We start from the raw sequence: 50,802 nt of genomic DNA on the forward strand, positions 1-50,802 counted from the left end.
CAGGCACGATACTTCGTCGCCGTCGCCCAGGAGCTGCGCGTCGGTCGGGCGGCGGCGCGCCTGCACATGTCGCAGCCACCGCTGTCGCAGGCGATCCTGGGGCTAAAGCGGGAGTTGGGCGTTCAACTGTTGCATCGCGACAGCCGGCAGGTGAGCTGATCCAGGCCGGCGACGTGCTGCTGCGGTACTGCCGGCGCTGCCGGCAGCTGGTCCGGGACACCGACCGGGCCCGCAGTGGAGAAGACCGCGTGCTTCCGGGCCTCGGTGTAGGCAGTGAGCCGCACTCGCCGGATCTCCTTCACCTCTTTCAGGAGCGCCAGCTCGATGCCGTCCTCGTCGACTATGTAGCCGGACGAGTCGGAGCAGGCCACGACCTTCCCACCGAGGGCGTGGACCTTCTCGATCGCGTACAGAGCGACGTTACCGGAGCCGGAGACGACGACGGTGGTGCCGTCGAAGGCGCGCCCGCGGGCGCGCAGCATTCCCCGAAGGAAGTAGACGAGGCCGTAGCCGGTGGCCTCCGTGCGGGCGTAGGAGCCGCCCCACCCGGTGCTCTTGCCTGTCAGGACGCCCGCCTCGAAGCGATTGGTGAGGCGCTTGCACTGCCCGAAGAGATAGCCGATCTCGCGGGAGCCCACGCCGATGTCACCGGCCGGCACGTCGGTGTGCTCACCGAGGTGACGATGGAGCTCGGTCATGAAGGACTGGCAGAAGCGCATGATTTCGGTGTCCGAACGGCCCTTGGGGTCGAAGTCACTGCCACCTTCCCCGCCGCCGAGGCCGAGGCCGGTGGCTCAATCCGGAAACCCCGGTTGACCCGGACTGTCCCATGGTCGTCGGTCCAGGGCACCCGGAAGATGATCTGCCGTTCCGGCTCACACATGCGCTCCACGATGCGGGCGTCCACGTACTCCGGGTGGTCGTCCAGCACCGGCGTGAGTGCCTGGAGGACCTCGCGGGCCGCCTGGTGGAACTCGGGTTCTCCGGGATTGCGGCGTACGAGGTCCGCGAGGACGGCGTCGAGGTGGTTGCTGGCGTTCACACGGTGTCCTTGGTCTTCAGGTGTGTGTCAGATCCAGCAGAACCTTGGAGGCGACCGTGCGGTCGTGGGCGATGTCGAAGGCCGCCTGTGCGTCGGGCAGCGGGAAGGTGTGGGTCACGATGGCGTCGACGGGCAGGGGGCCGGCGAGCAGTTCGATCGCCTCGTCGAACTCGGTGTCGAACCGGAAGGCGCCGCGCAGTTCCAGTTCGCGAGTGACGGTGATGTTCCCGAGCAGCGGAACCTCGCCGGGGGGCAGCAGCCCGAGGAGGACGACCGTGCCACCCCGGCCGGTCCGCTCCACACAGGCCCGCAGCCCTGCGGGAGCTCCGGACGCCTCCACCGAAACGTCGAACGGGGCTCCCCAGACTGGGGCGTCCGGCTCGTCCGCGCGGACGAGCCCGGTGGCGCCGCAGGCCCTTGCGATCCGCAGCGGCGTGTCCATCAGATCGCTCACCACGATCTCGACGGCACCCTTGTGGTGCAGGACCGCGGTGACGAGACAGCCGATCGGCCCCGCGCCGGTGACCAGTACACGCTTGCCGCGTACGTCGCCCGCCCGTCGTACCGCATGCAGTGCCACGGACAGCGGCTCGGCCAGTACCGCGCGGCGCAGGTCGAGCGTCGGCGGAAGGGCACGGATCTGTGCGCCCGGGACTGTGACGTGCTGGGCGAACCCGCCCTGGACGTGCGGCGTGCGGGCGGCGCTGCCGAGGTAGCGGGTGTCGGCACAGACGTTGCGCCGGCCGGAACTGCACTCGGTGCAGTGGCCGCATGGGGTGGCCGGGTGGACGGCCACCGGGGTGCCCACGGCCGGGCCGTCGGCACCTGGACCGAGGGCGGCCACGTGGCCCACGATCTCGTGGCCCAGCACCATTGGCTCCCGGATGGTGAAGTCACCGACGCGGCCGTGGCGGTAGTAGTGCAGGTCGGATCCGCAGATGCCGCCGAAGGCGACAGTGACGGCCACCTCTCCGGGACCGGGCGCGGACGGCGTGAACTCCTCGACGCGGAAGTCCCCTGTCTTGTGGATGACGCAGGCGTGCATGGTGGAGGTTTCCTTCTCGATCAGAGGACGGAGAGCATGCCGCCGTCCACGTAGAGGACCTGTCCGTTGACGAAGTCCGACGCGGGGGAGGAGAGGAAGATCAGGGCTCCGACGAGGTCTTCGACCTTGCCCCAGCGGCCGGCAGGCGTGCGCCCTCGGACCCAGGCGCTGAACTCCTCGTCGGCCACCAGGGCCGACGTCAGTTCTGTCTCGAAGTACCCCGGGCCGATGCCGTTGACCTGGATACCGAGGGGTCCGAGGTCCGCGCACATGCCTTTGGTGAGCATTTTCAGACCGCCCTTGGTGGCCGCGTATGGCGCGATTCCGGGCCGGACCACCTCGCTCTGCAGCGAACAGACGTTCACGATCTTGCCGTGGCCACGAGGGGCCATGCGCCGCGCGACCTCCCGGCCGACGAGGAAGGCGCTGGTGAGATTGGTGTCGAGCAGGCGGTGCCAGTCCTCGTAGGTGAACTCCAGCAGCGGGGCGCGGAACTGTGCGCCTGTGTTGTTCACCAGGATGGCGATCGGGCCCGTTTCTTCCTCGACGTCGGCGACGCCGGCGGCAACCGCTGCCGGATCCGTCGCATCGAACGCGGCGACGTGCACCCGGCCGCCGTGCACGGCGGCGAACTCGGCGCGCGTCGTCTCCAGCGCCACGGCGTCACGGCCGTTGAGGACGACCGTGCATCCGGCCTCCAGCAGCCCCGCGGCGAGGGCCTTGCCGATGCCACGACTGGAGCCGGTCACCAGGGCGGTCTTTCCAGCGATGTCGAACGCGGGGTGGCTCATGCGTGCACCCCGCCCGGAACGGCCGTGGTGCCGGGCAGCGGTGTACGTGCGGGGCGGTCCTGGAGGACGTCGAGGATGTTGTCGACGGCCAGGTCCACCATGGCGGCGCGGGTGCTGTCCGTCGCCGATCCGATGTGCGGCAGGGTGACGATGTACGGCTCGGCGACCAGTGGGGACAGCTCCTCGCCCATCGGCTCGCGCTCGAACACATCGAGGCCGACGGAGTGCAGTCCGCCCTCCTGGATCGCCTTGAGCAGTGCCTGCTCGTCGACGACGCCGCCGCGTGAGGTGCTGACCAGAGTCGCCGTGGGCTTCATCGCCGCGAGTTCCCGGTGGGAGATCAGATGCCGCGTCTCCTCCGTGAGCGGTACGTGCAGCGAGAGGATGTCGGCCTCGGCCAGCAGCGTCTCCAGGCTCACCGAGGTCGAGAGGGCGTCGTCCGCCGCGTACGGATCGTGATGGATCACACGCATGCCGAAGCCCTGGGCGCGGCGGGCCACCGCACGGCCGATCTGCCCGTAGCCGATGAGGCCGACGGTGGCTCCGTGGATGTCGAGGCCCAGGTAGTCGTTCATCCGGAACAGGTCCCACTCGCCCCGCGCCAAGCTCGCGGCGGCGGCACCGAGCCGTCGGCGGGCCGCGAGGATCAGGGCGAAGGTGAGGTCGGCGGTGGTCTCCGCAAGGACACCTGGCGTGTGGGTGACGACGATGCCGCGCTCGGCGGCGGCGGCTCGGTCCACGTTGTCGAAGCCCATGCTGGCGAGCGCGATCACGCGCAGTGACGGGCCGGCGGCGTCCATCAGCGCGGCGTCCATCGGATCGTTGCCCAGGGCGAGGATGCCGGTGCTCCCGGGGGCGATCGCGGCGAGCTCGTCGGGACCGGGCTTGGCGGGGTCTTGCCAGAAGACCACCTCCGTATCGTCGGCCAGCCGCTGCAACCCGAAACCAGGCAGTTCTTGTCGGGTGGCGAGCACGCGAATTGTCATCTGTAACTCCAGTGCCGAATCAAGCCCTGCCGGCCGGGCGGGAGGTTTTGGCACACGCTAACCACCGTCTGCGCCGGGTACAAATAGCAATTCGGTGTGACGCTATTGGTGACTCTTATCCTCGTCAGAACGGTCGTGGATGGCTCTCACCAGCTCCAGGAAAAGGTCGTGCACCGCCAGTGCCGGTTCGGAGAGCGGCTGGTTGTCGGACATGACCAGGGAGAGCTTGACCTGGATCACCGGGTCGACGATGCGGCGCACGCTCAGGGAGCGGACGTCGAGGATCGCGCGGGCTGCGGACCAGGGCAGCACGGTGGCGCCGAGGCCGGCGTCCACGGCGTTCACGAGGGTGAGGGCGGACTCGACCTCGCCGACCACGTTCGGTTCCAGCGACGCCTGCTGGAAGGCGGCGTCCACCACCTGCCGGATGGTGTGGATCCGGCTGGGCAGCAGCAGGGGGACGTGCTCCAGCCGGTGCAGGCTCACATCTCCTTCTCGCGGCGTGCCGGTGCCGTCCTCGGCCCCGATCAGGAACAGATCCTCCGTGCGCAGGTGCTCGAACTGCACACCGCGCAGAGGGCCCGCCCCGTAGATGAACGCCATGTCCATCCGGCCAGTCATGATCGCCTCGCTGATGACTCCGCCGAAGTTCTCGTTGACGTGCAACAGGATGTCGGGGTAGCGCTCGCGCACGCTCTTCAACAGGGGCAGTGCGAGCGCCGCACCCAGGCTGTACGGGGCCAGGCCCACCGAGACACTGCCGGCAGGGGCGCGGCCCGAGACCCTGACCGCCGCATGAGCGAGGTCGACCTGCCGCAGGATCAGCTGCGCGTGGCGGTACAGGGCTCGGCCCGCCTCGGTCGGTGCGACCCCGCGTTTGCTGCGGATCAGCAGCTGTTGCCCGAACTGCGCCTCCAAGGCTGAGAGCTGCTGGCTCAGCGCGGGCTGGGCAATGTGCAGGATGTCGGCTGCGCGTGTAATGCTCCCCGCATCGATGATCTTGATGAACGAGTAGAGCCGTCTGGTGTCCATGGGGGAGCCTTCCGGTCGATCGGAGTCACATCGTAGGAAGCCACCAGGGCGGAGCACAGACTCCCGGGGGCCCGGCTGTGGGCTGCGTCATACCGATCCGCGATAACGCCAAACAGAACAGGTATTGGTGGTCGGGTGAGTATCCGATTAAGTTGAGCGGAACATCGCCCGTGGAGCTGCTCGAAGGCGAGCATCCGGCAATTCGTCCAGGAATTATCTCCATCGTTTCGTTATTCGTGCTTTCCGCAACCGGAGAATTCGAGCTCTCATGCGGAGTGCGTGACGGTGCTTGGCGATTTCATCCCCTTCTCTCCCGGAGGACGCCTTGACCCACATGGTTGATCTCGTCGCCGATCTCGGCGAGGGGTTCGGCGCCTACACGATGGGCGACGACGAAGCCCTCCTGGAACTGCTCACATCAGCCAATGTCGCCTGCGGCTTCCACGCCGGCGATCCGCGCATCATGGACGCGACCGTCCGCGGGTGCGTGGACAGGAACGTGGCCGTCGGCGCCCATCCGAGCTTCCCGGACCTGGCCGGCTTCGGCCGACGCGCCATGGACCTCACGCCCGAGGAGGTACGCACGGACGTTCTGTACCAGGTCGGCGCCTTGCAAGCGTTCGCCACGGCGTACGGCACCCGGGTACGGCACGTCGCTCCGCACGGGCGGCTGGGCAACCTGGTGGCCCTCCGGGCGGACTACGCCAAGGCCGTCGTGGACGCCGTGTCCTCCCTCGACGACTCGATGATCGTGCTCGCCCAGGACGGCGAACTGGCCGAAGCCGCTCGGGACCGCGGCCTGCGTGTCGGTGTCGTCGGCATCGCCGACCGGGCCTACCGGGACGACGGCACCCTCGTGCCCCGCTCCGAGCCCGGCGCGGTGATCCACGACGCGGACGAGATCGCCCGTCGCACCCTGCGCATGGTGACCGAGGGCGTCGTCAGCAGCATCGGGGGGAAGGACCTATCGGTCGCCTGCGACACCGTCCTCCTGCACGGCGACACCCCCGGTGCCATCGCTCTGGCCGGCCGTATCCGGGCCGAACTCCTTGCCGCGGGCGTCCACATCACCAGTCTCGAAGAGGTTCTGAACGGCAAAGGCCACTGACATGCACAACAACGTCGTGATCACGGACTGTGGTGACTCCGGCCTGATCGCCCGGGCCGTGGGCCTGGGCACCGAGGAGGGCTGGCAGCTCGTCCACGCCTTGGCGGACGCGCTCGACGCCGTACAACTCTCTGGCGTGCACGGCCTCGTACCCACCTACGACACCCTGCTCGTGGAATTCGACTGCACCAGCACGGACCACGACACCCTGCGCAGCATCCTGTGGCACGAGGCCGCACGATTCGCCTCGGCGGCCCGCCGCACCAGGGAACCTCGACGTTTCGTGGTACCCGTCGTGTACGGCGGTGAGCACGGCCCCGACCTGCCCGAGGTCGCCGATCAGCTCGGTCTGACCGCGAGCGAGGTCGTCGACCTGCACACCGGCTCCGATCTCACGGTGCGCTGCCTCGGCGCCCCCGCCGGTGCGCCGATGATGGACGGCCCGCCTTTCCCCGCGCCCATACCGCGACTGGCGTCACCCCGCGTCCGGGTCGAGCCCGGCTGCGTGGCGGTTGCCGGCCGCCAGGCCGTGATCTGCCCGATGCCCTCGCCCGGAGGCTGGCCGCTCATCGGCCGTACCCCCGTGAGCGTTCTCGACCTGCGCAGCGACCCGCTCACCGCGTACTTCCCCGGAGACACGTTCCGATTCGTCGCGATCAGCCCCGACGAGTGGGATGACTACGCCGACACCCCTTTGGCGGCCTGCCATGGCTGAGACCCTCGTGATCCGTACCCCCGGCCTCACCACAGTGCAGGACCTGGGCCGGGTCGGACGCTCCCGCTACGGGTTGCCCGCCAACGGGGCCTGCGACCAGCACTCGGCGCGCGTCGCCAACGTGTTGTGCGGCAACGACGATCGGGCACCGCTGCTGGAGATCACCGCCCTGGACTTCGCGTGCACCCCGTCCAGCGACATCCTCATCGCCGTGACGGGGGCCCCGGCGGACCTCACCGTGGCCGGAGTCCTCCGCCCGCAGTGGGAACCGGTCTCCGTCCGGGCGGGCGACACCATCCGGGTGAGCAACATTCGGCAAGGGCTGCGCGTCTACCTGGCCGTACTCGGCTCCTTCGAGGCCGACTACCTCCAGGGCAGCTGCGCCCCGGACACCGTCCTCGGCTTCGGCACCGGCCTGAATACAGGAGACGAACTGGTCCTGCCGGCGTCCTGCCCGCCCGTCGCCCACCCGTTCTCCGGCATCCCGCTGTTCCGCCTCCACGCGCCCGTCCCACGACTCTCCTCCCCGTGGACGATCGACGTCACCGACGGCCCCGACCGGGCCGACTTCGGGGACACCGGAGCCCGCCTCTTCGCGGCGCCCTTCACCGTCACCCCGCAGAGCAACCACATCGGCCTGCGTCTGCGGGGCGACGTACCTCGGCGTGTCACCAAGGGCGAGATACTCTCCCGCGGCGTACCCATCGGGGCCATCGAGGTACCGGCAGGGGACGAACTCCTCGTGCTCCACCGCGGCCGCGGCGTCACGGCCGGCTATCCCGTCCTCGCCGTGGTCACCGCCACCGGTCTGTCCGCACTGGGACAAGTCCGTCCCGGACAGGCCATCAGCTTCCGCCACCGCACGCTGGACCAGGCGATCACCGCCTACCGCGCGCAGCGCAACGCCGTCGATGCGCTGAGGACCCGCGTCCACAGCGCGTTCGCGGCCCTGCGCATACCCGTTCCCGTCTGCAGCTGACCACGATTTCCCAGCTGTTCCTGGCCGCCCCGCACGCAGCCGCCCGTCCCTGCACCAACGCCTGCGCCAGACAGGAGACGCCATGAGCACCGTGGCCGCTCAACCGGTCCCCAACACCGTCGACCCGAAAACCGCTCGCAGGATCACCCTCGCCGGATGCGTCGGCATCTTCGCCGAGCTCTACGACAACGGCATCTTCGGCTTCATGGCCGGCACGCTGGCCGCCGTCTTCTTCCCCGGCTCCGAGAACGCCGTGCAACTCGTCTTCCTCGGCTACGCCGTCTCCTTCTTCTTCCGCCCGCTCGGCGGCGTCATCTGCGGCCACCTCGGCGACCGCATCGGACGCCGGCGCATGCTGGTCTTCGTCATCATGCTGATCAGCGTCGCCACGGCGGCCATCGGCCTCCTGCCGACCTACGCCAGCATCGGCATCGCGGCGCCCGTCCTGCTCATCCTGCTGCGCATAGCCCAGGGCTTCTCCGTCGGAGGCGAGGCGTCAGGTGCGATGAGTTTCCTCGCCGAGCACGCACCGGAGGGCAAGCGCGGCCTCTACACCAGCTACGCGCAGATCGCCTCGTTCCTCTCCCTGCTCACCGGCACACTCATCGCCGCCGCCATGACCAGCGGGCTCGGCGCCGAGCGCATGGAGTCCTGGGGCTGGCGCATCCCCTTCCTCCTCGCCGTCCCGCTGGGCATCACCGGCATCTACATCCGCAAGCGCATCACGGACACCCCGAACTTCACCCGCCTGCGTGAGGAGGGCAGCCTGGCCAAGAACCCGCTCAAGGAGGCGTTCTCCTCCGCGGAACACCGCCGCGCCATGCTGCTGGCCCTGTTCATACCGCTGATGAACGGCTCCGGGTACTACGTCCTGTTCAGCTACATGCCCACCTTCATGAACACCGAACTGCACTTCGGCAAGGTCCAGAGCCTCCTCGTCACCGCCTCCAGCCTGGTCGCCATCTGCATCGCCATCCCTTACATGGGACGGCTATCCGACAGGGTGGGCCGCAAGAAGGTCATCGCAACAGCCGCGATCGCCATGGCCGTCGTCGGCATCCCTTGTTACCTGCTGATCGGAACCGGCAACCTGGCTCTCGCCGTCCTCGGCGCCTGCATCATGGCCGTGGTCTTCGCGGGACACACCGGCGTCATCCACATCCTTCTCGTGGAGCTCTTCCCCACCCGCGTGCGCTACTCCGCGTACGGCCTGGGCTACAACGTCTCCTCGGCCCTCTTCGGCGGCACCGCGCCCCTGCTGATGACCTGGCTCATCGCCACCACCGGCAACGTCAACATGCCGGCCTTCTACGCGGTCCTCACCGCCCTCGGCACCCTCGCGGCGGTCTCGGTGGTCAAGGACCGGGCACACCTCCCGCTGCGCGACGCCTGACCGGCACCGGCACCCGCACCCCCACCTCCAAGGAGTACACCTTCATGCCCATCTCCGACTACAGGACCGCCCTCGTCACCGGAGCGTCCACCGGAATCGGAGCCGTGGTCGTCGAACGGCTGGCCAAGCGCGGTCTCGAAGTCCACGCCGTAGCTCGCAACGCCGAACGCCTGCGGGCCCTCGCGGACGCCACCGGCTGCATTCCGCACGCCGTCGACATCACCGACACCGAGGCGCTGACCGCAGTGCTGGACGGCCTGGAGGTCGACGTCCTCGTCAACAACGCCGGTGTCTCCCGCACCGGCAACATCCTGACCGCCGACGAGTTCGCCGTCGACGAGCAGATCGCCGTGAACATCCAGGCCGTCCTGCACCTCGTAAGGCTTCTGATGCCCGGAATGGTCGAGCGCGACCGCGGACACATCGTCAACATCAGCTCCATCGCCGGCGTCTACAACTTCGGCGGAAACACGATCTACCACGCCACCAAGGCGGCCGTGCACACGCTCTCCCGCCAGCTGCGCGTCGACGGCTACGGCCGCCGTGTCCGCGTCACCGAGATCTGCCCCGGCCGTGTGGAGACGGAGATCTTCGGCCGGCTGCTCGGCGACATGGAGGCCGCCCAGCGCCAGTTCTACGACGGCTACGAGTCCCTCAAGCCGGAGGACATCGCCGACGCCATCGAGTTCGCCGTCGACTCCCCGCGGCACGTGAACATCGGCCACGTCGAGATCCTGCCCACCTTCCAGGTCCCCGGCGGCCTGAACTTCGAACGTCGCGAGGGCTGAGAACGATGTCCCCCACCCGCACCACCGCGGCACGTGTACGCCGCATCAACCCCTCGCCCAGTACGGCGGCGGCGCAGCGTGTGCGTGAACTCAAGAGCCAGGGGCTCACCATCCTCGACCTCACGGTCGGCGAACCCGACTTCGACACTCCCGCCCACGTCAGGGCGGCGGCGGTCCGGGCGATCGAGGAGGGAGAGACCAAGTACACGCCCGTCAACGGCACACCGCGGCTGCGGGCCGCGATCGCCCAGAAGCTCCGCCTGCGCCACGGCCTGGAGTACACGGACGCACAGCTCACCGTCGGCGGCGGCGCCAAGCAGGTGATCTTCCTCGCCCTGATGGCCACCCTGGACGAGGGCGACGAGGTCGTCGTACCCGCCCCGTACTGGGTGTCGTACCCGGACATGGTGCTCGCCAACGACGGCACCCCCGTCATCGTCCCCTGCTCCGAGGCGGACGGCTTCAAGCTGACGCCACGGCGGCTGCGTTCGGCACTCACCGACCGCACCCGCTGGGTGATCCTCAACACCCCCGGCAATCCCACCGGCGCCGCCTACACCACGGACGAACTGCGCGCGCTCGCCGAGGTGCTGCTGGAGCACCCGGGGGTGCGGGTCCTCACCGACGAGATCTACGACGAGATCTGGTACGCGGACGGGGAGAACCGGTCCCTGGCCGCGGTCGAACCGCGCCTGGCCGACCGGGTGTTCCTCACCAACGGCGTGTCCAAGACCTACGCGATGACCGGCTGGCGGATCGGCTACGGAGCCGGACCCGTCGACCTCGTGACCGCGGTCAACACGCTGCAGTCGCAGATCTCCTCCTGCCCGTCCTCCGTCAGCCAGGCGGCCGCCGCCGCGGCCCTTACCGGTCCGCAGCAGTTCGTCGCGGAGACCGTCCGCGTCTACCGGAGCCGGCGCGACACCACCGTCAAACTCGTCAACGACATTCCCCACCTGAGCTGCACCTCCCCAGCCGGTGGCTTCTACCTGCTCGTGAACTGCGCCGACGCCATCGGACTGCGCACGCCCGACGGCGAGCGGATCGAGAACGACGAGCAGTTCGCCCGCTACCTCCTCGACAGCCAACAGGTCGCCGTGATCCACGGCACCGCCTACGGGGCCCCCGGCTACTTCCGCATCTCCTTCGCCACCTCCACGGACGTTCTCACCGAGGCATGCGCGCGCATCGCCGCCGCCTGCGCCGCCCTGACTCCGGCCGTGTCCGCCTGAAAGGCATTCCATGCTCCACATCAATACGAAGTTCGAGCGCCCCGACCCCCATCTCGTCAAGCAGCTGAGCACCTTCTCCTCCGCGACGATCCACGAGGCGCAGGGCCGGCTCGGTGCACTCGACTCGACCATCAAGCCGGTCGACCATCGCATGAAGCTGTGCGGTCCGGCATTCACCGTCGTCTGCGCACCGCGGGACAACCTGATGCTCCAGACGGCGATCCACTACGCCGGCCCCGGCGACGTCATCGTCGTGTCGGGCGGCGCCTATGCCGAGGCCGGCTCCTTCGGGGACGTCCTGGCCAACGCGTGCCAGGCGAAGGGGCTCGGCGGCCTGATCACCGACACCGGCGTCCGTGACACGCAGGACCTGCGGGCTCTCGGATTCCCCGTGTTCTCCCACAGCGTCTGCATCAAGGGCACCGTCAAGGAGACCGTCGGCCCGGTCTGCGAGCCGATCACCATCGGCGGCCAGGTGGTCCGCCCCGGAGACGTTGTCAGCGCGGACGCCGACGGTGTGGTGGTCGTCCGGTGCGAGAACCTCGCCGAGGTGATCGCGGCTTCGCAGCGGCGGGTTGACACCGAGGCGGAGTTCATCGCCGCGTACCGGTCCGGCAAGACGGTGGCAGAGATCTGCAACCTGATGCCGATCCTTGCCGCGAAGGGCGTAATGATCGGGGAGTAGGTCCTGTCCGGCATGTGGGTGAGCCGGGACTCGTGCATGGTTGGCGTCGGGGTGCCGGGAATCCAAGAGGTCATCGCCAGGGCCGATGGCCGCTGGCGGATCGAGGAGGACAACGAGATCAACAAGCAGCTTGTCGGCCTGGCTCGTACCAGGTCCGCAGGTGGGCCCCCTGGCACCGTCACGTCAAGCTTGCATGCCGGCCACCGCGTTCGCAGCGTCCAACGCGCCGCCATCCCCGAACCCGACCAGACCCTCGAACCCGAGCTGGATACCGGCCCGGAGCAGGCGCCTGATCAGGGAAAAGCTCCGGGCATCGACGGCCTGGCCGCCACCCACCTCAACCCTGGCTGGGGTGGTTCACGAGGCGGTGCGCTCGCAGGGCATATTCGCCGGTGCGGACCAGTGGATACGGCGAGCCGAGGGCGATCACGTCCGCCAGGAGCCGTGTGTGCAGCTCCGGCATGTCCGTCACGCGGCTGCCCGGGTGCGGGAGGCGAGTTGGGGGAAGGCGTCTTCCCATACGGCGCGCATGGTGCGGCCGACGAGGGTGCGCAGCACCGGCCACAGCTGGAGGAGCAGATCCTGCTCCATTATGGCGGCCGGAGACGTTGCGAGGGTAACGATGTGCGAGCAGCGAGCAGCGAGCGGGAGCGGATCCCCGGGTGAGCTGGTGGCCGCAGTCTGCGCAGCCCTGAGCAGGACGGACTCTCAGCCTTGACGCTCGTTTGACGATCTGGATGTCTGCACGAAGGACGATGAGCCGAGAAACCAGCTCTGACCAGTGCTTTTCTGGGATTCGTTCATGCCGACGTCTTCCGATGACGGAAGACGTCGACCTTCACCTCCCGGTTCTCGGCGACCGCCTCGACGACGCCCTGCCAGTCGGCCAGGTCACCCAGGTCATGGGTGAACGACAGCTGGGCCAGGGGCTGGTCGCGGTCGGCCTCGCAAGCTTGCCGCGCCGCGGGCCGCGGCCCAGGGACGCCGTGACGCGCTCGCGGCGGGCCGCGGCCAGCTCAGGAATCGACTCGGCGACGGTGACGTCGAGGCCGCGTAGCGCGGCCACCTCGGCGATGCCGGAGCCCATGAGTCCGCAGCCGGCGATGCCGAGGCGGGAGATGTCAGGCACCGCCGACGCGGTCGAGGTGCGATCTTTCGGTCGGTGGAAGCCGGAAGCGGATGTGGGCCGGATTGAGCCTTTCTCTGCTGAACCGAAGTAGGTGAGGGTCTCAAGCATTCTATTGAAGTCAGTTCAGTTCAGTGACAACCTCGGGAGTGTCTTACGGGACCGACACCGAGGAGGAAGCATGCTGGCCGCAAGGCTGTACGGAGCCAAGGATCTGCGGATCGAGGAGATGCCCGAGCCCGAGCCGGGGCCGGGCGAGGTGAAGATCCGCGTGGCGCACGCGGGCATCTGCGGCACGGATGTGCACGAGTACTTCGAGACGCCGCGGGCCACGCACGTGCCCAACCCGCTCACCGGCGCCACGCTCCCGCAGACCCTGGGCCACGAGTTCGCCGGGACGGTGGTGACCTGCGGGAAAGGGGTCGACCGGGTCGCCCCCGGCGCCAGGGTCTGCGTACGGCCGATCCGCACCTGCGGAGTGTGCCCACGCTGCACGTCGGGGCTCTCCCACCTGTGCAAGGAGCTGGCGGCGATCGGTGTGACCGCCCCGGGCGGCGGTCTCGCGCAGTACGTGGTCGTGCCGGCCGACTCCGTGCATCAACTCCCGGACGGTGTCCCGCTGGAGCAGGGCGCCCTGGTGGAGCCGATGGCGGTGGCCCTGAACGCGGTGGAGCGGGCCCGTGTGCCCCGCGGCGGCAGCGCGCTGGTGACGGGAGCGGGCGCGGTAGGGATGGGCGCGTTGTTCGCCTTCAAGGCGCAGGGTGTCGAGGACGTGCTGATGGCGGAGCCCTCGCCGTCACGCCGTGCGGCAGCCGAACGGCACGGGGCCCGGGTGCTCGACCCCGGCGCGGTCGACGTGGCCGCGGAGGTGATGGCCTTCACCGGGGGCCGTGGCGTGGACGCCGCCGTCGAATGCTCGGGCCGGGCCGATGCCCTGAACGCCGCGATCCGCTCGCTGGCCGCCCGGGCGCCGGTGGTGATGGTGGCCCTGTACTCCGGCCCGGTGGCCATCGATGCGTCCGTCGTACGCCTGGCCGAACTCGCCCTGCTCGGCTGCGAGGCCTACCCGGACGGGGTCTTCGAGAGGGTCATCGAGCACATGGCGAGCGGTCACTACCCGACGGACGGCTGGCTCGACCACATCCCCCTCCACGACGCCCTCGCCGGGCTGCACGACGTCCGGGACGCGCGACGGCTCAAGGTCCTCGTGGACATTCCGGGCGGTAGCGGCAGCTGAGCAGGCGGACCTGTGGATGTCCTCCGGGGCAATCTCGGCACGGGGGTTGACAGTGGATCACCCCCTCCGCAGACTCGTAGTGAATTCAGTTCAGTTTGGAGGATCTGAGATGGCAGTGGAAGACGAAATCCAGTTCGAGCGTGACGGTCATGTCGCCCGCGTCTGGCTGAACCGACCGTGGAAGAAGAACTGCGTCACGGTGCCGATCCTGGACCGCCTCGACGAGATCATCACCGAGGTCGACGAGGACCCCGAGCTGCGAGTCCTGGTGTTCCGCGGTCGCGGCGGCACCTTCTGCTCGGGGTTCGACCTCGACAGCCTGAAGGCCGACTTCGTCGGCAAGTCGAACGCCATCGACGTCGCGGTGAAGTCCGCGAAGGTCTGCGACCGGCTCTACTCGATGAAGACCCCCTCGGTCGCGGTCCTGGAGGGCTACGTCACCGCGGGCGGTTTCGAGATCATGATCTCCTGCGACTTCGCCATCTCCGCGGACGACGCCAAGATCGGCGACTTCCACATCCGCCGCTCGCTGTTCGGCGGCGCGGGCCCGATCTACCGCGTGCCGCGCATGATCGGCATCCGCAAGACCAAGGAGCTGATGCTCACCGGCAAGCTGCTGTCCGGCATCGAGGCCGCCGAGTTCGGCCTGATCAACAAGTCCGCCCCGGCCGACAAGCTGGACGAGACGGTCGAGGACTTCATCGGTGACCTCACCGACAAGAGCCCGTTCACGATGTGGCTCACCAAGATGACCATCGACCGCAGCCTGGACGCCGACACCCAGTCGCTGATGGTGATGGAGCACCTCGCCGTGGGCGTGGCGCTCAACTCCGAGGACGCCGCCGAGGGTGTCTCGGCGTTCCTGGAGAAGCGCGAGCCGAAGTGGCAGGGGCGCTGATCCGCGTGACCACGGATCCGCGCAGTCCGGCGACCGCACTCCAGGGCTCACGCTGCTCCGGCTGCTCGGTGTCGGTCTACCCCGCGGGCGACGCGTGTCCGCGCTGCGGAGGGCCGGCCGCCCCGGCGGCCCTGTCCGGCGCGGGCACCCTGTGGACCTGGACGGTGCAGCGCTACGCACCCAAGTCACCGCCGTATCAGGTCCCACCGGGCGGCTTCGTACCGTTCGCGCTCGGCTACGTCGAACTGCCCGACGGCGTACGGGTGGCCGCCGTCCTGGACGTCGACGACTTCGAGGAGGTCCGCATCGGCATGCCCCTCATGGTGACCGCGGGTGAAGGGGTTCCGCGAGCCCGCCCCACCACCGGCCACAAGGGGAGCTCATGAGCGCCGACGTCCTGATCTGCGGTGCCGGGCGCACCCCGTTCGGCCGCACGGAGGCAAGCGGTCGCCAACTGGCCGTCGGAGCGGTGAACAGCGCTCTGGCGGATGCCGGAATCGAGTGGGCGCGAGTGGGAGCGGCGTTCGGCGGCAGCGACAGCGCGGGGCTCGCCGACACCCTGGTGGCCCAACTCGGCCTCACCGGGCTGCCGTTCGTCAACGTCAAGAACGGCTGCGCGACCGGCGGCAGTGCCCTGGTCTCCGCCGTGAACGCGATCCGCTCCGGCATGGCGGACGTCGTCCTCGCCGTCGGCTTCGACAAGCACCCGCGCGGCGCCTTCGACCCACGCCCCGAGGACTGGGGACTGGGCGCCGAGTACGGCAGCGATGGACTGATGGTGACCACCCAGTTCTTCGGCATGAAGATCCAGCGCTACATGCACGACCACGGAATCACGCCGCAGACCCTCGCTCTGGTCGCCGAGAAGGCGTACCGCAACGGAGGACTGACCCCCGAGGCATGGCGGCGCAAGCCGGTCTCCGCCGAGGAGATCCTCGACTCCGGAATGGTCAGCGATCCACTGACCCGCTTCATGTTCTGCTCGCCGGGAGCGGGCGCCGCCGCGCTGGTCCTGTGCTCGCCCGGGGTCGCCCGCACCCTGGACGGCCCGTCGGTCACCCTGCGCTCGGCGGCCGTACGCACCCGCCGCTTCGGCTCGTTCGAGGTGTTCAGCCCCTGGATCCCTGGGGGCGACCTCACCAGCGTCAGCCGCGACGCCTCCGCCGCCGCCTTCGAGGAGGCGGGGCTCGGTCCCAGTGACGTGGACGTGTGCCAGCTCCAGGACACCGAGAGCGGCGCCGAGATCATGCACATGGCCGAGTGCGGGTTCTGCGAGAACGGGGAACAGGAGCGGCTGATCGCCTCGGGCGCCACCGAGATCGGCGGCACCCTGCCCGTCAACACCGACGGCGGCTGCATCGCCAACGGCGAACCCATCGGCGCCTCGGGACTGCGCCAGGTCTACGAGATCGTCCAGCAGCTGCGCGGCCGGGCCGGCGAACGCCAGGTCCACGGCGGACCCAGGGTCGGCTTCACCCATGTGTACGGCGCCCCGGGCGTGAGCGCCTGCACGGTGCTGTCCCGCTGATCCCCGTCGGAAGCCGTGACGGAAGTGTCCGCGACACAAGGATCCGCGACGGAGGAAGGAGAGGAAGGACATGACCGGTATTCCGGACCCCGACGCGTTCCGCGCGCAGGCCCGGCAGTGGCTCGCCACGGTCGCCGGCCCGCGCACCGCCGACGGGGCGTGGGGCAGCGGCTCCGACTCCGTCGCCGTGTTCGAGAACTGGACGCAGCAGCAGGAACGCGAGCACACCGCCCGCACCAAGGAATGGGAACGCACCCGGTACGACCAGGGCTGGGGCGCGCTCAACTGGCAGACCGCGTACGGAGGCCGTGAGCTGCCCGCGTACTACGAGCAGCTCTACCGCACCGAAGAAGCGGCCTTCGACGTGCCGCACCGCACCGAGATCTTCCCCGTGACCCAGCAGCTCGTCGCCCCCGCCATCGGCATCTGGGGCACCGACGAGCAGAAGGCGCGCTGGCTGCGGCCCATGCTGCGCACGGACGAGCTGGCCTGCCAGCTCTTCTCCGAGACCGAGGCGGGATCCGACCTTGCCGCGGTCCGCACGAGGGCGGTGCATGAAGGCGACCACTGGGTTTTGCGGGGCCACAAGGTGTGGACCTCCGGGGCCGGGGTCGCGACCTGGGGGGTCGCGGTGTGCCGCACCGACCCGGACGTACGCAAGCACGCCGGCATCACCGTCTTCCTGGTGCGCATGGACGCGCCGGGCGTGACCGTACGGCCCATCCAGCAGATGACCGGCGGGGCCAGCTTCAACGAGGTCTACCTCGACGACGTGACCGTGCCCGACACCGACCGGCTGGGACCGGTCGGCGAGGGCTGGCGGGTCACGCTGAGTGTGCTGGCCGCCGAACGGCTCGACTCCGGAAACCTGGGCCTCGACAACGCCGACCGAGCCCTGGACCTGGCCAGGAACCTGCCCCGCCCGCTCACCGGCGGCGAACAGCGCCAAGCCGCCGACCTCTACCTCCGCGCCCTCGTGCAGCGGCTCATCGGGCTGCGGGTGACCGGCGCCCTCGTCGCCGGACGCGAACCCGGAGCCGAGGCCTCGGTCGGCAAGCTGTACGCCACCGAGACCATGCGCCGCACCAGCGACCTGGTGTCCGAGCTGCTCGGACCGCGCCTCGTCGCCGACACGGGGGAGTGGGGCACCTACGCCTGGACCGAGCACCTGCTCGGCGCGCCCGGGTACAGCATCGCGGGCGGTACCGACGAGATCCAGCACAACATCCTCGCCGAGCGTGTGCTCGGCCTGCCCAAGGAGCCCCTCCGATGAGCACGGCCACGCAGGTGTCGGAGCTGGCCGCACGGGTCCGTGACGCTCTCGCCCGCCGCCATCCCGGGGCGCCCGTGGGCGAGTTGAGGACCCTGCCCGGCGGCCACTCCGGGCTGACGTACTCGGTGACCGCGGGCGAGGCGGCGTACGTCATCAAGGCGGTGCCTCCCGGACAGCGGCCCGTCGGGCGCAACGACGTCCTGCGCCAGGCACGGGTCCTGGGAGCGCTCGCCGGAACCGCGGTGCCGGTGCCGGGCGTCGCCGCCGTCGACGAGAGCCAACCGGCCTGGTTCGCCATGGACTTCGCCGCCGGTGAGGCCGTCGAACCCGTCCTGGACGAACCCGGGGTACCCGCCGCCACGGCCCGGGCACGCATGTTGCAGATCGCCTCCGTGCTGCGGCGGCTGCACGAGACCGACATCGCCACACCCGGCCTCGACGCGCCCGAACCACTCGACGCCGCCGGTGAACTGGAGCGGTGGAGCCGCACGCTGCACGCCGTACCGTCCGAACTGCGGCCGGGAGGCGAGGAGTTGCTCAAGCGCCTCGCCGACGACGTGCCCGACGGCCTCCCGCCGGTGCTGCTGCACGGCGACTTCCGGCTCGGGAACGTGCTGTGCGTCGGCGAGCGCGCGGTGGCCGTCGTCGACTGGGAGATCTGGAGCGTCGGCGACCCACGCATCGACCTCGGCTGGTTCCTGCTCTTCGCCGACCACCGCAACTTCCCGCAGCTGGGCCGCGCCGTAGCCGGCCTGCCCACCGAGGCCGAACTCCTCGACGCCTACGGCGGGGGCGGCCCCGCGCTGCCCGCGATGGACTGGTTCCGCGCCCTGGGTCGCATGAAGATGGCCGCGATCATGGGCCACAACCTGCGCCGCCACCGCGAGGGCAAGCACCACGACCCGGACCAGGAGCGACTGCCGCCCACCATCGCCGCGATGATCCGCACGGCGCGCGACATCCTCGGCTGAACCCGGACCCGCCAGGCACACCCCAGCATGAGGAGCAACTCGTGGATTTCGGATTCTCGCCCCGGGCGAGTGAACTCCAGGACCGTATGCGGTCGTTCATGGAACAGCACGTCTTCCCCGCGGAGGCCGTCTACGACCGGCAGCTGGCCGAGGCGGACGACCCGCACGCGCTGCCGCCGGTGATGACCGAGCTGAAGGAGAAGGCACGCGCCGAGGGCCTGTGGAACCTCTTCATGGCACACGGCGACTGGGGCGCGGGGCTCACCAACCTCGAATACGCGCCCCTCATGGAACTGGCGGGCCGCTCCATCATCGGCCCCGAGGTGTTCAACTGCTCGGCACCCGACACCGGCAACATGGAACTGCTCGCGCTGTACGGCACCCCCGCGCAGCAGGAGCGCTGGCTGCGGCCCCTGCTGGAGGCCGAGATCCGGTCCTGCTTCGCGATGACCGAGCCCGAGGTCGCCAGCTCCGACGCCCGCAACATCCGCACCCGCATCACCCGCGACGGCGACAGCTATGTCGTCAACGGCCGCAAGTGGTACACCTCCGGGATCCTCGACCCCGACTGCAAGCTGATCATCCTGATGGGCAAGACCGACCCGGACGCGCCCACCTACCGCCAGCAGAGCATGCTGCTCATTCCCCGCGACACACCTGGCGTCACCGTCCTGCGCGACCTGCCGATGTTCGGCTACACCGACCGGTGCGGCCACGGCGAGGTGCTCTTCGAGAACGTCCGGGTGCCCGTGGAGTACATCCTCGGAGGTGAGGGCGACGGATTCGCCATCGCCCAGGGGCGGCTCGGCCCCGGACGCATGCACTACGCGATGCGCGCCGTGGGTTTCGCCGAGCGCGCCCTGCAGCTGATGTGCGAACGCGCCACCGAACGCGTCGCCTTCGGCGGGCCCCTCGCCGACCGCGGCGTGGTGCGCGAGTGGATCGCCCGCAGCCGTATCGAGATCGAACAACTACGGCTGCTGGTGCTGAAGTCGGCCTGGCTGATGGACAGCGTCGGCAACGCCGCCGCCCGGATGGAGGTCGCCGCGATCAAGGTGGCGGCGCTGGAGGTCGCCCACAAGGTGGTCGACCGCGCGGTCCAGGCACACGGTGCCGCGGGGGTCAGCGACGACACCGTACTGGCCCGGCTGTTCTCCATCACCCGGGCACTGAAGATCGCCGACGGGCCCGACGAGGTGCACCTGCGCACCGTCGCTCGCCAGGAACTCGCCCGGTACCGGAAAACCGATCCGAAGGCCGAACGGCAGACGACCGACACGAAGGCAGGGGCAGCGTGAGCGCCAACACCCTCGACGGCAAGGTGGCCGTCATCACCGGCGGATCCCGCGGCATCGGCCTCGGCATCGCCACCGCCTACCGGGCGGCCGGCGCGCATGTGGTCATAGCGGCGCGGAAGGCGGCCGGACTGGCCGAGGCGCGCGAGGAACTGCTGCGCGTCAAGGGCGACGGCGACCTCCACACCGTGGTCGCCAACGCCGGCGAACCCGACCAGGCAGAGGCCTGCGTCGACGAGACCATGGCCCGATTCGGACGCGTCGACATCCTCGTCAACAACGCGGCGACCAACCCGTACCACGGCGATCTGCTCGACCTGGATCTGCCGCGGGCGGAGAAGACGGTACGGGTCAACCAGTACGGGATGATCGCCTGGACCCGCTGCGCCTGGCGCGCCTGGATGGCCGAGCACGGGGGAGCGGTCGTCAACATCGCCTCTGTCGGCGGACTGATCGTCGACCCGCACATCGGCTACTACAACGCCACCAAGGCGGCCATGCTCCACATGACCCGGCAGTTGGCCTACGAACTCGGGCCGCGAGCGCGGGTGAACGCCATCGCCCCCGGCCTGATCAAGACCGAACTGGCCCGTGCGGTGTGGGAGGTCCGCGAGACCGTCCTCACCGCCAAGCTGCCGATGCGGCGCCTGGGCACGGTGGAGGACGTGGCGAACGCGGCGCTGTTCCTGGCCTCCGACGCCTCTTCCTGGATGACCGGCCAGACCCTGGTGCTTGACGGGGGCGCGACCGCGTTGCCGATCGGGGTGGACGAGTGAGCGCGCCTCGACCCGCCGGTGATCTCTTCTCGCTGAAGGGCAGGACGGCCATCGTCACCGGCGCGTCCTCCGGCCTGGGCGCCAGGTTCGCGAGTGTCCTCGCGCAGGCCGGCGCCACCGTGTTCGCCGCCGCCCGCCGCATCGACAGGCTGAAGTCACTCGCCGACTCCGACGCGCGCATCCACCCGGTCGCCTGCGACGTGGCTGTGGAGTCCGACCGTACGAGGCTCGTCGAGACGGCGCTGACCGTCACCGGCCGCATCGACATCCTCGTCAACAACGCGGCGACGTCAGGCGAGACCCGTGCCGAGGACGAGTCCGCGGACGCCTTCACCGACGTCCTCGGCGTCAACCTCACCGCGCCGTTCCATCTGGCCCGGCTGACAGCTGAGGCCCCGGCGAGTGGCGGCAGGAGCATCATCAACGTCTCCTCCATCCTCGGCCTGGTCTCGGCCGCACCCCTCGGCGGCGCGAGCTACTCCGCGTCCAAGGCCGGCCTCATCGGCCTGACCCGTGAGCTGGCCGGACAGTGGGGCCGTAGCGGAACCCGCGTCAACGCGCTCGCCCCGGGCTGGTTCCGCACCGAGATGACCGCGGACCTCTTCGGCGACGAGCGCTCCAGCCGCTGGGTCGAACGCAACACCCTGCTGCACCGCGGCGGCGACGGCCACGAACTCGACGGCGCATTGCTGTTCCTCGCCTCGGACGCGTCCTCGTACTGCACCGGCCAGGTCCTGACCATCGACGGCGGATGGACCGCGCGGTGAGGGGCACCGGATCGGGTGCGGGGGAGCGGGCGACGGCGGGCGCCGGATCGGATGCGAGGAACCACGCGGCGGCGGGCGACGGACCGGGCGCGGGGGGCCCCGGGACGGCGGATGTCGGTTCGGGTGCCGCGGATCGGGCTACGGCGGGCGTCAGCCGACATCCGGCGGATCGTGCGGTGGTGGGCGATGGAGCGGGCGTGGGGGAGCGCGGGACGGCTGATGTCGGTTCGGGCGTCGCGGATCGGGCTACGGCGGGCGTCAGCCGACATCCGGCGGATCGCGCGGTGGCGGGCAATGGACCCGGCGCGGGAGAGCACGGGACGGCTGATGTTGGTCCGGGTGCCGCGATTCGCCCTACGACCGGCCTCAGCCCGCGCCCAGCGGATTCCGCGGCGAGCGTCGGCGTAGAGATCCAGGACGACGGCCTCGCCCGCGTCACCCTGCGCCGGGGCCACGCGGGCAACGCCATCGACCTCGCGACGGCGCGCGGGCTCCTCGCCGCGGCACGGGCCTGCGAACGTGCGGCCGTACGGGCCGTGCTGCTCACCGGTGAGGGGAAGTCCTTCTGTGTCGGCGGCGACCTCAGGGAGTTCTCCCGGCTCACCGGCGAAGCCCTGGAGAAGCACCTCGTCGCGGTGACCGACGCGCTCCACGACGCCCTGCGCACATTCGCCTCGATCGACGCGCCCATGGTGGCCGCCGTCCAGGGCGCCGTCGCCGGCGCGGGTATCGGCCTTGCCGCGGCCGCCGACGTGACTCTCGCGGCCGACGACGTCACGTTCACCGCCGCGTACACCAGCATCGGCTACTCGCCTGACGCCGGGGTGAGCTGGCAGCTGCCCCGCCTCGTCGGGCCCAAGCGGGCGGTGGAGATGTTGCTGACGAACCGTCGTGTACCGGCCGCGGAAGCCGCCACGATCGGTCTGGTGAGCCGTGTCGTCCCGTCCGGCGAACTCGCCGCCGAGGCCGAGGGGACCGCCCGGGCCCTGCGCCGCGGCCCCACCTCGGCCTTCGGCGTCACCCGCCGTCTCGTCGCCTCCGGTCAGACGGCGGATCTCGCCCGGCATCTCGACGACGAGGCCGCCGCGCTCGCCGCCGCGGCCGCCTCGGACGAGGGCCGCGAGGGCGTCGCCGCGTTCCTCGACAAGCGGGCGCCCGACTTCACGCGTATCCCGTCCAGGCCCTGATCACTCAAGCGATCACTCAACTCGTCCCCGAACCATGGGAGCCCACCGTGTCGGAAGCATTCATCGTCGGGGCTGTCCGGACCCCGGTAGGCCGCCGCAAGGGCACGCTCAGCGGCGTGCATCCGGCCGATCTCGGCGCCCATGTGCTGCGTGCCCTCCTGGAACGTACGGGAGCCGACCCGGACGCGGTCGAGGACGTGTACTTCGGCTGTGTCAGCCAGATCGGGGCCCAGACCGGAAACATCGCCCGCACCGCCTGGCTGTCGGCGGGGCTGCCCCAGCACGTACCCGGGACCACCATCGACCGTCAGTGCGGCTCCTCCCAGCAGGCCGTGCATTTCGCCGCCCAGGCGGTCGGTTCCGGCGCCGCCGACCTGGTGGTCGCGGGCGGGGTGGAGGTGATGAGCCTGGTGCCGATAGCCAGCCCCATGTTCGTCGGCGAACAGGCGGGTATGGGCAGTCCCTTCGCGGGGGACGGCTGGCGCGAACACTTCGGGGACCAGGAAGTCTCGCAGTTCCGTGGCGCCGAGCTGATCGCCGAGAAGTGGGGCGTCTCCCGCGAGGACATGGAGCGGTTCGCGCTCACCAGCCACCAGCGGGCCCTCGCCGCGCAAGCCGGCGGAACCTTCGACGAGGAGATCAGCCCGGCCTTCGGACTCTCCGCCGACGAGGGCCCGCGCGCCGACACCACGCTCGAGAAGATGGCGGGACTGAAGACCCTCACCGAGGACGGGCGGCTGACGGCCGCCGTCGCCAGCCAGATCTCCGACGGTGCCGCCGCCCTGCTCATCGCCTCCGAGGACGCGGTCCGCCGTCACGGTCTGACCCCCCTGGCCCGCGTGCACACCATGGCGGTGGTCGGCTCCGACCCCATCCACATGCTCACGGGGCCCATCCCGGCCACCGAGAAGGTCCTGGACAAGGCCGGCCTGTCCATAGGCGACATCGACCTGGTCGAGATCAACGAGGCCTTCGCCTCCGTCGTCCTCGCCTGGCAGAGGGAGATCGGCGCCGATCAGGAGCGGGTCAACGCCTTCGGCGGGGCGATCGCGCTCGGGCATCCGCTCGGCGCCACGGGCGCCCGCCTGATGACCACGCTCGTCCACCAGCTGCGCAGGACCGGTGGACGCTACGGTCTGCAGACGATGTGTGAGGGCGGCGGGATGGCCAACGCGACCGTGCTCGAACGCCTCTGACCGGCCGTGCTCGACGCCTCTGACCGGATCTGATTGGCAACTGAGTTCAACTTGGGTCTACTCTCGGGTACGGACACGGTGGGTGACGGCCATGGAGAGGGAGCATGACGAGGATCGTTGAACCGGAGGCGGGACCGCGGTCCAAGCGCGCGGCCATTCTCACGGCAGCGGTGGACTGTTTCGGTGAGACCGGCTTCGAGGCCACCAAGTGGTCGACGGTGGCGGAGCGCGTCGGCATCGGGCAGACGGCGCTCTACCACTACTTCGAGTCGAAGACCCACTGCCTGCTCACCATCATGCGGGTGGAACTGCAGCGCTCCCACGACCGCTTCGTGGAGGCGACGAAGGACGCCGCGGACCCCGTCGAGGCGCTTCGGGCAGCGGTCCGCGCGGCCTACGACGTGTCACCGCAGGAGGTCCTGCAGATGCGCATTCTGCAGAACCACATGGACCTGTTGTCCGGTTCGCGCAGGTCCAAGCGCGAGGAGGACGAACGGGTCGCGGCCCGTCAGCTGGTCCAGGTCGTCGAGCGGGACTGGACGAATCTGCTCGTCAAGGGCATGTCCCAGGGCTCCTTCCCGCTGCGTGACGCACAACTGCTCGGTGCGAGCGTGCTCGGGCTGATCGTCAGCGTGTGGCGGTGGTACCGGCCGTCAGGACCGACCCCGCTCTCGGAGGTCAGCGAGCTGATCGAGGGCGCCTGCGTCCGGATGGTCGCCTCCTGACGCGCTGAGCGGTCACCGCACCTCGCGGCCCTCCGACGGACACCCCGTCGGAGGGCCGCACTGCTTTCTCCCTACATGACGAGCCATTGCCAGGGCTGTTTCCGCGGGATTAAAATCCAAACTGAACTGAACTTAACTCAGGTTGATCTGAGGAGGGGTCTTGCGACGACGCACGACACGCTCGCTCATCGCCGCAGCCACCGCCCTGCTCGCCCTGGCGGTGAGCGCCTGCGGCACCCAAGGCCCCGCGGCCCGGGACGACGTCATCAGGATCGGCGCGTGGTACCCGCTCACGGGAGCCGTCGCCTCGTTCGGCATCCCCGAGAGAGCCGGCGCCGACGCGTACTTCAAGTCGGTCAACGCCCGGGGCGGGATCAACGGACGCAAGATCGATTGGGTCGTCAAGGACAACGCCTTCGATCCGCAGCAGACCGTGCAGATCGCCCGCCGGCTCGTCGACCAGGACGGAGTGGTGGCGATCGTCGCCACCAACGGCACCGCCCAGTCCCAGGCCACCTTCCCCTTCGTCCTCGAGCAGTCGAAGGTCCCCGTCCTCAACACCCTGGGCGGAGACGCCTCCTGGTACCAGCCGGCCCGCGACGGCCTGTTCGGCATGCAGACCCTCTACGAGGACCAGGCGTCGGCGCTCGGGCAGTGGGCGGCGCAAGACGGGGCGAAGAAGGTGCTCGTCGTGCACAGCGACCCCGCGGCGTTCGTGAACGTCGCCAAGGAGATCGGTCCCGCCGCCCGCAAGACCGATCCGTCGGTCCGGGTCAAAAGCCTGTCGGTCAAGTTCCAGACCACCGACTACAGCCCGGTGATCAGCAAGGTGAAGCGTGAGAAACCCGACGCCGTCGTGGTGATCCTCGCCGCCGCCGAGGCCGCGTCCTACCTGAAGGAAGCCAAGCTGCAGGGGCTGTCGACACCCGTGTACGGCTACGCTCCGGTCGCGGCGCAGTCCACCCTCACTCTCGCGGGCAAGGCGGCCGAAGGTGTCAAGGCGGTGCAACTGGTGAAGTCACCCAACGACGACGACCCGGCCATCAAGGAGTTCCGTTCCGCGATGGCGAAGTACGAGCGCGGGCAGCCGGCCGACTTCATCACCCTGTGGGGCTGGGCCGCGGCCAAAGCGTTCGTCGAGATCGCCCGGACCATCGACGGTCCGATCACGTCCGAGGCGCTGACCGTCGCGTACCAGAAGGCCCGAGCGGTCGACACCGGCGTCGCACCAGTCCTGAACTTCTCGGTGGCGCACCATCTCGGCACCCGCGACGTACAGAAGGTCGTCGTCAGGGACGGCCGCTGGGAGTCGCAGGGTGACTTCTTCACCCCGCCCTCCCGTGACTGAATCCCCGATCGCAACTGATCCCGCCCGCGACTGAAACAGCCGTTCCCCGCTTGGAGAGGACTCCCATGGCCGGCGTAATCCGCGACTACATGGCCCGTATGGACAGTGACGACCCTCGTCAGGCACTCGAACTCCTTGTGCCGGACTTCCGATTCCTGATCGCCCTGCCCGGCCGCGAGGCGACGGGGACCACCAGGGACGACTTCGCCGCCTACATCGCCGGCCGCAACGCCGTCGAGAGGGGACACAAAATCCTCCGGCACAGTTCCGACGGCGATCTGGAGACCGTGTACGGAGTGGTCACCGAGTCCGGGAAGACCGTCGGCTCCTTCCTCTCGGCCGCCGTCGTCACACCCGACGGGCGCATGGCCCGCTACCAGTCGTACTTCAGCACCACCTACGACCTCATCGACCGGCCGGACTAGCCGCGCCACCCCGGCAGCCACCCACCCATCCCCGGGAGCCGATATGACCGACACCTCCACCGACACCTCCACAGACGCCGCCCCCGCACCCTTCCTCACCGCCTGGTTCGACATCCTCGACAGTGAGGAACCGACCCGGATCCTCGACCTGATCAGCGACGACTTCACCCTCTCCATCCTGTTCTCCACCGGCGACGGCAACGCGACCGACTTCGCCGGGGACCGAGCCGCCCTCGTCGGCTACCTCGAACAGCGCGAGAAGGGCACCCGCACCCACCATCTCCTGTCCGCGACCACCCTCGGCCAGGACGAGCTCTTCCTCGGCGAGGTGCGGCGCGGGGGAGTGCCCGAGGCGAGTTTCGTCGCCGCGGGCCGGGTGGACGACCACGGACGTCTGCAGCGCCTGCTGATCGGCCGGTCGTCCGAGATCCGCTTCACCTGAGCCCCACCCGATTCGGATTCGCTGCACCTGCAAAATCCGCTTCGACCGGACACCCACGGAGGACCGTCATGTACAACCTCGTCCTGCTGGCCGCCAGGCCCCCGGAGTGGACGCACGAGCAGTTCATCGACTGGTGGCGCGGCGACCACGCGGAACTGACCTACCGCCTGCCCGGGCTTCGCGCCTGGCGGCACACCGAGATCGACCAGGCGCTGGAGCCGCGGTCGGAGGGCTGGGACGGGATCTCCGTGCTCAGCTTCGACTCCCCGCAGGACCTGAAGAAGGCCCTCGCGAGCCAGGAGTGGGCGGACGCGATCGCGCAGGTCGGTGACATGAAAGGCCGCCGCATCGCGGTGATGGGACACGAGGCGCAGCTCTTCGGCGGCTGAGACCGTTCTTCGGCTCCCTCAGTCCGGCATGCGCGGGGCATGCACCACAGCGTTCAACACATCGTTCTTCATGGAGTTCGGCCAGCGTAGCGAGGAAGCGGGATGCGACAGGTAGTGCGGGAGTTCCAACAAAGGGCCGAGCAGGCGGACTTCGTCGCCGTCATCGACGACGATGGCAGTCATACGGCGCGCGAGCTGCTCGCCGAGGCCGGCCGGCTCGCCGAAGCGATGTTCCCCGGCGGCCCGGGCGGCACCGTCATGCTCCAGGCCGACAACTCATGGCGTACCGTCGCAGGCTCCCTGGCCGTGGGACTGCGCGGCGGGGTCCTCGCGGTCGTCAACCGGCACACCACACATGCCGAGTTCGCCGCGGCCTACGAGGACATCCGCCCCGACGCGGTCGTCGCCGAGGCCTCGGCGAGTGACGAATGGGGGCTCCCCGAACTGCTGCCGGGCCCGGTGGACGCGGTGCTCGACGGCTGGACCTGCCGTGCCACGCCCGGTCCGCGTGAAGTGTCACGGTGGTCCGGCGGCGTCCTCATCGGGCTGACCTCCGGCTCGACCGGGCGTCCCAAGGGCGTGGTGCAGTCCGAGGAGGCCCTCCGCTACGCCTGCGCCAGCACGATCGACATCAACGGCCTGGCCCCCGGCGACGCGGTGGCCGCGATCGTGCCGCTGTCGTCGACGGCCGCCTACTGCTTCGGCGTCTACCTCTCCCTGCTGCTGGGCGGCCCGCTCGTCCTGACCTCGAAGTGGGACCGTGCCCTCGCGCTGCGGCGGATGGCAGAGACCGAGGTGCGCTGGACCATGTGCGTACCGACGATGGCGCTGCAGATGGGGGCCGAGGCGGCCGGATCCGGTGCGCTCTCGGGAGTCCGCGCCATCACCGTCGGCGGCGGCCCCATGGACCGTGGCGCCCTGGCACGTGCCGAACGGTCACTGGGCACCAAGATCCTGCGCGTCTTCGGCATGTCGGAGTGCCTCGGCCACACCTCGCCCCGCCCCGACGACCCCGAGGAGATCCGGCTCGGCAGGGACGGCCGCCCCTTCCCGGGCACGCACCTGCGCGCACTGACCCCCGACGGTGCCGAGGCCGGACCGGGCGTCACCGGCCGGGCACAGGTCCGAGGCCCCTCGCTGTTCGTCGGCTACGCCCGCGACGGCCGCGTCGAGCGGCCGGAACTGACCGAGGACGGCTTCTTCCCGACCGGCGACCTGCTCCTGACCCACGAGGACGGCACCGTCAGCATCATGGGCCGCGAGAAGGACATCATCATCCGCGGCGGCCGCAACATCGACATCACCGAGATCGAGCGGGCGGTCGCCGGGTACCCGCGCGTGGCCAGGGCCTGCGTCGCCGCGGTCCCGGACGAGGTGCTCGGCGAGCGCGTCGCGCTGCTGGTCGTCACCGAGGACGGACACGGCATCGACCTGGCCGAGGTGACCGGACATCTGGAGAGCGTCGGACTGTCCAAGGCCAAGTGGCCCGAGTTCGTGTACGACGTCGAGGAGTTGCCGCAGACCAAGGTCGGCAAACTCGACCGGAGCGGAGCCCGCGAACTCGCCCACCGGCTACGGACGGGCACACCCGACTCGGCCTGATCAAAGGCGATCCGGCTTGACCAGAGGACAGACCCGGCGGGGTCGCCCCGCCGGGTCCGATCCCCAGCGAAACAGCAGCAGCATTGGAGAATCATGACAGCGCGGTTCGACCAGGGCCCATGGGCCGCAGCCGGAGTCCAGACCGTCCAGCCCGGAGTGCACCGCGTTCCCCTGCCACTGCCCAACGACGGCCTGCACGCCGTCAACGTCTATCTGCTGGAGGATCTCGCCGAGGACGACGGCATCGTCATGATCGACGGAGGCTGGGCGATCCCCGAGGCGCGCAAAGCGCTCGAGGAGGCGCTGGCCGCCATCGGGCGCGACCTCGGCGACATCAGCCACATCCTGGTCACCCACATCCACCGTGACCACTACACCAACGCCGTGGAGCTGCGCCGCCTGCTGGGCTCGCGGGTCTACCTGGGCGCGGGCGAACGGCCGGGCCTGGAGATGCTCGACAGGCTGCGCAGCGACGAACCCGCCGGCTCACTGGAGACGCTGCGCAGGGGAGGAGCGGCCGAACTCGCCGAACAGATCCAGGCGATGGACCACGGCGGCTACGACCCCAGCGTGTGGGAGGCCCCCGACCAGTGGCTCGGAGCGGAAACGCTCCGCTTCGGCGACAACGAGCTGCGCGTCGTACCGACCCCCGGGCACACCAAGGGACACGTGGTCTTCCTGGACGAACGGCGCGGACTGCTGTTCGCCGGCGACCACGTCCTTCCGCACATCACCCCGTCCATCGGCTTCGAGCTGACCGAAGCGGGCGGGCGCCCCCTCGCCGACTACCTGGACTCGCTGCGGTTGATGACGCGGTACGCCGACACCCGACTGCTGCCCGCGCACGGGCCGGTCACCGACAGCGCCCACACCCGCGTCGCCGAACTGCTCACCCACCACGACGACCGGCTGGCCAAGAGCCTGACAGCGCTGGGCGAGGACACCCTCGACGCGCACGCGGTGGCGCGCAAGCTGGGCTGGACGCGCCGCGAAGTGCCGTTCGGCGACCTCAACGCCTTCAACCAGATGCTCGCCGTGAACGAGACGGCGGCCCACCTGGACGTCCTCGTCCTGCGCGGACGCGCCACGGTGGCGTTCGTGGGCGGGGTGAACCAGTACGCACGCGTGCGCTGAACACGGCACGTGCCCAGGGGGAGGGGCTCGGCCATCGCCCCGCCCCTCCTTCTTTGTCGGCAGACCATGCCGGCGGGCCTCGTCAGCGGGCCGTCCAGCCGCCGTCCACGTACAGCTCGGATCCCGTGATGAACGTCGCGTCCTGGGAGGCCAGGAACGCCACCGCGCCCGCGACCTCGTCGGGCCGGCCCAGCCGCCCCATCGGGGTGCCCTCGACCATGGCGGTGTGCCGGGGCGTGCCCCGCCACAGTTCCCGGGACAGGGGCGTCTCGATGAAACCGGGGTGGATCGAGTTGACGCGGACACCACGCGTGGCCCAGTGAAGTGCCGCGTTCTTCGTCATCAGGCGGACCGCGCCTTTCGCGGCGTGGTACGAGAACTGGCTGCCGAAGCCGCCGACGGTGCCGAAGATCGACGCGATGTTGACGATCGAGCCACCGCCGGAGCGTTCGATCGCGGGACCGGCGTGCTTCATGCCGAGCCACACACCGCCCTGGGTGACGGCGATGACCTTGTCCCAGGACTCCTGGGTCTCCGTCTCGACCGTCCGCATCTCGGCGATGCCCGCGTTGTTGACCAGCACCGACAGCCCGCCCAGCTCGTCGACCACCCGCTTGACCGCGCCGCGCCACGCCTCCTCGTCGCTTACGTCCAGCGCGAGGCCGAGCGCCCGCTCCCCGTCACTCGTCAGCTCCTTCGCCAGGTCGTCGCAGCGACCGGCGTCCACGTCCGTCACCACCACCGTCGCGCCCTCCGCGGCGAGCCGGTGCGAGACGGCGTGTCCGATGCCGCCGGTCGCACCGGTGACCAGGGCGATCTGTCCGGACAGTCGGTCTCCCACGGGCTCTCCTCGGTTCGGTGTGTGCGCGGTCGCGGTCATGGCAGCAGCTCCAGCCCCGAGCGCAGCAGCGCGGGGACCGCAGACCCGACCCGCTCGAAGCCGGTGCCGACGGTCTGTCCCGCGAGGTAGCGGGCGTGGATGCCCTCCGCGATGACGGCGAGCTTGAAACAGGCCAGGGCCTGGTAGTAGGGCAGGGCGTCGATGTCGCGGCCGGACCTTGCGGCGTACCGCGCGGCCAGTTCGGGGGCGGCGGGGAAGCCGGCGTTGGCCGTCGGGACGTGCCGTGCCGCGAGGACCGGCTCGCAGGTCGGATCCCAGTACATGAGGAGCATGCCGAGATCGGCGAGGGGATCACCGAGCGTGGCCATCTCCCAGTCGACGATCGCCGCGATCCGGCCGAAGCCGTCGGGCGCCAGGATGGTGTTGTCCAGGCGGTAGTCGCCGTGCACGATCGCCGGAGCGCCACTGACGGGCACGGCGCGGGCGAGCCTGCCGTGCAGTTCGTCGACGTCGGGCAGCGAACGCGTGGCGACCTTCTCCCACTGCCCGCGCCAGCGCCTCACCTGACGCTCCAGATAGCCGTCCGGCCGGCCGAAGTCACCGAGCCCCACGGCGAAGGCGTCCACGGAGTGGAGTGCCACCAGCGCATCGACGAGCGCGTCGGCGGTCCGTCGCGCCTCGGCGGGTGGCAGTACGGCTGCGTCGTCGCCGTCGCGCAGCACCGTCCCCTCCACGAAGTCGACGACGCAGAACGGCGCGCCGATCACCTCCGGGTCCCGGCACGACAGCACTGCGCGGGCGACGGGCACCCCGGTACCACCGAGGGCGGCGACGACGCGGTACTCGCGGTCCATGTCGTGCGCGGTGGGGGTCAGTACCCCCAGCGGGGGCCGGCGCAGCACCCAGCGGTGCGTCCCGTCGGTCACCTCGTACGTCAGATTGGAGCGCCCGCCCTGGAGCAGCCGGATCCTCAGCGGGCCGGCGCACTCGGGGACATGGCGGTCGAAGTACCGCTGCAGTGCGGGCACGTCGACGCCGACCACGGCAGCCTCGGACGCGGTCACCGTGCGGCCACCCGCTCCCGCGCCGCCCGCACCGCACGCTTGGCGATGGCCCACCGGTGGGTCTCGGAAGGACCGTCGTAGATCCGGAACGGACGCACCTCCCGGTACAGCCGCGACAGCGGGGCGTCCCCCGAGATGCCGAGCGCGCCGCACACCTGCACGGAGCGGTCGACGACCCGGTTGACCGCCTCGGAGACGTATGTCTTGGCGATCGAGGTGTGCTGGGCGGCCGAGCGGCCCTGGTCCAGTTCCCAGCAGGCCCGCCACAGCACCGCGCGGCTGGTCTCGATGTCGATCTCGGAGTCGGCCAACAGCTGCTGCACCATGCCGAGTTCGGCCAGCGGTTTGCCGAAGGCCGATCGCTCCGTCGCCCGCTCGAGGGCGATGTCCTGCGCCCGCCGGGCCACGCCGAGCCAGCGCATGCAGTGCGTCATACGGGCGGGCCCGAGGCGCACCTGCGCGTATGTGAATCCCTGGTCCACCTCGCCCAGGACGGCGCTGTCGGCTACTTCGCAGCTCTCGAAGAGGATCTCGCTGTGGCCGCCGAACAGGCCCTGGTCCAGGGTCTCGATATTGCGGACGATCTTCATTCCCGGGTTGTCGGCGTCGACGAGGAACATCGTCGCGCCGCCCGCGTCGCCCGGTCCGCCGCTGGTGCGGGCCATGCAGATGGCGAAGGCCGCCCCGTCGGCGCCGCTGATGAACCACTTGCGTCCGTCGATCCGCCAGCCGCCGTCGACCCGGGTCGCGGTGGTGCCGAGGGCGCGCGGATCGGAACCGGCGCCGGGCGCCGGCTCGGTCATCGCGAAGCAGGACCGGACCTCACCCGCGGCCAGCGGCCGCAGGTAGCGCTCCTTCTGTTCGTCCGTGGCGACCACTTCGAGCAGATGTGTGTTGCCCTCGTCGGGTGCCGCGCAGTTCAGCGCCAGCGGCCCGAGCAGCGAGTACCCCGCCGCCTCGAACACCACGGCCTGGCCGCACAGGTCGAGCCCGAGCCCGCCCCATTCCGTGCCGACGTGGGGTGCGAACACCCCCACGTCGCGGGCCGCCCGCTGGAGCCGGCGGCGCAGTGGCTCCGGACCGGCGTGGACGTTCCCGTCGCACGCCCGCTCCTCGGGGATCACCACATCCTGTACGAACGCGGTGGTGCGCCGAGCGACGTCGGCGACCCTCTCGTCGATCTCGAACCCGATGGGCATGTTCACTCCCGAGCTTGGCTACTGACCATTAGCCATCTCAAGGGGGAAGGGGGCGGCATGTCAAGAGCCCCGGCTATAGTGGCTGCTCAGGCAGACAGATTCGGCTAATGGTCGGTAGCTTCAGGAGTTGGCGTGAGTTCAGCCCAGAGCGAGGGGCACGGGAGGTCGCACAGCGCATCCCGTAGCGGGTCGTACGAGCGGCCGCACCGGCCGGCCCGGGCCGACGGCGCACCCGTCACCGACCGCCGGTCGGCGATCCGGCAGGCCGCGCTTCGCCTCTTCGCCGCGCAGGGCTACCGGTCCACGACCATGGCCGACATCGGAGCCGCCGTGGGCATCCGAGGCCCGAGCCTCTACAAGCACGTGACCTCCAAGCACGAACTGCTGGCCGAGATCATGATCGGCACGATGGAACAGCTCATCGCCGACAACATCGTGGCCGTCTCCGGCATCGACGACGTCCGGGAACAACTGCGCCGCTCCGTGGAGGCGCACATCCGCTACCACGCCCGCCACCGCCTGGAGGCCTTCGTCGGCAACCGCGAGATCGGCAGCCTGGACCAGCCCGACCAGGACCGGGTGCTCGGCCGCCGCAGCGACTACGAACGCCGCTTCCGCGAACTCATCGAGCAGGGGGCCGCCGAGGGCGCCTTCCACGTACAGTCGGCCCGCATCGCCTCGTACTCGATCCTCGACATGGGCATCGGCGTCGCCAGCTGGTTCCACGAGGGCGGCGAGTTCTCCGTCGATCAACTCGCCTACCAGTACGGCGACATCGCCCTGCGCATCGCGGGAGCACGCCCGCACGGTGGCACGTCGGTGGGGGAGGAGCCGGGGTCGCTGCGCTGAGCCCACCGTGTCGAGGGGCCGACAGGTGGTGGACGGCGAAGGCGATGGTCTGAGGATGTCGAGAACGTGCCAACGGCTCCGTCCCAGGGACATCAGCGGCCACCACCAGCCGCACGACGAAAAGGGAGAAACCCAGCATGGCCATTCAGCGCATGGACAACGTCGGCATCGTCGTAGAGGACATGGACGCCGCCATCGCGTTCTTCGTGGAACTCGGAATGGAGCTGGAGGGCAGGGGGGAGGTCGAGGGCCTCTTCGCCGACCAGTGCACCGGACTCGACGGCGTGCACTGCGACATCGCGATGGTCCGGACCCCGGACGGGCGCAGCCGCCTCGAGCTCGCGAAGTACCGCAGCCCCGCGGTGATCAGCGCCGGGCCACGCAACCGACCGCACAACATTCTGGGCACGCACCGCGTCATGTTCGCCGTCGACGACATCGAGGACACGGTTGCCCGCCTGCGCCCGCACGGCGCCGAACTCGTCGGCGAGATCGCCCGGTTCGAGGACAGCTATCTGCTCTGCTACCTCCGCGGCCCTGAGGGCATCATCGTCGGACTGGCCGAGCAACTGCACTGAGAAGAAGAGACTTTTGCAGCGTCAGTAGACAGGAGCCCGGTGACGTGAGGCCGGCTTGCGGGCCAGGATTTGAAGACCGGCCGATGTGTTGCCGTTCATGGTGGTCACGGTGGTTCGGCGGGTGTCGATGGTCTCGAACCCGGCGAGCAGAGAGGTGAACCAGTCGTCCGGATGGTGACGGCACACTGCGCCGTCGCCGGTCTCGAACACCCCGTAGGCGCCGTAGGCCTCGGCGAACCTCGCGTAGCGGTCACGGTTGCGCTGGTCGCTTTGCAGCGGCAGGTCGCTGAGGTAGAGCAGTGCGCCGGGCTTGAGCACACGGTGCAGCTCGCCGATCAGCAGCCGCTGTGCGTCGTCGCTCGGGATGCAGGTCAGCACTGCGAAGAGCAGGACCACGTCGATGCTCGCGTCCGGGCAGGCGAGTGCCGGCGGAGTGTCCAGCACCGCGAAGCGCATCGCGGGGTGCAGGCTGCGGGCCCGGGCGATCATCCCCGGCGATGTGTCGACGCCGCAGAGGTTGTCAAAGCCCTGCTGTTCCAGCGCGTCCAGGGTTCGGCCGTAGCCGCAGCCGTAGTCGAGGATCGCGGCGCTGCGTTCGAGGTTGTCCAGCCACGGTGTGTGCAGGGGATGCGTGAACCGCTTCGTCGTCGCGGCGGCGTCCCCATAGGCGGTCTGGCTGTCGAGGTCGGACATGGTGGATGCCTCCCATGGGCTGGAGCACGAACACCGCATGATGGCCGAGGGCCTGGCCGAACTGGGCCGCCCCGCCCCCTCGCGCGCCGACCACGCCGCCACCTACGGCCCCGACGGCATGGTCTTCGTCGGCAGCCCCGACGAGATCACCGACCGCATCCTCCACCTGCACGAACTGCTCGGCCACATCCGCCAGATCCTCCAGATGGACGTCGGCGGCATGCCCCAACGCGACTTCCTCCGCGCCATCGAACTCCTCGGCACGAAAGTGCTCCCGCAGATCCGCGCAGAGCTGGTGCAACCGTGAGCTGTAGGCGGGGTGGTGCAGGTATCTGACGGAGTGTCACAGAACCGCCGGAAAATGTTCAGCAGTTCCGACACTGCCCTGGCGCAGTCCTTGTTCGATGCAGGGGGCGGGCTCCGAATTCCGGCTTCCAGCCCCAGCCGTCCGCCCGGTGCGGTGACGACCCGGTCCACCGAGTCAGGAAGACGGGCCGATCCCGTTGCCGGGCGACGTGCGGTCGAACCAGACCCGCGTCTCTTCTGCGGTCAGGACGCGGGTCAGCTGGGCCGTGCCGGGGAGGTGCGGAAAGAACCGGTCCGCGTTCCAACTGCGCTGGTACGCCGGCTCGTCGAGCACGAGCAGGCGGCGTCCCTCCACCACAGGTATGTCGTCGGGCAGCCCCTCGTTCCAGATTTGCCGGCCGTCCGGGGCGAGGAGTTCGAAAGCCCCGGTCGCGATGGTCTGGGTACGTCCCTGGGCGGGCTCGGGCTCCGTGGCCAGGCGGACGCTCTGCGCCGAAGGCGCAGTGCCGGGCACGTGGCCGCCGCCGACGAGGACGTGGGCGAGCAGCGTGTGCAACTGGAAGTTGTCCCCGATGCCCCCGATCCGTACCTCGAAGCCGGTCCCGGTGGGTCTGTGCAGCACCACAAGGAGCTCATCGTCCAGAACCGCCAGCGCGTAAGCCAGGCATTTGAGGTCGTGCCGCTCCAGGGCCGCAAGGTCCCGGCAGACGGGGAGGATCGCGGAGGCGTGCCGGCGGCGCACCTCGGCGCTGCGGCACAGCACGGCCAGCGCGGGCGGCTGCCACGTGTCGACCGAGCACCAGGCCAGCGCCAGCCGCGTGGCCTCGTACACGTCGCCACCGATGCGGGACAGGAGCGCGTCGTCAATGATCTTCTCGTCCGCCTCCGGCAGTTCGTCCTCGGCCGCGCCGGTGGCGGTCCAGCGGCGGACGAACTCCAGGGCGTCGAGCAGGTCCTGATGGACGCTGCCGAGGATCGGCTCGGCGCAGGCCACCGGATCGGCCCCGCGCTCGACGCACAAGCCGGCCGCTGTCGCCAGCATCGGCCGCGGGCCGATAGGCGGGAAGGCGGGGAGCAGCGCCGCCAAGCGAGGCCCAGCCAGAACGCGTTCAGCGTCTGACGCCGACTGCACACCATGCATCACAGCGGTGAAGGCACGCCCGGTGCGGTCGCCATCGCGAGCGGCCACCGCCCCTTCCAGCTCTGACACGGTGTCGGCGAAGACCGGAGTCTCCCGCTTCCTCTTGAAGATCACCGGCCCACCCTAGGCCCGAGATCTGCCCGGCGTCATCAGGCCGAGACCGTTCGCAGGAGTCGGGCGAGCCAGTCGGTGCGGGTTCGGCGGGCTGTGGCCGAGATGTCGGCCTGCGGGTACAGGGCGTCGAACCCGTGGAACCCGCCCGCCCAGACGTGGAGTTCGGCCTGGCCACCGGCCGCCCAGATGCGGGTGGCGTAGTCGGTGTCCTCGTCTCGGAAGACTTCGGCGGAGCCGGTGTCGATGTAGCTGGTGGGCAGGCCCGAGAGGTCCTCGGCCAACGCCGGCGAGACGTGCTGCGGCACCTCGTCGTCAGTGAGGTCGCCGAGGACGGCGCGCCATGCGAACTCGTTCATCTCGCGGGTCCAGATGCCGGGCCCGCCGGAGTACTGGCCGCTGGAGGTACTGGTGTTGCGGTGGTCGAGCATCGGGCAGATCAGCATCTGTGCGGCGATCGCAGGGGTGCCGAGGTCGCGAGCCAGCAGGGTCACACCGGCGGCGAGGCCGCCGCCCGCGCTGGCGCCGGCGACGACGATCCGGGCGGGGTCGATGCCCAGTTCTTCGGCGTGTTCGGAGAGCCAGAGCAGTCCGTGGTAGCAGTCGTCGACGAGGGCAGTGCCGGTGGCCTCGGGGGCCAGCCGGTAGTCCACGGAGACCACGACCGCGCCGAACTCGTAGAGCCACTCCAGCGGGATGTCGATCTGCGAGAAGCGGTCGCCCATGACCATCCCGCCGCCGTGCATCCAGTAGATGCAGGGTGCGGCGGTGGTGCGATCGGTGTCCGCGGGGTTGAAGACCGACAAGGGGATCGGGGCGCCGTCCTTGGCGGGCACGGTGACCTCGCGCCGGTCGACCCGGCGGTGGGCGAGCAGGGACTCGACAGGCGTCGAGGGGAGTTGACGCAGGTGCTCGAGGACTTCCGGACTGAGTTGGGACAGCAACGGCATGTCGGCGAGCAGTTCACTCAGTTCGGGGTCCAGGGCGGGTCGTGCTGCGGTCATGATCGATGCCTTTCGCGGGGTCGTGCCGGACAGTCATACGGGGTGGGTGCCGCCTCGGCAGGTGCCGAAGCGGCAGGCCGGGGGATCCGGGGTTCAGAAGGCTGCCTTGCCGCGGACCGGGACGTAGTCGGTGTACTCCGACTCCGTGGCCAGCAGTCCCTCGATCTGCGCCACGATGGCCCGGGCGGCTTCGCCGGCGAAGATCCGGTGGTGGTCCTCTTCGCTGGTCCAGCCCTCGGTGACGTGGACGACGTCGGGGGCGGACGCCGACCGGGAGACGAGGTAGACGACGCAGTGCTCGCTCGCGCCGGGGCTGCCCTCGTCCAGGCCGGTCAGCAGCAGGTCGACCAGTTGGTCGCCCATTCCGGTCCTGGCGGTCAGGGTGGCGTTGAATCCGTACGTGGCAATCATGGCGGCCTTCTTCTGCTTCGGTGGAGTGCGGTGATTCCATTCAACTGGCGTGACCTGCGGAAACGTTAGAACGATGCTCGCCGCTACTTGCACAATCCTCGCGACTGCGGGAGCCCGGACGGCGAACGGTGCTGCAATGGACGCATGCACCTCGAAGAGCTCCGCACCCTGCTGGCCCGGCATGCCCGCCCCGACTGGACCACGGCCATCGACGGTGTCCTGATCTCGAAGGTCGACCAGCCGGATCCGCCGGCGCCCTCCATGTCGGGCACGGTGCTCGCGGTCATCGCCCAGGGCGCCAAACGCCTCGCGCTGGGCGACCGCATCTACGAGTACGGCGCCGGTCAGTACCTGGTCGCATCCGTCGACCTGCCTGTCACCGGGCAGTTCACCCGGGCCGACCCCGAGCGGCCGGCCCTCGGCTTCGGACTCACGCTGGAACCGTCAGCCATCGCCGAACTGCTGCTGCAGGCCGGTCCCGGCGACACCCCCCGCGCCGGCATGGGCGCGCCGTCGGGGATCGCCGTCAGCGACTCCCCGCCCGCGCTGCTCGACGCGGCGGTCCGGCTGCTGCGCCTGCTCGACGAACCCCGCGACCGCGCCGTACTGGCCCCGTTGGTCAAACGCGAGATCCTGTGGCGCCTGATCACCGGCGAACAGGGCGCGGCGGTGCGCCAGCTCGGCCTCGCCGACAGCGGCCTCAGCCATGTCTCCCGGGCCGTGCGTTGGATCCGCGAGCACTACGCCGAGCCTTTCCGGGTCGAGGACGTGGCACGCCTGTCGGGCATGAGCGTCTCCGCGTTCTACCGCAACTTCCAGGCGGTGACCGCGATGAGTCCCATCCAGTTCCAGAAACAGATCCGGCTCCAGGAAGCCCGGCTACTGCTCGCCACCCACCCCGGCGACGTCACCGGAGTCGGCCACCGCGTCGGCTACGACAACCCGTCGCAGTTCAGCCGCGAGTACCGCCGTCAGTTCGGCGCACCGCCGAGCCGGGACGCGGCCCGACTGCGGAACACCGCACGCACCCCCGCGAGCGTCCTTCCCTGAGCGGGCGGCACCACTGAGGAGGATCGTGCAAGAGGAAGCGAGGATAGTTCTACTATTACCGCAGGTCAGAGGCTTTCAATGGGAGCAACAGTTCTTCCGCGGTGCAGGAAAATGCCTGTCCATCGGAGGATCCCCCCATCGCAAAGGCCACAGCATGAAGACAGTTCTGATCACTGGTGCCTCCTCCGGATACGGGCGGGCTACCGCTCTCTACTTCCACTCGCAGGGGTGGAACGTCATCGCCACGATGCGCACGCCGCGTGCCGGCATCCTGCCCGAGTCGGACCGGCTCCGCGTCGTCGAACTCGACGTGACCAAGCCCGAGACCATCGCCGCCGCGTTCGAGGCAGCCGGGCCCGTCGACGTCCTCGTCAACAACGCGGGCGTCCCATCGATGAGCGTGTTCGAGGACACCCCCATGGCCCGCGTGCGGGAAGTCTTCGAAACCAACACGTTCGGTGTGATGGCGACGACGCAGGCGGTACTGCCCCAGTTCCGTGAGCGCGGCTCCGGCGTGGTGGTCAATGTGACCTCCAGCGTGGTGCTGGGCCACATGCCGCTCTCGGCCGTCTACAAGGCGAGCAAGATGGCCGTCGAGGGGTTCACCGCCTCCCTCGCGCTCGAGCTTGCACCCTTCGGTGTGCAGGCCAAGACGGTCCAGCCCGGTGCCTGCCTGACGACGAACTTCGCGGCCGGCGCGACCAAGGGCGCCTCGCCGGACGAACTGGTGCCCGCGCCGTACGCACCATGGGCGAAGCAGGCCATGGGCGGCTTCACGAGCCAGGACCTGTTCACCAAGGAGAGCGACGTTGCCGAGACGGTATGGCGAGCCGCGCACGACACGACCGGCCGGCTGCGGTTCCCGGCCGGTCCCGACGCGGTCCGGCTGGCCGAGGCGAAGTGATCATCCGGTAGGCATGCTGACGCCGCACCGATCCCAGGAACCGGCCCGGCGCTCATGCACCGGGTCGGCTCGCCGTCCGGCGCCCACCCGATTCCCGCGCCTGCCTTGCCGCGCTTCCGCGCTCCGCCGCGCCGCGAACCGGCTTGGACCCGCCGCCAGTTCCTCTCCCCGGGGAAGACCAGGGTGAGGGAGCGTCGGCGCTCGCCCGGTTGGGGTCGGCAGTGTGGGCGCAGTCCGCGAGCCAGGCGCGGATCGCTGCGTCCAGCGCGTCGCCGTCGATGCGCTGCAGTACGCGCCGCACGGTGGCCTCGGCCGGAGCGCATCTCACTGTCCGGCTCGCGCACGGTGCCGCCGAGCCGGGCGAGCAGGCCGGGCGGGGCGTCGGCGGCCCATTCCGCGATCGCCGCGGGGGACGTGATCCCGGCAAGGACCGCGCAGGCAGCCAGAGCCAGGACGAAGACCAACGGGTGGCGCCGGCCCCTGGCCCGGCGTGGATCGGGCACGGGGGCCGGACGGACCAGGAGCCCGGCATGGCCGACAGGCAAGGGCGGGGCAGCGTCGGCGAGTTGGCCCAGGCCGACAGTGATGGGCGATGACGAGCGCGCAGGCACGGTCTTCCATCATGGTGATCAGGGACTCGACACCTCATGATCACCGGCAGCCGTGCGTGCCTTCGTCTCCTCCCGGACAATCAACCGTCAGCATCACGAGCCATCCGATCGCCCATCGAACCGGATGCTCCACGAGAACGACGGAGCTACGCGGACACCGCGACCACGTGCTTGCCCACGACGCCGCCGCGCTCGAATGACTGATGCGCCGCGGCGATGTCTGCGAGCGGGTACACGCTGTCGACCACCGGGCGCAGCGCACCAGAAGTGACGTGATCCGCCAGATCACGCAGCACGGCCGTGTCGGGATTGGCGCTGAAGGTGCGGATGCGGCGGGAACCGTACACGCTCGACGCCGCGATCGCGGCCAGGGCGCCGGCCGACAGCCCGACGGTGACCATCCGGCCGCCCTTGGTCAACCGGCTTCGGTAGCAGTTCAGTTCCGAGCCGACCGTGTCGACGATGACGTCGAAGGGGCCGATGTGGTCCGAGGTGGTGGAGCCATAGTCGAGGACCTCGTCGGCACCGAGGTCGGTGAGCACATGGGCGTGGCGGTCGCGGGCCAGCGCGGTAACGTGGCAGCCCAGCGCATGTGCCAGTTGCAGGGCGGCGGTGCCGACTCCGCCCGCCGCGCCCCGGACCAGGACCCGCTCCCCGCTCGCGACATGCACGGTGTCCCGCAGCGCGATCAGCGCCGTCGCGCCCGCGACGACCAGGGAGGCCGCGTCAACCGGCGAGATGCCCGCCGGGGCGGGCGCGATGCGGTCCGCAGGGACCACCACGTACTCGGCCGCCCCACCGGTGGTGTGCCGCTGCCGGGGATGCACCATGCCCCACACCCGTTCCCCGACCCGGTAATCCTCGACATCGGCACCGGTCGCGGCGACGACGCCCGCGAAGTCCAGCCCCACACCGATCGGGAAGCGGCGTCCCGACACGATCTTCAACTCCCCGGCGCGGACAAGCACGTCGTGGCCGTTCACGCTGGAAGCCTCGACCGACACCAGTACCTCGCCCGCACCGGGAGCGGGCCGGTCGACGTCGTTGACCCGCAGGACATCCACGGTGCCATAACCCGTGATCTGAGCGGTCTTCATGTCGCTGTCCTTCCGTGGTCGGCTGTTGTGGATCCGATCCTGGACCCTGCTCGCGACATCACGGTCGTTCGCCTCTTCCTGGGACTGCCAGACCCACCCTCACTGGCCGCGCCCGAGACATACTGTCGCCGTGACCGATGCCTCGCTCGAAGTGACCGACGATCCCCGACGCGAACTCGCCGAATTCCTGCGGACCCGACGAACGCGGTTGCGACCCCAGGATGTCGGCCTGGAACCCGGCCCGAGGAGGCGCGTCGCCGGGCTGCGGCGTGAGGAACTGGCCCTGCTGGCCGGGGTGAGCGCGGACTACTACCAGCGCATGGAGCAGGGACGCGACGTGCGGCCCTCCGACCAGGTTCTGGACGCCCTCGCGCGCGCCCTCAACTTCTCTGCCGAGGAGTCCCGGCACCTGCACAGCCTCGCCGCCGCCGCGCGCACGCCCGCCCGCCGCCCACGACGACACGCGCCGGAGGTGGTACCGCCCACCACGTTGCGGCTGCTGCGTACCATGCCCGCACCCGCAGTGGTCATCGGCCGCTTCCTGGACGTGTTGGCCTGGAGCCCGCTGGCCGGTGCCCTGCTGGGCGAGTTCACCGAGCGGCCGCAGATGGAGCGGAACCTGCTGTCGCTACTGCTGCACCCGGAAGCCGACCAGGCATGCCCGGAGCGGGCAGCCACCGTCGCCGAGTTGACCGCGATGCTGCGTACGCAGGTCGCCGCCGATCCGGGGCACCCGCGCGCCGTGGAGCTGGTCGGTGAACTCGCGGTCCGCAGCGATGAGTTCGCGACCTTGTGGGCCCGCCATGACGTGGAGGAAACGACACGCGGCCGGATGCGCGTCAACCACCCGCTGGTCGGGGAGCTGAACCTGGACTGGGACGCCTACCCGATGCCGGGTGCTTCAGGGCCGATGCTGATCGTCTATACCGCCGAGGAAGGCGGGCCCGACGACGAGCGACTCCAACTGCTCGCCGGGCTGCTCGACGCCCCCGGCCCGGCGTCGGCGTCCGCCCAACAGCGGTCGCCCGACACGCCGGCCGGGCCTGCCTGACGATTCCGGTCGGCGTGCGTCCACGAGATTCACCATGTCGGAGACGTCACCTACGCCGAGGACGTCTCCCGCATACGCACCGGCACGGCGCCCCGGGCATGGCCGCCCTGCGGAACCTGACCATCGGCGCACACCGGCTCACCGACCGCAGCAACATCGCCGCCGGCCTCCGCCACCACGCATGCGACACCACCCGCCCCTCACCACTTTGGGCATCACATGATCAAACTGGACACCCCGCGAGAACGACGCAGCCATGCGGCCTGACCCATCTCGGCGTGCGTCGCTGCTGATGCTGATGGCGAAGTCGAGGCACCGGAAGCCGGAGAGTGGGCGCGTCGAATTGCTTGAGCACGTGCCAGTGCCCGGCGGCGGTGACGTCTCCGGTCAGCGGGGCCGGATCGTCGTCGGACTCCGCGATGCCGGAGGCTGTCGTGCATCACCTCGGTGACGACGTCGCAGTGCGAGCGGCCGCAGACGATGATGTCGGAGACGCCCAGCTCGTCGACCGCGTACTCGATCGTCCTGGACTCGCCGGTCCGGTGTCTTCGTGTCGTAGGGCGGTATCACCCCTCCATACGTGCGCAGTTCGAAGAGGTTTCCGGGCCGGGCGGCGGTGAGCAGGGCGGGCACGATGCGGGCGTCGGAGCAGGAGATGAGCATGGCCCGCGGCCGGTGGTGCTGGGTGAGGCCGGCCAGGTGCAGCGTGTGGAGTGCCGCACGGGCACGGAAGGCACGCACCTGGTCGATCAGGTACTGCATGCTGTGGTCTCCCCGCGCCGTCAGTCGGACAACCGGGCATCGATGAGCGCCTTGAACGCTTCATAGGATGGAGTCCGGCCAGATCTTCCTGGAGGCTGCCCCCGCAGATGTCGACCCGGACGCGCTGGGCGACAACCTCGTCGCCCAACCGGCCGTCGTCGAGGTGCACGACCTGCTCGTCTGGCAGATCACCTCCGGCCAGTCCGCCCTCTCCGCGCACGTCCTGGTCGAGCCCGGCGGCGGCTGCCACGCCGTCCGCCGCGACCTGGAGGAACTCCTCCAGCACGACTACGGCATCACCCACACCACGCTCCAGGTCGACCACACCCCGGAACAGTTCCTGCAGGTCGCCCTGGCCGGCGAAGGAGGCGGCGACGCCGCGCACCGCGAGGACCCGCACGGCCCCCATCCACCGGGACAGGCCACACAAGCACTGACCTTCGGGCCAGCCCGCGCCGGTGACCCCGCCGATCACAGCTTCCGTGGTGACTTGGGATCACTGTGGGAGTGTCGGTATTCGAGGGTTGCGGTATTCGCCCGCAGGGCGAGACTCCCACACCCGGCCCGGTCACGTCAGCGGTGACAAGGCGTACAGCTCTCCCCGCACCGGGCACTGTCTGCGCGAAGGCGCCGGATCACGAAGAAGACCGACCTCTTGCGGTGAGCCCGCGCAGGCGCTCGCGCTCCGGTGAAAGGCTCACCCGGCGCTACGGGGTTCACGGCGCCGGTACGGCACCGATCTGCTGCATCACCCCGAGGAGGTCGGGCTGGCCTCGTTCGCCGATGATCCGGCTGTCGGCCAGGTAGTAGAAGTTCATGGCCTGCACCGAGATCTTGTTGCCGCTCGCCGGGATCCCGAAGAATTCACCGTCGTGGGTTCCCCGCATGGTGAACCGCGCGGCCACGGTGTCGCCTTCGGTGACCGTCTCCTCCAGCGTCCATTGGACGTCCGGGAAGCCGCCGCGCATCATCCCGAGGACTTCCATATACCCATCGGGCCCCCGCAGTGGTTCCGGGTGACTGGGTGCGTGGAACACCGCGTCCGGAGAAATGACCTCGCGGGCGAGATCCTCGTTGCCCGTGTTGATGAACTCGACGAAGCGGTTCATCACTGACTCGGTGGACTGCGACGGCATCTTGCTGTGCCTCTCCAGAGACGTTTGGGCGGGAACCTGGCGAGCGTAACATCGAATCGATGTTCACATCGATTCGATGCCTGCGTGCGAAGATGGACTCATGCTGGAACTCGCGATACTCGGCTTCCTGGCCGAGACCCCCCTGCCCGGACACGAGCTGCGCCGCCGCATCTCACAGCTGACCGGCTATACGCGGCCGGTCAGTGACGGCAGCCTTTATCCGGCGATCAACCGTCTGACCAAGGCGGGCTTGATAGAGCGGCGCGCCGACCCGGCCGCCGGGGCGGCCCGGTACGTGCTCAGCCTGACCGCGGCCGGACGGGCCGACATGCTTCAGCGCCTGCGCAAGCCCGCCGACCACGAGATCACCGACTTCACCCGGTTCTACGTCGTCCTGGCCTTCCTCTCCCACCTGCCCGACGTGGCCGAACAGCACGCGGTGCTGCGCAGACGGCTGGAGTTCCTGGAAGAACCGGCGAGCTTCTTCTACGACAACGAGCGGCCCCTGCGTGCCGAGGAGATCGCCGACCCCTACCGGCGGGGCATGCTGCTCACCGCCCGCGCCACCAGCCGCGCCGAACGGACCTGGCTGCGCGAGACCCTCGGGGAGAAGCCGCCCGCATTCGGCGCCGCATGCACCGACGGCGATCTGCATGCGCCCGCCGCTCCCGCGAGCTGACTGCCCACGGAGGTACCCCGATGCTTGCTTCCTGGTACGACGCCCAGGGACCCGCCGCCGATGTCCTGCACGTCGGTGAACTCCCTGATCCCGTCCCCGGCCCCGGCGAGGTCCGCGTCCGCGTCACCGTCTCGGGTGTCAACCCCGGCGACACCAAGAAACGGCGCGGCTGGCTCGGCTCGTCCATGCCCTTCCCGCGGGTGATCCCGCACAGCGACGCCGCCGGAGTCATCGACGCCGTGGGCGCCCAAGTCGACGCCCGCCGCGTCGGACAGCGGGTCTGGGTCTACGGCGCCCAGTCCTACCGCTCCTTCGGCACAGCTGCTCAGTACACCGTCGTACCCGACCACCAAGCCGTACCTCTGCCAGATCATCTGAGTGATGAACTGGGGGCAAGCCTCGGCATCCCCGGCATCACCGCCCACCGCACCGTCTTCGCCGACGGCCCGGTCGACGGCCAACTGGTCCTGGTCCACGGAGTCCTTGGCGGTGTCGGCTCCCTGGCCGCCCAGCTCGCCCACTGGGCCGGCGCGACTGTGATCGCGACCGTCCGCCGCACCGCGGACCTCGACCGCGTCGACCCGGCCGTCGTCTCCCACGCCGTCGCCCTGGACACCGGGGAGCCCGCCGCTGCCATCCGCGCGTACGCGCCGCGGGGCGTCGACCGGATCATCGAGGTCGCGCTGTCCGACAACGCCGATCTCGACAACGCCGTCGCCGCCAACAACGCCGTCATCGCCGCCTACGCCACCCGCACGGACCGCACTGAGATCCCCTTCTGGCCGCTGCTGTTCAACAACGTCACCTTGCGGCTGCTCGGCAGCGACGACTTCCCCGCCGAGGCCAAGCGCCAGGCCGCCCGCGACCTCACCTCCGCCGCCGCCGTCGGCGCCCTCACCGTCGCCGTCGGCGACCGTCACCCCCTGGACGACATCGCCAAGGCCCACGACCACGTCGACGCCGGCGGTGGCCACGGCCGCATCCTGGTCACCATCCCCCAATAGCGCAGACTCGGAACACTGCCCCGCTCAACCGCCTAACCCTGCGGGGCGGCCCGTCGCGCTGCCAGGCATTCGGACCAGTTCCCGCCGGCGAGGGTGGCCCAGCGGTCGGCTGTCTTGGGGCGGAGGCCGGGCAGGTCGGCGATGACCATGGGCGGCAGGTCTACGAGGGCGTCCATCATGGCAGGGTTCCGTGCTTCATCTCACTCAGCCGTCACGGTCTCCATGCACTGCCGACCGGGCGATGAAAGCACCGCCACTCGGCAGATCCAAGTCGTTACGGCTCTCGTCGACCGCGCACTGTGCTCCGCTCGTCGATCGCTGACGTCTGGATGAACAGCACTCGCCAACCACGCTGAACGGAGTCGCTGCAACGAACCCGCACAGCGCGCCGTGCCCGCCGGCCAAGCTGAACAGCCGCACTTCGAACGATGCCCGAACACGGCCTCCGTCTGATCCTGTGCTCCGACCAAAGAGGCACTGACCCGCCGTACTGCCGCATGCACCTGCGCACCGGGTTCTCCGCGCGGGAATGAACTACCGACAACGCCCCGGCCGCAGGGGCGACGCGGGGACATGCATGTCAGGGCTCTGTCGAGTCTGTCCAGCCAGCCGTCAGATCCGTCACGGAAGGAAGCGCGCGGACCACCGGGGTTCCACCAGACCCCATTCGGCGTCCCATTGCGCGTACCTTCTCCGGTTCAGGACCAGGCGCATGCCCGCCCCGGCCGCGTAGGATCCGGCGGCCACGCCGAACGCCGCCATAGTGCCCACCAGCCAGCCACTGGTCCTCGCGTTGAGCGTGGTCGTCGGAGGATCGGTGACATGTCCGTCACGAGTCACCCACACACGTACGGTGGAGCCCTTGGGAGTTCCCGGCTTCACCAGCGCCGCTCCCGTCCGCACGACACCGTTGAGGTCGGTCCAGCGAACCGGCGCCGGTCGCTTCACCCAGTCGCCACCCTCGGCGGTCGACGTCAGCCGGGCTGTGACGTGGTGCCGCTCCGCTGCCTGGGTCCGCACGGTGTGCATCGACGCTTCGTACGCTGTCAGTCCCGCGCTGACGGCGGCTGCCGGCAGCCCGAGGACGAGAACGACCATCAGCAGACGGCGCATCCAGCACTCGAACGTGTCGGACGCACGCCTCAGGGCGTTCCGGCCCTTGGCCGCGTGATCGCCGCGCCTCGGCGGCTGACCGGGGGTGGATGGCGAACCTTGTGTGCTCATGACCCGCCTTCCAACAATCCGCCGACCGTCCCCCTCCACCTGCTCCCACCGTTGAACGGCAGCGGGATCGGGGCACGGGGCTTAGGGTCCCTGTCGGGCCGTCGGTCCTATCTGGGGAACGACCGCGACGGGGTACGGCGCGTGAGGCAGTGAGTAGCGCCTGATTGATCAGACCCAGCTGCAGTCCCGGGTGCCCCTGTCTTCTTCATGCGCCGACGACCAGCAGGTCTGCCGACGCCGCGTCCAGCAATGCTCGGCGCGCCGGGCACTCGAACGCCTTGGGACTCGCCCGGGCGTCGCGATACCGCTGGGTCATGCCGCGCAGGGCGTCGTCGAGCACCTGACACGGCGGGCGCCGATGGGCCTCCAGGGCGTACGACGACGGTGTGGGCCGAGGGGTGAGGGACCTGAGCGGTGGGTTCCAGGTATGCACCGCCGTCAGCCGGCAGCTCCGCACCTGGGCCTTGTCGGCGAGGGCAGCGGCCTCGTGCAGCACCTCGCTCGACAGTTGCACCCTGGGAATTGTCTCCCCGGCGCGCTCCGGGCCAGCACTGGTCACGTCGGAAGGCTCGCGTTCATCGGCAGTTGCCTGCACAAGTGCAAGCGACAGCCCGTGCCGGGCCGCCCCGGCCGCGGCCAAGTCCACCGCCTCCAGGCTCGATTCGGGTCCGTCGATGCCGACCACCAAGGGAATCGCCACCGCACCCGTCTCCTCTCGTGGCGGGTGCCGCGTGCCTGCCCTCCCCCTTACGGCTCCACATGCGCCGGGGAGGATATTGGGGTACTCCTCGAAGGAGAGAAGCACCACGCTCGGCATGTCGGCGACGTCCGGAGAATGCACGCCATCGGACTCGTTCACCGTCACCCACCGTCGTATCCAGTTTCGTACGAGACGGAGGCCGCCGCCATGCAGCCAGTCATCACCGTGGGCCTCGACGGCTCACCCGAGAGCCTCGCAGCCGCCCGCTGGGCCGCCGACGAGGCCGACAAGCGCAAACTCACGCTGCGCCTGATGCACGCGTGGCCACTGCTGTTGCCGGAATCGGCCCGCGTCCCTTCAGAAGTCGATCAGAACTACTGGGCGAAGCGCTTCGTTCACACCGCGCGCGCGGAACTGGAATCCAGCCACCCGGGTCTGACGATCATCGGGAGCCTGGTGGCCGACGACGCCCGGAAGGCTCTGCTCCAGGCGGCGTCGGAATCCGAGCTGATCGTGCTCGGCTCACGGGGGCTGGACTCCGTCGGAAGCTACTTCCTGGGTGACGTCAGCATGCCGGTCGTTGCCCGGACGGAGCGGCCGGTGGTCCTGGTCCGCACCGGATACGGGACAGCGCAGCCGACGCCGGCGAGCCGTGTGGTCGTGGCATTGAAATCCCACGGACCCAGCGACGAGCTGCTCGACTTCGCCTTCCACACCGCCGCGGTCAGAGAGGTTCCGCTCCTGGCCGTGCACGGCCAAAGCGTGCCGCTCCACGCGCGCGTGCCCTGGGGCGTGGACCACGCCGTCGCCGAAGAGATGACACGGGACGCGCAGCAGGAGTTGGCCAAGGCCCTCCACCGCTGGCGCGAGAAGTACCCGCAGGTGGACGCGGCCCACGCCGTCCGGCTCGAGACTCCCGCGAAGGCCGTCGTGCATGCTGCCGAAGGCGCCGCGCTGCTCGTCGTCGGCCGGCGCACACACCGGCACGAGATGGCACCTCACCTGGGCCACGTGACTCATGCCGCCATCCATCACGGGCGCTGCCCCATCGCCGTCGTCCCGCATGTCTGAGCGGCCACCCGGCAGCCGCACGCCGTGGGGGCACTGGCCAGGCCCCAGTCTGCCGCCGCCCTTACATGGGACCGGACCGACGGGAGACGAACCACGATTCGGCGGCCCGTATCCCCGGTGCCGATGCCGCCGAAGTGCCGAGGAAGGTGATCGCAGAGCTGTCCGAAGAAGCAGGCGCCTGCATCGCCATCGAGGCCTCGCAGGTCCGTGACCTCACTGGGCGCGCTGTCCGACACGGAGGACGCTCAGGTAACGGCGTGCTGCTCGGTCGCCCATCCGCGTGCGGATGCGCTCGGCGACGGCATCGAGCAGGGGCTCGCGAACATCGCGGTCGAGCCTCCGGTACGGCGACTGCGAGCGAAGGAGATCGGCAAAGCCGTCCCCGTCGAACCACTGAACGGTCGGATACCAGCGCACGAGCGTTGGGCCGAACAATCCTCCGGGATCGTCGACCAGGCCCCAGCCCTCGTCGGTGCCCCGCACGTCTTCTTCGAGTGGCGGATGACCCCAAGCAGGGTTCCCGGGGCAGAACCGCTCGTGGAGATCGGCGGTCTCGGCATACACCTCCGGCTCTCCCGGCCGACGGACCACGACGTGGCCGAGCAGCGCCATCCAGCCTCCGGGATGGAGCATGTCGTGCGCTCGCTGCCAGCCAATCGTCGGGTCGACCCAGTGCCACGACGACGCAGCCACGAGGACATCGAAGCGTCGACCGCGGTTGTCCCACTCCTCAAACGTCGAAGTCTCGACTTCGACGTTGCGGAAGGAGGCGACCCGGTGGCGAGCGAGCGCGGCCAGGTCCGGGCCCGGTTCGAGGGCAGTCACTGAGTACCCGAGCGCTGCCAGCGAGCGCGTCGCCTGACCGGTACCGCAGCCCACCTCCAGCACCGACGACCGTTCGCCCATGCCGGTGACGGCACCAAGGTCCGCGAACAACTCGTCGGGGTATCCCGGCCGGACCCGGTCGTAGAGCTCCGGCACCTCGTTGAACACCCGGCCGAGGGCGTGTCGATTTGGGCGCATCTCCGGATCACCAGTCACGAATGCACAACCTTTGGCTTCCTCCCCCGCCTAGGGCGGGGGTTTCCAGCGGTCGCCCGCTGGGGTTCCTGCTTCACCGACGACTGCCCCGTCCGGGGGGACTCCCTTTGAGGTCTTACACCGTCTCCACAGGCAGACGCCGCCAGCCCGGCGGCCAGGA

56 protein-coding genes and 5 pseudogenes (1 of these 61 cut by a window edge) are annotated in these 50,802 nt (G+C 69.9%); 36 read left to right on the forward strand and 25 right to left on the reverse strand.

All coding sequences use genetic code 11. The features are described 5' to 3' along the window. Window positions 1-159, forward strand: partial view of a LysR family transcriptional regulator gene (locus tag AQJ46_RS53280; protein WP_318656742.1) — the 3' portion only. 42 nt of this gene lie to the left of the window's left edge; only the last 159 of its 201 coding nucleotides appear in the window; the start codon falls outside the window, past its left edge; its stop codon occupies window positions 157-159. Here the strand turns inward: AQJ46_RS53280 and AQJ46_RS53285 are convergent. The 5 genes and pseudogenes from AQJ46_RS53285 to nac all read right to left on the reverse strand — a co-directional run. Next, window positions 159-1,042: pseudogene (locus tag AQJ46_RS53285) on the reverse strand (Glu/Leu/Phe/Val dehydrogenase dimerization domain-containing protein); the annotation flags it as partial. The gene AQJ46_RS53280 and the pseudogene AQJ46_RS53285 overlap by 1 nt on opposite strands. A 16-nt stretch (window positions 1,043-1,058) precedes the next feature. Beyond that, window positions 1,059-2,087, reverse strand: coding sequence for an L-idonate 5-dehydrogenase (locus AQJ46_RS44540; RefSeq protein ID WP_059211070.1), 1,029 nt, complete (start codon window positions 2,085-2,087; stop codon window positions 1,059-1,061). 20 nt (window positions 2,088-2,107) lie between these two features. Further along, entirely contained in the window at window positions 2,108-2,878 is a 771-nt protein-coding gene (locus AQJ46_RS44545; protein WP_059211071.1) for an SDR family oxidoreductase, read from the reverse strand. Then, on the reverse strand, window positions 2,875-3,864 hold the full coding sequence (locus tag AQJ46_RS44550) for a 2-hydroxyacid dehydrogenase (RefSeq protein ID WP_059211072.1): 990 nt from the start codon (window positions 3,862-3,864) through the stop codon (window positions 2,875-2,877). The genes AQJ46_RS44545 and AQJ46_RS44550 overlap by 4 nt, the downstream gene beginning before the upstream one ends. 102 nt (window positions 3,865-3,966) lie before the next feature. Beyond that, window positions 3,967-4,896, reverse strand: a complete 930-nt coding sequence (gene nac, locus AQJ46_RS44555; protein WP_059211073.1) for a nitrogen assimilation transcriptional regulator NAC — start codon at window positions 4,894-4,896, stop codon at window positions 3,967-3,969. Between the two features lie 334 nt (window positions 4,897-5,230). Here nac and AQJ46_RS44560 point away from each other — a divergent pair, with 334 nt between their 5' ends. The 7 genes from AQJ46_RS44560 (at window position 5,231) to AQJ46_RS44590 (ending at window position 11,796) form a co-directional block, all read left to right on the forward strand. Further along, a complete protein-coding gene (locus AQJ46_RS44560; protein WP_059211074.1) occupies window positions 5,231-6,004 on the forward strand; it encodes a LamB/YcsF family protein in 774 nt (257 codons plus the stop codon). A 1-nt stretch (window position 6,005) separates the two neighbouring features. Continuing rightward, entirely contained in the window at window positions 6,006-6,719 is a 714-nt protein-coding gene (locus tag AQJ46_RS44565) for a 5-oxoprolinase subunit B family protein (RefSeq protein WP_059211075.1), read from the forward strand. Further along, a complete protein-coding gene (locus tag AQJ46_RS44570; RefSeq protein WP_059211076.1) occupies window positions 6,712-7,698 on the forward strand; it encodes a 5-oxoprolinase subunit C family protein in 987 nt (328 codons plus the stop codon). The genes AQJ46_RS44565 and AQJ46_RS44570 overlap by 8 nt, the downstream gene beginning before the upstream one ends. An 82-nt stretch (window positions 7,699-7,780) precedes the next feature. Then, complete coding sequence (locus tag AQJ46_RS44575) at window positions 7,781-9,091, forward strand: MFS transporter (protein WP_059211077.1); 1,311 nt, start codon at window positions 7,781-7,783, stop codon at window positions 9,089-9,091. Window positions 9,092-9,135: 44 nt separating this feature from the next. Next, on the forward strand, window positions 9,136-9,879 hold the full coding sequence (locus AQJ46_RS44580) for an SDR family oxidoreductase (protein WP_059211078.1): 744 nt from the start codon (window positions 9,136-9,138) through the stop codon (window positions 9,877-9,879). Between the two features lie 5 nt (window positions 9,880-9,884). Next, window positions 9,885-11,111: an aspartate transaminase gene (locus AQJ46_RS44585; RefSeq protein WP_059211079.1), complete on the forward strand. Its 1,227-nt coding sequence runs from the start codon at window positions 9,885-9,887 to the stop codon at window positions 11,109-11,111. Window positions 11,112-11,121: 10 nt separating this feature from the next. Beyond that, complete coding sequence (locus AQJ46_RS44590) at window positions 11,122-11,796, forward strand: 4-carboxy-4-hydroxy-2-oxoadipate aldolase/oxaloacetate decarboxylase (RefSeq protein ID WP_059211080.1); 675 nt, start codon at window positions 11,122-11,124, stop codon at window positions 11,794-11,796. Between the two features lie 337 nt (window positions 11,797-12,133). On the opposite strand, the gene AQJ46_RS58610 is transcribed toward AQJ46_RS44590, so the two are convergent. The 3 genes and pseudogenes from AQJ46_RS58610 to AQJ46_RS53290 form a co-directional block, all read right to left on the reverse strand. After that, window positions 12,134-12,259, reverse strand: coding sequence for a hypothetical protein (locus AQJ46_RS58610; RefSeq protein WP_263972911.1), 126 nt, complete (start codon window positions 12,257-12,259; stop codon window positions 12,134-12,136). A 5-nt stretch (window positions 12,260-12,264) separates the two neighbouring features. Further along, window positions 12,265-12,387: a hypothetical protein gene (locus AQJ46_RS58615; protein ID WP_263972909.1), complete on the reverse strand. Its 123-nt coding sequence runs from the start codon at window positions 12,385-12,387 to the stop codon at window positions 12,265-12,267. A 230-nt stretch (window positions 12,388-12,617) separates the two neighbouring features. Continuing rightward, window positions 12,618-12,925: pseudogene (locus AQJ46_RS53290) on the reverse strand (3-hydroxyacyl-CoA dehydrogenase NAD-binding domain-containing protein); the annotation flags it as partial. Window positions 12,926-13,103: 178 nt separating this feature from the next. On the opposite strand from AQJ46_RS53290, the gene AQJ46_RS44600 reads away from it, so the two are divergent. From AQJ46_RS44600 to AQJ46_RS44685, 18 genes are all read left to right on the forward strand, one after another. After that, window positions 13,104-14,159 carry an alcohol dehydrogenase catalytic domain-containing protein gene (locus AQJ46_RS44600; RefSeq protein ID WP_059211082.1) on the forward strand — a complete coding sequence of 352 codons (1,056 nt, stop codon included), beginning with the start codon at window positions 13,104-13,106 and terminating at the stop codon, window positions 14,157-14,159. A 109-nt stretch (window positions 14,160-14,268) separates the two neighbouring features. After that, window positions 14,269-15,057 carry an enoyl-CoA hydratase/isomerase family protein gene (locus AQJ46_RS44605; RefSeq protein ID WP_057614564.1) on the forward strand — a complete coding sequence of 263 codons (789 nt, stop codon included), beginning with the start codon at window positions 14,269-14,271 and terminating at the stop codon, window positions 15,055-15,057. 5 nt (window positions 15,058-15,062) lie between these two features. Then, window positions 15,063-15,443: a Zn-ribbon domain-containing OB-fold protein gene (locus tag AQJ46_RS44610; protein WP_059211123.1), complete on the forward strand. Its 381-nt coding sequence runs from the start codon at window positions 15,063-15,065 to the stop codon at window positions 15,441-15,443. Beyond that, a complete protein-coding gene (locus AQJ46_RS44615) occupies window positions 15,440-16,585 on the forward strand; it encodes a thiolase family protein (RefSeq protein ID WP_059211083.1) in 1,146 nt (381 codons plus the stop codon). The genes AQJ46_RS44610 and AQJ46_RS44615 overlap by 4 nt, the downstream gene beginning before the upstream one ends. Before the next feature lie 70 nt (window positions 16,586-16,655). Next, window positions 16,656-17,858 (forward strand): acyl-CoA dehydrogenase family protein, encoded by a 1,203-nt coding sequence (locus tag AQJ46_RS44620; RefSeq protein WP_059211084.1) that lies wholly within the window; start codon window positions 16,656-16,658, stop codon window positions 17,856-17,858. Further along, entirely contained in the window at window positions 17,855-18,829 is a 975-nt protein-coding gene (locus tag AQJ46_RS44625) for a phosphotransferase family protein (RefSeq protein ID WP_059211085.1), read from the forward strand. The genes AQJ46_RS44620 and AQJ46_RS44625 overlap by 4 nt, the downstream gene beginning before the upstream one ends. Window positions 18,830-18,870: 41 nt before the next feature. Beyond that, the gene (locus AQJ46_RS44630) at window positions 18,871-20,127 is read left to right on the forward strand and encodes an acyl-CoA dehydrogenase family protein (RefSeq protein WP_059211086.1); all 1,257 of its coding nucleotides are present in this window, start codon (window positions 18,871-18,873) and stop codon (window positions 20,125-20,127) included. After that, complete coding sequence (locus AQJ46_RS44635) at window positions 20,124-20,900, forward strand: SDR family oxidoreductase (protein WP_059211087.1); 777 nt, start codon at window positions 20,124-20,126, stop codon at window positions 20,898-20,900. Before AQJ46_RS44630 ends, AQJ46_RS44635 begins: the two co-directional genes overlap by 4 nt. Next, on the forward strand, window positions 20,897-21,667 hold the full coding sequence (locus AQJ46_RS44640) for an SDR family NAD(P)-dependent oxidoreductase (protein WP_059211088.1): 771 nt from the start codon (window positions 20,897-20,899) through the stop codon (window positions 21,665-21,667). Before AQJ46_RS44635 ends, AQJ46_RS44640 begins: the two co-directional genes overlap by 4 nt. Before the next feature lie 197 nt (window positions 21,668-21,864). Further along, a complete protein-coding gene (locus AQJ46_RS44645) occupies window positions 21,865-22,854 on the forward strand; it encodes an enoyl-CoA hydratase-related protein (protein WP_225887584.1) in 990 nt (329 codons plus the stop codon). 47 nt (window positions 22,855-22,901) lie between these two features. Further along, on the forward strand, window positions 22,902-24,050 hold the full coding sequence (locus tag AQJ46_RS44650) for an acetyl-CoA C-acetyltransferase (protein ID WP_059211089.1): 1,149 nt from the start codon (window positions 22,902-22,904) through the stop codon (window positions 24,048-24,050). A gap of 104 nt (window positions 24,051-24,154) precedes the next feature. Then, entirely contained in the window at window positions 24,155-24,775 is a 621-nt protein-coding gene (locus tag AQJ46_RS44655) for a TetR/AcrR family transcriptional regulator (protein ID WP_057614572.1), read from the forward strand. Between the two features lie 160 nt (window positions 24,776-24,935). Further along, on the forward strand, window positions 24,936-26,123 hold the full coding sequence (locus AQJ46_RS44660; RefSeq protein ID WP_059211090.1) for an ABC transporter substrate-binding protein: 1,188 nt from the start codon (window positions 24,936-24,938) through the stop codon (window positions 26,121-26,123). Between the two features lie 65 nt (window positions 26,124-26,188). After that, window positions 26,189-26,548, forward strand: a complete 360-nt coding sequence (locus AQJ46_RS44665) for a nuclear transport factor 2-like protein (RefSeq protein ID WP_079072725.1) — start codon at window positions 26,189-26,191, stop codon at window positions 26,546-26,548. A gap of 43 nt (window positions 26,549-26,591) precedes the next feature. After that, window positions 26,592-26,990 (forward strand): hypothetical protein, encoded by a 399-nt coding sequence (locus AQJ46_RS44670; protein ID WP_059211091.1) that lies wholly within the window; start codon window positions 26,592-26,594, stop codon window positions 26,988-26,990. A 68-nt stretch (window positions 26,991-27,058) separates the two neighbouring features. After that, a complete protein-coding gene (locus AQJ46_RS44675) occupies window positions 27,059-27,379 on the forward strand; it encodes an EthD domain-containing protein (RefSeq protein ID WP_057614575.1) in 321 nt (106 codons plus the stop codon). A 102-nt stretch (window positions 27,380-27,481) separates the two neighbouring features. Next, the gene (locus tag AQJ46_RS44680) at window positions 27,482-28,981 is read left to right on the forward strand and encodes a class I adenylate-forming enzyme family protein (RefSeq protein WP_059211092.1); all 1,500 of its coding nucleotides are present in this window, start codon (window positions 27,482-27,484) and stop codon (window positions 28,979-28,981) included. Window positions 28,982-29,074: 93 nt separating this feature from the next. Then, complete coding sequence (locus tag AQJ46_RS44685; RefSeq protein ID WP_059211093.1) at window positions 29,075-30,115, forward strand: MBL fold metallo-hydrolase; 1,041 nt, start codon at window positions 29,075-29,077, stop codon at window positions 30,113-30,115. A gap of 82 nt (window positions 30,116-30,197) precedes the next feature. Here the strand turns inward: AQJ46_RS44685 and AQJ46_RS44690 are convergent, their stop codons facing one another. The 3 genes from AQJ46_RS44690 to AQJ46_RS44700 are packed head-to-tail and all read right to left on the reverse strand — an operon-like array spanning window position 30,198 to window position 33,219. Continuing rightward, window positions 30,198-30,956 (reverse strand): SDR family NAD(P)-dependent oxidoreductase, encoded by a 759-nt coding sequence (locus AQJ46_RS44690; protein WP_059211094.1) that lies wholly within the window; start codon window positions 30,954-30,956, stop codon window positions 30,198-30,200. 35 nt (window positions 30,957-30,991) lie between these two features. After that, window positions 30,992-32,020, reverse strand: coding sequence for a phosphotransferase family protein (locus AQJ46_RS44695; protein ID WP_059211095.1), 1,029 nt, complete (start codon window positions 32,018-32,020; stop codon window positions 30,992-30,994). Then, window positions 32,017-33,219, reverse strand: coding sequence for an acyl-CoA dehydrogenase family protein (locus tag AQJ46_RS44700; protein WP_059211096.1), 1,203 nt, complete (start codon window positions 33,217-33,219; stop codon window positions 32,017-32,019). Before AQJ46_RS44700 ends, AQJ46_RS44695 begins: the two co-directional genes overlap by 4 nt. A gap of 132 nt (window positions 33,220-33,351) precedes the next feature. Here AQJ46_RS44700 and AQJ46_RS44705 point away from each other — a divergent pair, with 132 nt between their 5' ends. Together AQJ46_RS44705 and AQJ46_RS44710 are read left to right on the forward strand one after the other, a co-directional pair. Then, window positions 33,352-34,068 (forward strand): TetR/AcrR family transcriptional regulator, encoded by a 717-nt coding sequence (locus AQJ46_RS44705; protein WP_059211097.1) that lies wholly within the window; start codon window positions 33,352-33,354, stop codon window positions 34,066-34,068. A 137-nt stretch (window positions 34,069-34,205) separates the two neighbouring features. Next, window positions 34,206-34,646, forward strand: a complete 441-nt coding sequence (locus tag AQJ46_RS44710) for a VOC family protein (RefSeq protein WP_059211098.1) — start codon at window positions 34,206-34,208, stop codon at window positions 34,644-34,646. A 21-nt stretch (window positions 34,647-34,667) separates the two neighbouring features. Here AQJ46_RS44710 and AQJ46_RS44715 read toward each other — a convergent pair whose 3' ends face one another. Continuing rightward, window positions 34,668-35,339 carry a class I SAM-dependent methyltransferase gene (locus AQJ46_RS44715; RefSeq protein ID WP_059211099.1) on the reverse strand — a complete coding sequence of 224 codons (672 nt, stop codon included), beginning with the start codon at window positions 35,337-35,339 and terminating at the stop codon, window positions 34,668-34,670. On the opposite strand from AQJ46_RS44715, the gene AQJ46_RS44720 reads away from it, so the two are divergent. Continuing rightward, a complete protein-coding gene (locus AQJ46_RS44720) occupies window positions 35,338-35,646 on the forward strand; it encodes a hypothetical protein (RefSeq protein WP_059211100.1) in 309 nt (102 codons plus the stop codon). The genes AQJ46_RS44715 and AQJ46_RS44720 overlap by 2 nt on opposite strands. Before the next feature lie 174 nt (window positions 35,647-35,820). Here AQJ46_RS44720 and AQJ46_RS44725 read toward each other — a convergent pair whose 3' ends face one another. The 3 genes from AQJ46_RS44725 to AQJ46_RS44735 all read right to left on the reverse strand — a co-directional run bounded on the left by AQJ46_RS44725 (window position 35,821) and on the right by AQJ46_RS44735 (window position 38,312). Next, window positions 35,821-36,687, reverse strand: coding sequence for a hypothetical protein (locus AQJ46_RS44725; protein WP_225887585.1), 867 nt, complete (start codon window positions 36,685-36,687; stop codon window positions 35,821-35,823). 248 nt (window positions 36,688-36,935) lie between these two features. Beyond that, window positions 36,936-37,901, reverse strand: a complete 966-nt coding sequence (locus tag AQJ46_RS44730) for an alpha/beta hydrolase (protein ID WP_059211102.1) — start codon at window positions 37,899-37,901, stop codon at window positions 36,936-36,938. A 93-nt stretch (window positions 37,902-37,994) separates the two neighbouring features. After that, window positions 37,995-38,312: a putative quinol monooxygenase gene (locus AQJ46_RS44735; protein ID WP_059211103.1), complete on the reverse strand. Its 318-nt coding sequence runs from the start codon at window positions 38,310-38,312 to the stop codon at window positions 37,995-37,997. A gap of 144 nt (window positions 38,313-38,456) precedes the next feature. Here AQJ46_RS44735 and AQJ46_RS44740 point away from each other — a divergent pair, with 144 nt between their 5' ends. Continuing rightward, complete coding sequence (locus AQJ46_RS44740) at window positions 38,457-39,362, forward strand: AraC family transcriptional regulator (protein ID WP_059211104.1); 906 nt, start codon at window positions 38,457-38,459, stop codon at window positions 39,360-39,362. 154 nt (window positions 39,363-39,516) lie between these two features. Next, complete coding sequence (locus AQJ46_RS44745) at window positions 39,517-40,266, forward strand: SDR family oxidoreductase (RefSeq protein WP_059211105.1); 750 nt, start codon at window positions 39,517-39,519, stop codon at window positions 40,264-40,266. Between the two features lie 413 nt (window positions 40,267-40,679). Here the strand turns inward: AQJ46_RS44745 and AQJ46_RS58875 are convergent. Then, window positions 40,680-40,877, reverse strand: a pseudogene (locus AQJ46_RS58875) (transposase family protein); the annotation flags it as partial. A 146-nt stretch (window positions 40,878-41,023) separates the two neighbouring features. After that, window positions 41,024-41,974, reverse strand: a complete 951-nt coding sequence (locus AQJ46_RS44755) for an NAD(P)-dependent alcohol dehydrogenase (protein WP_059211107.1) — start codon at window positions 41,972-41,974, stop codon at window positions 41,024-41,026. 130 nt (window positions 41,975-42,104) lie between these two features. Here AQJ46_RS44755 and AQJ46_RS44760 point away from each other — a divergent pair, with 130 nt between their 5' ends. Further along, on the forward strand, window positions 42,105-43,025 hold the full coding sequence (locus AQJ46_RS44760; RefSeq protein ID WP_208617093.1) for a helix-turn-helix transcriptional regulator: 921 nt from the start codon (window positions 42,105-42,107) through the stop codon (window positions 43,023-43,025). A 215-nt stretch (window positions 43,026-43,240) separates the two neighbouring features. Here the strand turns inward: AQJ46_RS44760 and AQJ46_RS59205 are convergent, their stop codons facing one another. Then, window positions 43,241-43,525, reverse strand: a complete 285-nt coding sequence (locus tag AQJ46_RS59205; protein ID WP_404828527.1) for a hypothetical protein — start codon at window positions 43,523-43,525, stop codon at window positions 43,241-43,243. Continuing rightward, window positions 43,413-43,787, reverse strand: coding sequence for a carbonic anhydrase (locus AQJ46_RS59210; RefSeq protein WP_079072727.1), 375 nt, complete (start codon window positions 43,785-43,787; stop codon window positions 43,413-43,415). The genes AQJ46_RS59205 and AQJ46_RS59210 overlap by 113 nt, the downstream gene beginning before the upstream one ends. A gap of 70 nt (window positions 43,788-43,857) precedes the next feature. Between AQJ46_RS59210 and AQJ46_RS44765 the strand changes: the two are divergent. Then, window positions 43,858-44,224, forward strand: a pseudogene (locus AQJ46_RS44765) (cation transporter dimerization domain-containing protein); the annotation flags it as partial. 279 nt (window positions 44,225-44,503) lie between these two features. Here AQJ46_RS44765 and AQJ46_RS44770 read toward each other — a convergent pair. After that, a complete protein-coding gene (locus AQJ46_RS44770; RefSeq protein WP_263972910.1) occupies window positions 44,504-44,896 on the reverse strand; it encodes an ester cyclase in 393 nt (130 codons plus the stop codon). Between the two features lie 127 nt (window positions 44,897-45,023). Here AQJ46_RS44770 and AQJ46_RS44775 point away from each other — a divergent pair, with 127 nt between their 5' ends. After that, window positions 45,024-45,602 (forward strand): PadR family transcriptional regulator, encoded by a 579-nt coding sequence (locus tag AQJ46_RS44775; protein ID WP_059211110.1) that lies wholly within the window; start codon window positions 45,024-45,026, stop codon window positions 45,600-45,602. A gap of 20 nt (window positions 45,603-45,622) precedes the next feature. Further along, window positions 45,623-46,606, forward strand: a complete 984-nt coding sequence (locus tag AQJ46_RS44780) for an NADPH:quinone reductase (RefSeq protein WP_059211111.1) — start codon at window positions 45,623-45,625, stop codon at window positions 46,604-46,606. A 32-nt stretch (window positions 46,607-46,638) separates the two neighbouring features. Here the strand turns inward: AQJ46_RS44780 and AQJ46_RS55755 are convergent, their stop codons facing one another. The 3 genes from AQJ46_RS55755 to AQJ46_RS44790 form a co-directional block, all read right to left on the reverse strand. Continuing rightward, complete coding sequence (locus tag AQJ46_RS55755) at window positions 46,639-46,782, reverse strand: hypothetical protein (protein WP_159064173.1); 144 nt, start codon at window positions 46,780-46,782, stop codon at window positions 46,639-46,641. A gap of 445 nt (window positions 46,783-47,227) precedes the next feature. Next, window positions 47,228-47,830 carry an Rv1733c family protein gene (locus tag AQJ46_RS44785; protein ID WP_059211112.1) on the reverse strand — a complete coding sequence of 201 codons (603 nt, stop codon included), beginning with the start codon at window positions 47,828-47,830 and terminating at the stop codon, window positions 47,228-47,230. Window positions 47,831-48,035: 205 nt separating this feature from the next. Continuing rightward, window positions 48,036-48,530 (reverse strand): adenine nucleotide alpha hydrolase family protein, encoded by a 495-nt coding sequence (locus AQJ46_RS44790; protein ID WP_059211113.1) that lies wholly within the window; start codon window positions 48,528-48,530, stop codon window positions 48,036-48,038. Between the two features lie 207 nt (window positions 48,531-48,737). Here AQJ46_RS44790 and AQJ46_RS44795 point away from each other — a divergent pair, with 207 nt between their 5' ends. Continuing rightward, window positions 48,738-49,601: a universal stress protein gene (locus tag AQJ46_RS44795; protein WP_059211114.1), complete on the forward strand. Its 864-nt coding sequence runs from the start codon at window positions 48,738-48,740 to the stop codon at window positions 49,599-49,601. A gap of 213 nt (window positions 49,602-49,814) precedes the next feature. On the opposite strand, the gene AQJ46_RS44800 is transcribed toward AQJ46_RS44795, so the two are convergent. Both AQJ46_RS44800 and AQJ46_RS57875 read right to left on the reverse strand, forming a co-directional pair. Next, on the reverse strand, window positions 49,815-50,594 hold the full coding sequence (locus tag AQJ46_RS44800; protein ID WP_225887586.1) for a class I SAM-dependent methyltransferase: 780 nt from the start codon (window positions 50,592-50,594) through the stop codon (window positions 49,815-49,817). 44 nt (window positions 50,595-50,638) lie between these two features. After that, window positions 50,639-50,802 (reverse strand): annotated as a pseudogene (locus AQJ46_RS57875) (RNA-guided endonuclease TnpB family protein); the annotation flags it as partial.

This window comes from Streptomyces canus, assembly GCF_001514145.1.
Taxonomy (GTDB): domain Bacteria; phylum Actinomycetota; class Actinomycetes; order Streptomycetales; family Streptomycetaceae; genus Streptomyces; species Streptomyces canus.

Coding starts and splice junctions, on each gene's coding strand:
- AQJ46_RS44570 (WP_059211076.1), top strand. CDS start 6,712: ATGGCTGAGACCCTCGTGATCCGTACCCCCGGCCTCACCACAGTGCAG.
- AQJ46_RS58610 (WP_263972911.1), bottom strand. CDS start 12,259: ATGCCGGAGCTGCACACACGGCTCCTGGCGGACGTGATCGCCCTCGGC.
- AQJ46_RS55755 (WP_159064173.1), bottom strand. CDS start 46,782: ATGGACGCCCTCGTAGACCTGCCGCCCATGGTCATCGCCGACCTGCCC.
- AQJ46_RS44615 (WP_059211083.1), top strand. CDS start 15,440: ATGAGCGCCGACGTCCTGATCTGCGGTGCCGGGCGCACCCCGTTCGGC.
- AQJ46_RS44670 (WP_059211091.1), top strand. CDS start 26,592: ATGACCGACACCTCCACCGACACCTCCACAGACGCCGCCCCCGCACCC.
- AQJ46_RS44600 (WP_059211082.1), top strand. CDS start 13,104: ATGCTGGCCGCAAGGCTGTACGGAGCCAAGGATCTGCGGATCGAGGAG.
- AQJ46_RS58615 (WP_263972909.1), bottom strand. CDS start 12,387: ATGGAGCAGGATCTGCTCCTCCAGCTGTGGCCGGTGCTGCGCACCCTC.
- AQJ46_RS44775 (WP_059211110.1), top strand. CDS start 45,024: ATGCTGGAACTCGCGATACTCGGCTTCCTGGCCGAGACCCCCCTGCCC.
- AQJ46_RS44700 (WP_059211096.1), bottom strand. CDS start 33,219: ATGCCCATCGGGTTCGAGATCGACGAGAGGGTCGCCGACGTCGCTCGG.
- AQJ46_RS44605 (WP_057614564.1), top strand. CDS start 14,269: ATGGCAGTGGAAGACGAAATCCAGTTCGAGCGTGACGGTCATGTCGCC.
- AQJ46_RS44715 (WP_059211099.1), bottom strand. CDS start 35,339: ATGTCCGACCTCGACAGCCAGACCGCCTATGGGGACGCCGCCGCGACG.
- AQJ46_RS44735 (WP_059211103.1), bottom strand. CDS start 38,312: ATGATTGCCACGTACGGATTCAACGCCACCCTGACCGCCAGGACCGGA.
- AQJ46_RS44575 (WP_059211077.1), top strand. CDS start 7,781: ATGAGCACCGTGGCCGCTCAACCGGTCCCCAACACCGTCGACCCGAAA.
- AQJ46_RS44580 (WP_059211078.1), top strand. CDS start 9,136: ATGCCCATCTCCGACTACAGGACCGCCCTCGTCACCGGAGCGTCCACC.
- AQJ46_RS44755 (WP_059211107.1), bottom strand. CDS start 41,974: ATGAAGACCGCTCAGATCACGGGTTATGGCACCGTGGATGTCCTGCGG.
- AQJ46_RS44620 (WP_059211084.1), top strand. CDS start 16,656: ATGACCGGTATTCCGGACCCCGACGCGTTCCGCGCGCAGGCCCGGCAG.
- AQJ46_RS44710 (WP_059211098.1), top strand. CDS start 34,206: ATGGCCATTCAGCGCATGGACAACGTCGGCATCGTCGTAGAGGACATG.
- AQJ46_RS44675 (WP_057614575.1), top strand. CDS start 27,059: ATGTACAACCTCGTCCTGCTGGCCGCCAGGCCCCCGGAGTGGACGCAC.
- AQJ46_RS44560 (WP_059211074.1), top strand. CDS start 5,231: ATGGTTGATCTCGTCGCCGATCTCGGCGAGGGGTTCGGCGCCTACACG.
- AQJ46_RS44665 (WP_079072725.1), top strand. CDS start 26,189: ATGGCCGGCGTAATCCGCGACTACATGGCCCGTATGGACAGTGACGAC.
- AQJ46_RS44545 (WP_059211071.1), bottom strand. CDS start 2,878: ATGAGCCACCCCGCGTTCGACATCGCTGGAAAGACCGCCCTGGTGACC.
- AQJ46_RS59210 (WP_079072727.1), bottom strand. CDS start 43,787: ATGCAGTACCTGATCGACCAGGTGCGTGCCTTCCGTGCCCGTGCGGCA.
- AQJ46_RS44740 (WP_059211104.1), top strand. CDS start 38,457: ATGCACCTCGAAGAGCTCCGCACCCTGCTGGCCCGGCATGCCCGCCCC.
- AQJ46_RS44565 (WP_059211075.1), top strand. CDS start 6,006: ATGCACAACAACGTCGTGATCACGGACTGTGGTGACTCCGGCCTGATC.
- AQJ46_RS44540 (WP_059211070.1), bottom strand. CDS start 2,087: ATGCACGCCTGCGTCATCCACAAGACAGGGGACTTCCGCGTCGAGGAG.
- AQJ46_RS44625 (WP_059211085.1), top strand. CDS start 17,855: ATGAGCACGGCCACGCAGGTGTCGGAGCTGGCCGCACGGGTCCGTGAC.
- AQJ46_RS44720 (WP_059211100.1), top strand. CDS start 35,338: ATGGTGGATGCCTCCCATGGGCTGGAGCACGAACACCGCATGATGGCC.
- AQJ46_RS44785 (WP_059211112.1), bottom strand. CDS start 47,830: ATGAGCACACAAGGTTCGCCATCCACCCCCGGTCAGCCGCCGAGGCGC.
- AQJ46_RS44590 (WP_059211080.1), top strand. CDS start 11,122: ATGCTCCACATCAATACGAAGTTCGAGCGCCCCGACCCCCATCTCGTC.
- AQJ46_RS44685 (WP_059211093.1), top strand. CDS start 29,075: ATGACAGCGCGGTTCGACCAGGGCCCATGGGCCGCAGCCGGAGTCCAG.
- AQJ46_RS44585 (WP_059211079.1), top strand. CDS start 9,885: ATGTCCCCCACCCGCACCACCGCGGCACGTGTACGCCGCATCAACCCC.
- nac (WP_059211073.1), bottom strand. CDS start 4,896: ATGGACACCAGACGGCTCTACTCGTTCATCAAGATCATCGATGCGGGG.
- AQJ46_RS44725 (WP_225887585.1), bottom strand. CDS start 36,687: ATGCTGGCGACAGCGGCCGGCTTGTGCGTCGAGCGCGGGGCCGATCCG.
- AQJ46_RS44780 (WP_059211111.1), top strand. CDS start 45,623: ATGCTTGCTTCCTGGTACGACGCCCAGGGACCCGCCGCCGATGTCCTG.
- AQJ46_RS44770 (WP_263972910.1), bottom strand. CDS start 44,896: ATGAACCGCTTCGTCGAGTTCATCAACACGGGCAACGAGGATCTCGCC.
- AQJ46_RS44730 (WP_059211102.1), bottom strand. CDS start 37,901: ATGACCGCAGCACGACCCGCCCTGGACCCCGAACTGAGTGAACTGCTC.
- AQJ46_RS44745 (WP_059211105.1), top strand. CDS start 39,517: ATGAAGACAGTTCTGATCACTGGTGCCTCCTCCGGATACGGGCGGGCT.
- AQJ46_RS44550 (WP_059211072.1), bottom strand. CDS start 3,864: ATGACAATTCGCGTGCTCGCCACCCGACAAGAACTGCCTGGTTTCGGG.
- AQJ46_RS44680 (WP_059211092.1), top strand. CDS start 27,482: ATGCGACAGGTAGTGCGGGAGTTCCAACAAAGGGCCGAGCAGGCGGAC.
- AQJ46_RS44795 (WP_059211114.1), top strand. CDS start 48,738: ATGCAGCCAGTCATCACCGTGGGCCTCGACGGCTCACCCGAGAGCCTC.
- AQJ46_RS44655 (WP_057614572.1), top strand. CDS start 24,155: ATGACGAGGATCGTTGAACCGGAGGCGGGACCGCGGTCCAAGCGCGCG.